The organism is Paenarthrobacter nitroguajacolicus, assembly GCF_051027655.1.
In the GTDB taxonomy this organism is placed as follows: domain Bacteria; phylum Actinomycetota; class Actinomycetes; order Actinomycetales; family Micrococcaceae; genus Arthrobacter; species Arthrobacter nitroguajacolicus.
Genome location: NZ_CP073234.1, coordinates 2,218,548 through 2,275,645, shown reverse-complemented (window position 1 = coordinate 2,275,645; position 57,098 = coordinate 2,218,548). Strand labels below are relative to the sequence as shown.

The 57,098-nt window shown below is 60.6% G+C and carries 52 protein-coding genes and 2 pseudogenes (2 of these 54 cut by a window edge); 28 read left to right on the top strand and 26 right to left on the bottom strand.

Annotation, left to right across the window (positions count from 1 at the left end; genetic code table 11):
• The 17 genes from KCX59_RS10875 to KCX59_RS10795 form a co-directional block, all read right to left on the bottom strand.
• A protein-coding gene (locus KCX59_RS10875; protein ID WP_178993894.1) for a Gfo/Idh/MocA family protein crosses the window boundary here: on the bottom strand, positions 1-484 show its start. Its footprint begins 530 nt before the window's first position; the window shows 484 of its 1,014 coding nt (coding positions 1-484); it begins with the start codon at positions 482-484; the stop codon falls past the left edge of the window.
• Positions 485-556: 72 nt separating this feature from the next.
• Positions 557-1,474, bottom strand: a complete 918-nt coding sequence (locus KCX59_RS10870; RefSeq protein WP_178993895.1) for a sugar phosphate isomerase/epimerase family protein — start codon at positions 1,472-1,474, stop codon at positions 557-559.
• A gap of 85 nt (positions 1,475-1,559) precedes the next feature.
• Complete coding sequence (locus KCX59_RS10865; RefSeq protein WP_178993896.1) at positions 1,560-3,071, bottom strand: CoA-acylating methylmalonate-semialdehyde dehydrogenase; 1,512 nt, start codon at positions 3,069-3,071, stop codon at positions 1,560-1,562.
• Between the two features lie 45 nt (positions 3,072-3,116).
• On the bottom strand, positions 3,117-5,063 hold the full coding sequence (gene iolD, locus KCX59_RS10860) for a 3D-(3,5/4)-trihydroxycyclohexane-1,2-dione acylhydrolase (decyclizing) (RefSeq protein ID WP_179018354.1): 1,947 nt from the start codon (positions 5,061-5,063) through the stop codon (positions 3,117-3,119).
• Between the two features lie 6 nt (positions 5,064-5,069).
• Entirely contained in the window at positions 5,070-6,032 is a 963-nt protein-coding gene (locus KCX59_RS10855; RefSeq protein ID WP_179018352.1) for a Cgl0159 family (beta/alpha)8-fold protein, read from the bottom strand.
• Positions 6,029-7,063, bottom strand: coding sequence for a 5-dehydro-2-deoxygluconokinase (iolC, locus tag KCX59_RS10850; RefSeq protein WP_179018350.1), 1,035 nt, complete (start codon positions 7,061-7,063; stop codon positions 6,029-6,031). Before iolC ends, KCX59_RS10855 begins: the two co-directional genes overlap by 4 nt.
• A gap of 161 nt (positions 7,064-7,224) precedes the next feature.
• Positions 7,225-7,629, bottom strand: a complete 405-nt coding sequence (locus KCX59_RS10845) for a tautomerase family protein (protein ID WP_178993904.1) — start codon at positions 7,627-7,629, stop codon at positions 7,225-7,227.
• Between the two features lie 166 nt (positions 7,630-7,795).
• The gene (locus KCX59_RS10840) at positions 7,796-8,644 is read right to left on the bottom strand and encodes an FG-GAP repeat domain-containing protein (RefSeq protein WP_179018348.1); all 849 of its coding nucleotides are present in this window, start codon (positions 8,642-8,644) and stop codon (positions 7,796-7,798) included.
• A gap of 126 nt (positions 8,645-8,770) precedes the next feature.
• Positions 8,771-10,354, bottom strand: coding sequence for an ATP-binding cassette domain-containing protein (locus tag KCX59_RS10835; protein WP_179018346.1), 1,584 nt, complete (start codon positions 10,352-10,354; stop codon positions 8,771-8,773).
• Positions 10,347-11,192, bottom strand: a complete 846-nt coding sequence (locus KCX59_RS10830) for an ABC transporter permease (protein ID WP_179018344.1) — start codon at positions 11,190-11,192, stop codon at positions 10,347-10,349. Before KCX59_RS10830 ends, KCX59_RS10835 begins: the two co-directional genes overlap by 8 nt.
• Entirely contained in the window at positions 11,176-12,117 is a 942-nt protein-coding gene (locus KCX59_RS10825) for an ABC transporter permease (protein ID WP_178993911.1), read from the bottom strand. The genes KCX59_RS10830 and KCX59_RS10825 overlap by 17 nt, the downstream gene beginning before the upstream one ends.
• A gap of 38 nt (positions 12,118-12,155) precedes the next feature.
• On the bottom strand, positions 12,156-13,745 hold the full coding sequence (locus KCX59_RS10820) for an ABC transporter substrate-binding protein (RefSeq protein WP_179018342.1): 1,590 nt from the start codon (positions 13,743-13,745) through the stop codon (positions 12,156-12,158).
• 114 nt (positions 13,746-13,859) lie between these two features.
• Positions 13,860-14,840, bottom strand: a complete 981-nt coding sequence (locus tag KCX59_RS10815; RefSeq protein WP_179018340.1) for a D-2-hydroxyacid dehydrogenase — start codon at positions 14,838-14,840, stop codon at positions 13,860-13,862.
• A gap of 2 nt (positions 14,841-14,842) precedes the next feature.
• On the bottom strand, positions 14,843-15,955 hold the full coding sequence (locus KCX59_RS10810; protein WP_179018338.1) for a tartrate dehydrogenase: 1,113 nt from the start codon (positions 15,953-15,955) through the stop codon (positions 14,843-14,845).
• Positions 15,952-17,502, bottom strand: a complete 1,551-nt coding sequence (locus KCX59_RS10805; RefSeq protein ID WP_179018336.1) for an aldehyde dehydrogenase family protein — start codon at positions 17,500-17,502, stop codon at positions 15,952-15,954. Before KCX59_RS10805 ends, KCX59_RS10810 begins: the two co-directional genes overlap by 4 nt.
• A gap of 17 nt (positions 17,503-17,519) precedes the next feature.
• A complete protein-coding gene (locus KCX59_RS10800; protein WP_179018334.1) occupies positions 17,520-18,797 on the bottom strand; it encodes an NAD(P)/FAD-dependent oxidoreductase in 1,278 nt (425 codons plus the stop codon).
• A gap of 27 nt (positions 18,798-18,824) precedes the next feature.
• Complete coding sequence (locus tag KCX59_RS10795; protein WP_179018332.1) at positions 18,825-19,499, bottom strand: haloacid dehalogenase type II; 675 nt, start codon at positions 19,497-19,499, stop codon at positions 18,825-18,827.
• Positions 19,500-19,832: 333 nt separating this feature from the next.
• Between KCX59_RS10795 and KCX59_RS10790 the strand changes: the two genes are divergently transcribed.
• From KCX59_RS10790 to KCX59_RS10760, 7 genes are all read left to right on the top strand, one after another.
• The gene (locus KCX59_RS10790) at positions 19,833-20,753 is read left to right on the top strand and encodes an ABC transporter substrate-binding protein (protein ID WP_179018330.1); all 921 of its coding nucleotides are present in this window, start codon (positions 19,833-19,835) and stop codon (positions 20,751-20,753) included.
• A gap of 11 nt (positions 20,754-20,764) precedes the next feature.
• Positions 20,765-21,694, top strand: a complete 930-nt coding sequence (locus KCX59_RS10785) for an amino acid ABC transporter permease (RefSeq protein WP_256871516.1) — start codon at positions 20,765-20,767, stop codon at positions 21,692-21,694.
• A complete protein-coding gene (locus KCX59_RS10780; RefSeq protein ID WP_179018473.1) occupies positions 21,691-22,458 on the top strand; it encodes an amino acid ABC transporter ATP-binding protein in 768 nt (255 codons plus the stop codon). The genes KCX59_RS10785 and KCX59_RS10780 overlap by 4 nt, the downstream gene beginning before the upstream one ends.
• 2 nt (positions 22,459-22,460) lie before the next feature.
• Positions 22,461-23,594: an N-methyl-L-tryptophan oxidase gene (gene solA, locus KCX59_RS10775; RefSeq protein WP_179018471.1), complete on the top strand. Its 1,134-nt coding sequence runs from the start codon at positions 22,461-22,463 to the stop codon at positions 23,592-23,594.
• A 79-nt stretch (positions 23,595-23,673) separates the two neighbouring features.
• Positions 23,674-24,927 (top strand): aspartate aminotransferase family protein, encoded by a 1,254-nt coding sequence (locus tag KCX59_RS10770; protein ID WP_179018469.1) that lies wholly within the window; start codon positions 23,674-23,676, stop codon positions 24,925-24,927.
• A gap of 25 nt (positions 24,928-24,952) precedes the next feature.
• Positions 24,953-26,407 (top strand): NAD-dependent succinate-semialdehyde dehydrogenase, encoded by a 1,455-nt coding sequence (locus KCX59_RS10765; protein WP_179018467.1) that lies wholly within the window; start codon positions 24,953-24,955, stop codon positions 26,405-26,407.
• Positions 26,408-26,447: 40 nt separating this feature from the next.
• Entirely contained in the window at positions 26,448-27,140 is a 693-nt protein-coding gene (locus KCX59_RS10760) for a GntR family transcriptional regulator (RefSeq protein ID WP_179018466.1), read from the top strand.
• Between the two features lie 75 nt (positions 27,141-27,215).
• Here the strand turns inward: KCX59_RS10760 and KCX59_RS10755 are convergent.
• A pseudogene (locus KCX59_RS10755) lies at positions 27,216-27,380 on the bottom strand (IS30 family transposase); the annotation flags it as partial.
• A 213-nt stretch (positions 27,381-27,593) separates the two neighbouring features.
• Between KCX59_RS10755 and KCX59_RS10750 the strand changes: the two are divergent.
• Positions 27,594-27,917, top strand: a complete 324-nt coding sequence (locus KCX59_RS10750) for a helix-turn-helix domain-containing protein (RefSeq protein WP_179018464.1) — start codon at positions 27,594-27,596, stop codon at positions 27,915-27,917.
• 47 nt (positions 27,918-27,964) lie between these two features.
• The gene (locus KCX59_RS10745; RefSeq protein WP_256871549.1) at positions 27,965-28,771 is read left to right on the top strand and encodes an IS3 family transposase; all 807 of its coding nucleotides are present in this window, start codon (positions 27,965-27,967) and stop codon (positions 28,769-28,771) included.
• Between the two features lie 35 nt (positions 28,772-28,806).
• On the opposite strand, the pseudogene KCX59_RS10740 reads toward KCX59_RS10745, so the two are convergent.
• Together KCX59_RS10740 and KCX59_RS10735 are read right to left on the bottom strand one after the other, a co-directional pair.
• Positions 28,807-29,839, bottom strand: a pseudogene (locus KCX59_RS10740) (IS30 family transposase); the annotation flags it as partial.
• Between the two features lie 318 nt (positions 29,840-30,157).
• The gene (locus tag KCX59_RS10735) at positions 30,158-30,496 is read right to left on the bottom strand and encodes a cupin domain-containing protein (RefSeq protein ID WP_256871548.1); all 339 of its coding nucleotides are present in this window, start codon (positions 30,494-30,496) and stop codon (positions 30,158-30,160) included.
• 186 nt (positions 30,497-30,682) lie between these two features.
• Between KCX59_RS10735 and KCX59_RS10730 the strand changes: the two genes are divergently transcribed.
• Both KCX59_RS10730 and KCX59_RS10725 read left to right on the top strand, forming a co-directional pair.
• Positions 30,683-30,937 (top strand): hypothetical protein, encoded by a 255-nt coding sequence (locus tag KCX59_RS10730; RefSeq protein ID WP_179018460.1) that lies wholly within the window; start codon positions 30,683-30,685, stop codon positions 30,935-30,937.
• Positions 30,938-31,026: 89 nt separating this feature from the next.
• Positions 31,027-33,183 (top strand): amylo-alpha-1,6-glucosidase, encoded by a 2,157-nt coding sequence (locus tag KCX59_RS10725; protein WP_179018458.1) that lies wholly within the window; start codon positions 31,027-31,029, stop codon positions 33,181-33,183.
• 37 nt (positions 33,184-33,220) lie between these two features.
• Here the strand turns inward: KCX59_RS10725 and KCX59_RS10720 are convergent, their stop codons facing one another.
• A complete protein-coding gene (locus KCX59_RS10720; RefSeq protein ID WP_179018456.1) occupies positions 33,221-33,454 on the bottom strand; it encodes a hypothetical protein in 234 nt (77 codons plus the stop codon).
• Between the two features lie 472 nt (positions 33,455-33,926).
• Between KCX59_RS10720 and KCX59_RS10715 the strand changes: the two genes are divergently transcribed.
• From KCX59_RS10715 to KCX59_RS10660, 12 genes are all read left to right on the top strand, one after another.
• Positions 33,927-34,613: a haloacid dehalogenase type II gene (locus KCX59_RS10715; RefSeq protein ID WP_179018454.1), complete on the top strand. Its 687-nt coding sequence runs from the start codon at positions 33,927-33,929 to the stop codon at positions 34,611-34,613.
• Positions 34,614-34,655: 42 nt separating this feature from the next.
• The gene (locus KCX59_RS10710) at positions 34,656-35,144 is read left to right on the top strand and encodes a RidA family protein (protein ID WP_179018452.1); all 489 of its coding nucleotides are present in this window, start codon (positions 34,656-34,658) and stop codon (positions 35,142-35,144) included.
• A 114-nt stretch (positions 35,145-35,258) separates the two neighbouring features.
• Positions 35,259-36,365, top strand: a complete 1,107-nt coding sequence (locus tag KCX59_RS10705) for an alanine racemase (protein WP_179018450.1) — start codon at positions 35,259-35,261, stop codon at positions 36,363-36,365.
• 50 nt (positions 36,366-36,415) lie between these two features.
• Positions 36,416-37,150 (top strand): SDR family NAD(P)-dependent oxidoreductase, encoded by a 735-nt coding sequence (locus tag KCX59_RS10700; RefSeq protein WP_179018448.1) that lies wholly within the window; start codon positions 36,416-36,418, stop codon positions 37,148-37,150.
• A gap of 30 nt (positions 37,151-37,180) precedes the next feature.
• A complete protein-coding gene (locus KCX59_RS10695; RefSeq protein ID WP_218649567.1) occupies positions 37,181-38,587 on the top strand; it encodes an NAD(P)/FAD-dependent oxidoreductase in 1,407 nt (468 codons plus the stop codon).
• A gap of 42 nt (positions 38,588-38,629) precedes the next feature.
• Positions 38,630-39,763 (top strand): FAD-dependent oxidoreductase, encoded by a 1,134-nt coding sequence (locus KCX59_RS10690; protein ID WP_179018446.1) that lies wholly within the window; start codon positions 38,630-38,632, stop codon positions 39,761-39,763.
• Between the two features lie 43 nt (positions 39,764-39,806).
• A complete protein-coding gene (locus tag KCX59_RS10685) occupies positions 39,807-41,261 on the top strand; it encodes an NAD-dependent succinate-semialdehyde dehydrogenase (protein ID WP_179018444.1) in 1,455 nt (484 codons plus the stop codon).
• Between the two features lie 25 nt (positions 41,262-41,286).
• The gene (locus KCX59_RS10680; protein ID WP_179018442.1) at positions 41,287-41,949 is read left to right on the top strand and encodes a GntR family transcriptional regulator; all 663 of its coding nucleotides are present in this window, start codon (positions 41,287-41,289) and stop codon (positions 41,947-41,949) included.
• Between the two features lie 310 nt (positions 41,950-42,259).
• Positions 42,260-43,186 (top strand): ABC transporter substrate-binding protein, encoded by a 927-nt coding sequence (locus KCX59_RS10675; RefSeq protein ID WP_179018440.1) that lies wholly within the window; start codon positions 42,260-42,262, stop codon positions 43,184-43,186.
• Between the two features lie 11 nt (positions 43,187-43,197).
• Entirely contained in the window at positions 43,198-44,127 is a 930-nt protein-coding gene (locus KCX59_RS10670) for an amino acid ABC transporter permease (protein WP_256871516.1), read from the top strand.
• Positions 44,124-44,891 (top strand): amino acid ABC transporter ATP-binding protein, encoded by a 768-nt coding sequence (locus KCX59_RS10665; RefSeq protein ID WP_179018189.1) that lies wholly within the window; start codon positions 44,124-44,126, stop codon positions 44,889-44,891. The genes KCX59_RS10670 and KCX59_RS10665 overlap by 4 nt, the downstream gene beginning before the upstream one ends.
• A 76-nt stretch (positions 44,892-44,967) precedes the next feature.
• Positions 44,968-45,642, top strand: coding sequence for a GntR family transcriptional regulator (locus KCX59_RS10660; RefSeq protein WP_179018190.1), 675 nt, complete (start codon positions 44,968-44,970; stop codon positions 45,640-45,642).
• Between the two features lie 78 nt (positions 45,643-45,720).
• Here KCX59_RS10660 and KCX59_RS10655 read toward each other — a convergent pair whose 3' ends face one another.
• Positions 45,721-46,395 (bottom strand): haloacid dehalogenase type II, encoded by a 675-nt coding sequence (locus tag KCX59_RS10655; protein WP_179018191.1) that lies wholly within the window; start codon positions 46,393-46,395, stop codon positions 45,721-45,723.
• 262 nt (positions 46,396-46,657) lie between these two features.
• Between KCX59_RS10655 and KCX59_RS10650 the strand changes: the two genes are divergently transcribed.
• The 3 genes from KCX59_RS10650 (at position 46,658) to KCX59_RS10640 (ending at position 50,667) form a co-directional block, all read left to right on the top strand.
• Positions 46,658-47,716, top strand: coding sequence for a phosphotransferase (locus tag KCX59_RS10650; RefSeq protein WP_179018192.1), 1,059 nt, complete (start codon positions 46,658-46,660; stop codon positions 47,714-47,716).
• A gap of 30 nt (positions 47,717-47,746) precedes the next feature.
• The gene (locus KCX59_RS10645) at positions 47,747-49,108 is read left to right on the top strand and encodes an aspartate aminotransferase family protein (protein ID WP_370629209.1); all 1,362 of its coding nucleotides are present in this window, start codon (positions 47,747-47,749) and stop codon (positions 49,106-49,108) included.
• A 161-nt stretch (positions 49,109-49,269) separates the two neighbouring features.
• On the top strand, positions 49,270-50,667 hold the full coding sequence (locus tag KCX59_RS10640) for an MFS transporter (protein WP_179018193.1): 1,398 nt from the start codon (positions 49,270-49,272) through the stop codon (positions 50,665-50,667).
• Here the strand turns inward: KCX59_RS10640 and KCX59_RS10635 are convergent.
• Positions 50,658-51,596, bottom strand: coding sequence for a LysR family transcriptional regulator (locus KCX59_RS10635; RefSeq protein ID WP_179018194.1), 939 nt, complete (start codon positions 51,594-51,596; stop codon positions 50,658-50,660). The genes KCX59_RS10640 and KCX59_RS10635 overlap by 10 nt on opposite strands.
• A gap of 237 nt (positions 51,597-51,833) precedes the next feature.
• Between KCX59_RS10635 and KCX59_RS10630 the strand changes: the two genes are divergently transcribed.
• Both KCX59_RS10630 and KCX59_RS10625 read left to right on the top strand, forming a co-directional pair.
• Complete coding sequence (locus KCX59_RS10630) at positions 51,834-52,952, top strand: PrpF domain-containing protein (protein ID WP_179018195.1); 1,119 nt, start codon at positions 51,834-51,836, stop codon at positions 52,950-52,952.
• A gap of 12 nt (positions 52,953-52,964) precedes the next feature.
• On the top strand, positions 52,965-54,410 hold the full coding sequence (locus tag KCX59_RS10625; RefSeq protein ID WP_179018196.1) for an SLC13 family permease: 1,446 nt from the start codon (positions 52,965-52,967) through the stop codon (positions 54,408-54,410).
• Positions 54,411-54,582: 172 nt separating this feature from the next.
• Here KCX59_RS10625 and aztD read toward each other — a convergent pair whose 3' ends face one another.
• The 3 genes in view from aztD to KCX59_RS10610 are tightly spaced (at most 31 nt apart) and all read right to left on the bottom strand, a layout consistent with a single transcriptional unit that may run on beyond the window.
• Positions 54,583-55,827, bottom strand: a complete 1,245-nt coding sequence (gene aztD, locus KCX59_RS10620; protein WP_179018197.1) for a zinc metallochaperone AztD — start codon at positions 55,825-55,827, stop codon at positions 54,583-54,585.
• A 31-nt stretch (positions 55,828-55,858) separates the two neighbouring features.
• Positions 55,859-56,770 carry a zinc ABC transporter substrate-binding protein AztC gene (gene aztC / locus KCX59_RS10615; RefSeq protein ID WP_179018198.1) on the bottom strand — a complete coding sequence of 304 codons (912 nt, stop codon included), beginning with the start codon at positions 56,768-56,770 and terminating at the stop codon, positions 55,859-55,861.
• Positions 56,767-57,098 carry the 3' portion of an ABC transporter gene (locus KCX59_RS10610; RefSeq protein WP_179018199.1) on the bottom strand. Its footprint extends 916 nt past the window's final position, so the window shows 332 of its 1,248 coding nt (coding positions 917-1,248); its start codon lies off the right edge, out of view — the gene reads right to left on this strand; its stop codon occupies positions 56,767-56,769. The genes aztC and KCX59_RS10610 overlap by 4 nt, the downstream gene beginning before the upstream one ends.

Sequence of the window (57,098 nt, the reverse complement as noted above, 5' to 3'; positions counted from 1 at the left end):
GCGTGCTCGGGTTGCGGTGCTGGTGGTGCAGCATCAACAGCTCCCCCAATTCGCTGTTGCGGATGATCGCACCCAAAGCCGAGTACTCGGCGTCGAAACGGCGCATGAAACCCACCTGGATGCGCTTGTGACCCAAAGCCTGCTCGGCTTGGACAACCTTCCAGGCGCTATCGGCGTCCGGGGTCAGCGGCTTCTCACACAAGATCGGGAAGTCCTTCTCCAACGCCTTATAAAGGATTTCCTCGTGGAGGAAACCAGGCGTGGCAATCAGGACGGCGTTGACGTCACCGTTGTTGAGCGCCTCGTCGGCACTGGCCAACGCCACGGCGCCGTCGATCCCCTCAATGGCGGCTTGCGCACGGGCAAGGTCGACGTCGACGACGGCGGCTACTTCAGCGCCGTGGATGCGGGTACTGAGGCGCTTGATGTGGTCCGCACCCATGCGGCCTGCGCCGATGACGGCAACGCGGAGAATCTTGGTCACTGTATCTGTCCTTCGTGAAATTTTGGTTTGCTACTGAACGGCGCTACTAGTGGATGGCGCTACTGAACGGCGTTATTGGACCCTGGTGCGTGATCCGCAGGAAAGCAGGTAGTTCCGGGTCCTCTTGGCGATGGGCATCGGCACATCGAACGCTACCGGGTACATATCCTGCTCCACGATGCCGAAGATGGGCCGGTTGAGGCCTTCCACGGCTTCGATGACAGCGCGCAGGTCCGGGAGACCGTTCGGCGGCTCGGTCATGACGCCGGCGAGGTTGGCGGCTGCCCAGGTCATGTTCTTCTCGTTCACCTCGGCGAGGACCTCGGGGTTGATCTGCTTGAGGTGCAGGTAACCGATACGGTCCGGGTAGTTCTTGATGAGCTCCAGGCTCGATGCGCCGCAGTACTCGGCGTGCCCCGTGTCCAGACACAGGTTCAAGTACTGCGGATCGGTGGCCGCCAACAGCGTTTCGATGTCCTTTTGGGCACCGACGTGCGAGTCAGCATGCGAGTGGAACTGCTGGTGCAACCCAAAGTCTTCCAGCAGGACCTTGCCCATGCGGTTATGGCCAGCGAACAGGTCTGCCCATTGCTCGTCCGAGAGTTCACCGTTCTCAACGGCTTCACCTGTGACGTCGTCGCGCCACATGGCGGGGATGACCACAATATGTTCTCCGCCCATGGCTGCCGTCAGTTCGGCAACCTTTCGGGCTGGTTCCCATGCTTCGTCGTATTGCTTGGCACCACGGTGGAAGGCCGTGAAGACCGTACCTGCGGTGACCTGGAGGTCGCGCTGCTTCAGTTCCTCAGCCAAGCGGGTGGGGTCGTTCGGCAGGTAGCCGTACGGACCCAGTTCGATCCACTTGTAGCCGGACTCCGCAACCTCATCAAGGAACCGTTCCCACGGAGTCTGCTGGGGATCATCAGGGAACCAGACGCCCCAGGAATCAGGGGCGGTGCCGATGATCAGCTTGTTCTCAACATCAGTCATGACGGCGTTGTCTTTCTCTTTGGCAGGGCCCACGCCGCCCGGGTTCCCTGGCCGAGCTTGCGAGGCGAGGGCGGCGGCGGGGACCTTAGTTGGAAGGGAAGTTGTAGGAGGCGCCGGAGGCGTGGGTGGGTTCGGGCCAGCGTGAGGTGATGACTTTACCGCGGGTGTAGAAGGAGACGCCTTCGGGTCCGTAGATGTGCTTGTCGCCAAAGAGCGAGTTCTTCCAACCGCCGAAGGAGTGGTAGGCCACCGGGACGGGCAGGGGCACGTTGATGCCCACCATGCCGACGGTCACGGAGCGTTGGAACTTCCGGGCTGCAGCGCCGGAAGAGGTGAAGATCGCGGTGCCGTTGCCGTAGGGGTTGGAGTTGATCAGCGCGATGCCTTCTTCGAGGTCAGCGACGCGGACCACTACAAGGACGGGTCCGAAGATTTCCTCGGTGTAGGCGGTCATTTCGGTCTTGACGTGGTCAATCACTGTTGGGCCGACCCAGAAGCCGTCTTCGTGGCCGGGGACCACCAGGTCGCGGCCGTCCACCACCATGGCTGCGCCGGCGATTTCGGCTTCGGTGACGATCTTGACGATCCGTTCCTTGGAGGCCGGGGTGATGACGGGACCCATTTCCGCGTCGGGCTCGGTGCCGTTCTTGACCTTCACGGCCAGGGCGCGTTCTTCGACCTTCTTCACGATCAGGTCAGCAGCGTCCCCCACAGCAACCGCGACGGAGATCGCCATGCAGCGTTCCCCGGCGGAGCCGAAAGCGGCGGCCGCGAGGTGGTCTGCTGCGTTGTCCAGGTCGGCGTCGGGCATCACAATGGCGTGGTTCTTTGCCCCGCCCAGGGCCTGGACGCGCTTGCCGTGCTTGGTGGCGGTTTCGTGGACGTACTGGGCGATCGGGGTAGAGCCCACGAAGGAGATGCCGTCCACGTCCGGGTGGGTCAGCAGCCCATCAACGGTTTCCTTGCCGCCGTGCAGGACTTGGAACACGCCATCGGGCAGGCCGGCCTGCTTCCACAGTTTCGCGAGCAGCATCGAGGCGGACGGGTCACGCTCGGAGGGCTTAAGGATGAACGCGTTGCCGGTGGCGATGGCCATGGGCGCCATCCACAGCGGCACCATGACCGGGAAGTTGAACGGGGTAATACCTGCCACGACGCCCAGGGGCTCGCGGAAGGAGAAAACATCGATGCCGGTGGACACTTGGTCCGAGTAGTCGCCCTTGAGCAGCTGCGGGATGCCACAAGCGAACTCGATGACCTCCAGGCCGCGGCCGATCTCACCCTTCGCGTCGGAGAGGACCTTGCCGTGCTCGGCGGTGATCAGCTCAGCGAGGTCGTCCACGTGCGCTGCAACGAGTTCACGGAACTTGAACAGCACTGCGGTTCGCTTGGCCAGGGAAATGTCACCCCACGAATCCGCCGCCTTGCGGGCCGCGGCGACGGTGGCGTTCAGGTCGGCCTCGTTGGCCAGCCGCAGTTCAGCGGACACCTGGCCCGTGGCGGGGTTATATACGGGCTGGGTGCGGTCGCCTTCGCCTGTGGTTTCAGCGCCGTTGATGAAATGGTGAATGGTGGTCAGTGTGGTCGTCGTCGACATGTGCGGACTTCCTTTTGGTCTGTGGCTTTTAGGGCGGGGCTGTGACTAGCCGAGCAGCTTGCGCTGGCGGTTCTTGTGGTCGGTGTACGTCTTGTAGGCGTGCCGGGTGGATTCGAGCTCGGAAACCTGCGAGACCGGAACGTCCCACCAGGACTCGGAGCTCGGGGCATCCAGCAAAGGATCAGACTCAACATGGATCACGATCGGGCCCGTTTCCGGGGCCGCCTTTGCTTCCTTGATCGCGGCGCCCAGGGCTTCAATCACGTGCTCCCCCGGTTCGATCCGGATAACCCTCGCGCCCAGGGACTCTGCGTTGGTGGCCAGATCGATGGGCAGGTTCTCACCGGCGTCGAAGCTGTGCTGTTCCTTGTCCAGGACCCGGTATTGCGTACCGAACCGCTGCGAACCAAGAGACTCTGACAGCGACCCGATCGAGGCATAGCCATGGTTCTGGATGAGGACCACAATGAGTTTGATGCGTTCGGCGACGGCGGTGACCAGTTCGGTGTGCATCATCAGGTAGGAGCCGTCCCCCACCATGACAACCACATCCCGCTCCGGGCCGCCTGCTGCGGCTTCGGCCAGCGCTGCGCGCTTCACGCCCAAACCGCCGGGGATCTCGTAACCCATGCAGGAGTACGCGTACTCCACGTGGTAACCGAAGGGGTCCCGGACCCGCCACATTTTGTGCAGGTCACCGGGCAGCGAACCCGCCGCGCAGATGACCACGTCCTGGTCATCCATGACCTTGTTGGTGGCGCCGATGATCTCGTTCTGCGCCGGCAACGGCGTGTAACGGGTTTCGAAGGCCTCGTCCACAATTCCGTTCCAGCGCTTCTTCTCGGCTGCGACCTTCTCTTCAAGATCAGCACCAACCCGGTAACCGCCCAATGCCTGGTTGAGCTTCACTAGTGCCTTGCGCGCGTCAGCAACGATCGGCAGCGTGGTGCCGTGCTTGTACGCATCGATCGGCGCGACGTTGATGTTCACGAACTTCACGTCCGGGTTCTGGAACGCTGTCCGGGACGCGGTAGTGAAGTCCTCGTAACGGGTGCCAATCCCGATGATGAGATCCGCTTCGGCTGCGATGGCGTTGGCCGCCGTCGTGCCCGTGGAACCAATGGCACCGAGGGAGAACTTGTGCTCCCACGGCAGGACGCCAACACCGGCTTGGGTGTTGCCCACCGGGATGCCGGTCAGCTCAGCGAATTTGGCGAGTTCCTCGTTGGCGTACGCGTAGAGGACGCCGCCACCTGCGATGATCAGCGGACGCTTCGCGGCGCGGATGGCCTCGGCGGCGCGGCGGATGTCGTCGTCCTCTGCCTCGGGCCGGCGGATCCGCCACTCCCGCTCGGCCAGGAACTCTTCCGGAACATCGAAAGCCTCCGCCTGCACATCCTGCGGCAGCGAAATTGTCACGGCGCCGGTCTCGGCCGGGTCCGTGAGAACACGCAATCCGTGGTGGAACGCAGAGAACATCTGCTCCGGGCGGGACACCCGGTCGAAGAATCTGGACAACGGACGAAACGCGTCGTTGACCGTGATGTCGTACGCGTACGGGAGCTCCAACTGCTGCAAAACCGGGTCAGCCGCACGGGTCGCGAAGGTGTCGCTCGGGAGTAGCAATACCGGTAAGCGATTGGTTGTAGCCAAGGCAGCACCTGTCAGCAGGTTCGAGGAACCCGGACCAATGGAGGTGCTGATCGCAAACGTCTGGCGACGACGCGTGTGCCGGGCATAACCCACAGCCTGATGTACCTGGGCCTGCTCATTGCGGCCCTGGTAATACGGCATGATCGTGGGGTCCGCAGCCTGATACTGCTTCAGCGCCTGACCCACACCGGCCACGTTCCCGTGCCCGAAAATACCGAACGTCCCCGGAATCAACCGCTCGCGATACTCCACACCATCGATTGAATCCACGGTGTACTGCTTGGAAAGGAACTCGACCACAGCCTGCGCCACGGTCATCCGACGGGTTGCTGTACCCATTACTAGCTACTCCGATACTTTCACTGGGATACGGTCTGACATGGTTCGCTCATCCGCCGCGGAGGGCAAGGGCGCAGAGTTGTTAAGCAGCGAGGCGGCCGTCGCAACAGCCCCCGCCACATCGTCGTCGTGCGGGTAAAGCAGCGTCCTTCCGACAGTGAGGCCTCGAACACCGGGCAAGGCAAGGGCTGCCTGCCAGCTGGCGAAAACCTCGTCCTGGCTGCCGTCGGGGTCACCGCCCAACAGCACGGTAGGCATGGTTGTGGACGCCATGACGCGTTCCATCTCTGCCACAACCGGCAATTTCATCCAGGTGTAGGCGCTGGTGGAACCGAGGCCTTCGGCAATGCCGACAGATTTGATCACGGCGTCAGCGCGGAGATCGTTGCGGACTTTTCCGTGTGCATCACGGACGGAAAGGAACGGCTCCACCATGGCGATGAGCTTGCGCTCGGCCAACGAATCAATGGCTTTCGCCGTCGCCTCGAGAGTGGCTACCGTGTCAGGGTCACCCAGGCAGATGCGCGTGAGCATCTTGCCGCCATCCGCACCGAGCGCCTCCAAAGCAGCAGCAGTGTGCCCGGTGAAGCGATCGTCGAACTCGTTGACCAACCCTGCCAAACCACCGCGGTTCATGGAGCCGAAGACGAGCTTGCCTTCCAAGGCACCCAGCAACAGAAGGTCATCCATGATGTCCGGCGAGGCGAGGATGCCATCAACTGCAGGGTTCGCCAACGCGATCTGCAGACGGTCCAAAAGGTCCCTGCGATCGGCCATGGCCATCGGCTGAGCACCAACGGCGAGGGCGCCCCGCGCCGGGTGGTCCGCGGCGACAATGAAGTTCTGCGCGCTGTGTTTCAGGCCAGGATGGCGACGGCGGGTGGCTGCTGCCCGAGCTACGGCCTCGGGGTCCTCCAACCGGATACGGCTCAAGTGCTCGTAGCGGCGGGGATCGTCATTAAGGCTCAACGAACTGCTCCTTCACTGAAGGTGTCGGCTGTGAGGACGGCGGCTGACAGAGAGGCACCGGGGATGGGGCGCCCGCGTTCTGCGAGCAGCGAGGTAACTTCCTCCGGCGTCGGCATTGCATCTGCACAAGAGAGACGCGAGGCGACGATTGCACCGGATGCATTGGCATAGTCCAGGACTTCGGATAACGGCCAACCGGACAGCAGCCCGTGGCAGAAGGCGCCGCCGAAGGAATCACCTGCGCCCAGGCCGTTGACGGTTTCCACCGGGACAGGCGCAGAGACGACACGTTGGGTGCGGGTCTTGGCCATGACGCCTTCGGGGCCAAGCTTCACGACGGCGATTTCGACGCCGGCGGCCAGCAGGCGGTCTGCCTGTTCGTCGGGCGTTCCCTCACCTACGGCGACAGCGCATTCCTTGTCGTTGCCGATCGCGACGGTTACGTGCGGGAGGATCTTGGCAACCTCGGCGCGGGCTTCGGCTTCGGAGGCCCAGAACATGGGGCGGTAGTCCAGGTCCAGGATGGTGAACTGACCGTCTTTGAGGCCGGTCCGCGGACGGGCTTGGTGTGCTTTGATGTGGGCCTCACGGCTGGGCTCCTGGCAGAGGCCGGTGACGGTGGACCAGAAAATCCCTGCATTCCGGATCGCCTCCAAGTCCAGCTCTTTCGCTTTGATCTGCAGGTCCGGAGCAGTGGGAAAGCGGCCGTAGAAGTACAGTGGGAACTCGTCGGTTGCCGGCTTGATCGCGCAGAAGGTCACAGCCGTGGGGTACTCCTTGACCGGGGAGACGAAGGAATCGTCAACATTGAACTTGCGCAATTCCCGGTGAAGATAGTTGCCAAAAGCGTCGTCGCCGGTGCGGGTGATGATTCCCGCGCGGCGCCCGTGTCGTGCGGCGGCGACGGCTACATTGGAGGGCGAACCTCCAAGGTATTTGCCGAAGGACGTCACGTCCTCCAGATCCACCCCAATGTCGTTCGGGTAAATATCAACGCTGATGCGCCCGATAGTAAGCAGTTCGTGGGTCACGATAATCGTTGACCTTTCTCTTGTGAACTCTGAACCTTTGAGCGCTGGGCCCCAATGCCTTGCCACCCCTCAGTGAGCGGGGCCACATGACTACTCTGCACCAGAATCAATGTCCTGTCAAAGGTTTGTACTGACATATTTACAACATGACACGGACCGCTCTACTTGCGCGGCACTGCGAGTTCCCCAGTGACATATTGGCTGCGCCCGAAGCCGAACGACCAGTCGCCCGGCGAGTTCTCCACATAGCCCACGAAGACATCTTCACCCGGGATCCCCACCTCCGCGAGACCGCCCGCAATAGCTTGGAAAAGTGAACTCTTGGCCTCTTGGCTTCGGCCACCTTGGGTAAAGATCTGGATCATGACAACACCATTGCTGCGCTCGAAGCCAAGGCCTGCGTCCTGGGCAATGATCTGACCCTGCGGGTGCTCGGTGAGGATATGAAAATAGTCCCTTTCCGGGATCCCATATTCAGCGAGGATTGCATCGTGGATCTGGCGGCTCAGCGCGGAGAGCTCTTCCGGCGAGCGACCCTGATTGACGTCGATTCGAACAAGCGGCATGTCTACACTCCCTAAGTTTGTCCTGTCATACTAACAAATGATCATTGGAAAACTCAAGAAATACGCCAGTGACATGAAGGCGCCTGGAACGACGCCTAACCCCCAAGCTGGCTGGCGAGGGGGTTAGTAATGTCTGGACTGCTGTGTGTCCGGACTGCTATGTAAGTCAGCCGAAGAGCGCCGGCGTCGGTATTGTCAGCAACCGGCGTGTCCACGCGAAGCCGCCCGCCCCATTTCCTGGATAGATCCACATGGAACCGGCGATGTCGCGGGCAATGACATCACCGTGACCGTCGTAATCGAAGTCGCCAGGGGCGGCAATGAGATCCATCTTGTGCCAGCCCCAGCCGACTTGGATCCGGCCCATCCATCCCCCGGAGCCGTTGCCCGGGTAGAGCCAAAGTGAACCGTATGAGTCCGCCGCGAGAATGTCCGGCTTTCCGTCCTCATTGAAATCGTGTCCGCTAAAGATGGACGCCATGATGTTCCAGCCCCATCCCACCTGCACACGGCCCGGCAGCCAACCGCCATTGCCGTCGCCCCGGTACATCCACAGCGCACCGGAGGCGTCACGGGCAAGTACGTCGGCATTCCCGTCACCATTCCAATCTCCGGGTGAAACCAGGGCCGTCATCACATCCCAGCCACGGCCCACATGTTTGGAAACGTTCCCGCCAATACCTGTACGCAAGTACAACCCGCCATCACTGCTGCGAAACATCCAATCGGCGCTCCCGTTTCCATCCCAATCACCGGGCGTCACCAGGGCATTCGCGTCAAGGACGACACTCGGACCGGGACCCAGGCCTTGGCCTTCCCAGCCGGTCTTTCCCTCGTAGACGATGACATTTCCGTTATCCGTTATGGTGGGCAGATCAGCGTAAACCTTCTCAAAGTCCCACCAGATCTGAATGAAGTTGTGCCAGGAGTCGTCAGCGCGGGCAGGAGAAGCGACCACCGGCTGAGCAAGGGTCAAGGCAACCACAGCAAGAACTACCAGGCGTATTCGGCGCACAACAGACCCCCGACTCTTTGCGCATCCCCCAGTGGAACGCTCCTGCCGCGACCCTACTAGGGAGCCGGATCAACAGGCAATGACTTTGACGGGCTTACCACGTAGGCTGCGCTGGCACCCAGGTTGCTAGAGCGCCGCCCTGATCTTCTTCAGGTGCAGCCCACGGCACGGAATGGCCGCAGAAACGAGGTCTTGGCTGTGCTGGTGCTGCGGATCTGAAAAGAACTTGTCCGTCTCGGTGAGCTCCACAAGGCGCCCTTGGTAGAGGACTGCGACCCGCTGGCACATGTGCCTCACCACATCCATGTCGTGCGTGATGATCATGAGGGTCAGTCCGCGGTCCCGGTGGAGGCGCTGCAACAGTTCAAGGATGGTCCGTTGGGTCAACGCGTCCAGGGCAGACGTTGCTTCATCACAGATGAGCACTTCAGGTTCCAACAACAACGCCCGGGCGATGGTGACCCGCTGCAATTGCCCTCCGGAGCATTGACCCGGGCGTCGGTCCAGGAGGGCGGGATCCAGCTCCACTTCTTCCATGGCCGCTGCGAGCCTGCGGGACCGTTCAGCTGATGTGAGCTCCTTTTGCGACCGGAGCGGCGCTTCCAAGCTGGCACGCAGGGTCATGCGTGGGTCGAACGAATCGTGGGGTTCCTGGAACACCAACTGAACGGCCGTTGCTTCTGCGTCAGCCGCGAGCAGCGTCCTGGTGATGCTGCCACTACTGATACCTTCCAGCCCAACAATGGCCCGGGCGAGAGTGCTCTTACCGCACCCGGATTGGCCAAGAACGCCCAGGATTTCGCCCTTTTTTACATCCAGCGAAATCGAGTCCAAGGCAGGCCGCCCGCTGCGTTTGCCGGATCCGAACTGCTTGACCACATTTGTCAGCGTAAGGGCGCTGCGCTGGTGGGTCGGGGCAGCCGGGATGCTGGTGGGCGCCAAATTGGACGCTTCGAGGAGCCTGCGCGTGTAAGCGGTCCTGGGGCTGCCCAGGACCGTTTCCGTGGTGCCTGATTCAACGATCACACCCGCATCCATCACCAACACCCTGTCTGCAAATGCGGCCACCGAAGCAAGGTTATGCGTGATGTAGAGGATGCCCAGACCGCGTTGGATTCGTTGCCGGTCCAGTAGTTCCAGGATTTGTTGTTCCAGCACTTTGTCCAAGGCCGACGTCGGTTCATCGGCCAGCAGGATCTCGGGCTGACCTGCCAAGGCCATGGCGGTCATGGCCCGCTGCGCCATGCCGCCTGATAGCTGGTGCGGGTATGAGCGCGCACCCCGTTGCGGATCCTCGAAGCCCACCTCTGCCAGCAATTGGAGAACCCTCGTCCTTGCAGCTTGGCCACGTAGGCCCGAATGCAGTTTAAGTGGTTCCCGGAGATGGGCGCCGATGGTCTTGTTAGGGTTGAACATCTTCTTTGGCTGCTGAAACAACATCCCTAGCCGGCCACCTCGAACGCGGTTCAGCTCTGCTTCGGAGGCTCCGGTTACGTCAAGCGCCCCAAGCCGGATGGACCCCGACTCGATGCTCAACTGTGGAGGCAACAACTGCAGCACCGACCGCGCAGTCATGGTCTTGCCCGAACCGGAGCCTCCCACCAATGCGACAAACTCGCCGGGTTTCACGGCCAGGCTGACACCTGCGAGGATAGGGCGCCCCGTACCACCACTGCGGACCGTCAGATCCTCAACAACGAGCTCAGGCATGCTGTCCTTCCACCACGAGGACGTCCACCGGATCCGAGGCCCGACGTGATGCCCGTTGACCGATCAATGTCACGCACAGGGCCACCAGGAAGACGGCGAGTCCAGGGGCAATGATTCCCCACGGAGCCCTCTCTGCGTACGGTTGCGCCGCTGCCAGCATGGAACCCCAATCGGATTGCGGCGGTTGCACGCCGAGTCCAAGGTAGGACAGTGCTCCGACGCTGATCAGGAGCTGACCGAAGCGAAGTGTTGCCTGCCCCAGCATGGGGGCGGCCAGGTGCGGGAGGATGTGGCGGAAAATAATGAACGACGGCGAACATCCCACCACTCGCGCTGCTTCGACAAAGCCGCGCGCCGAGACGTCATAAGCCAGGGTCCGGGCCAGTCGCGCAAACGGCGTCCACCCTGTCACGGTCAGTGCCACCAGCAGCGAGGTGAAGCCAGTGCCCATGGCAGCGACGATGAAGAGCGCCACCACCATCTCCGGAAGTGCCAGCAGGACGTCGTTGGTGCGGGTGAAAAACTCATCCAGCCAGCCCTTGCGGCGGGCGCTAAGAACACCCACTACCAAACCGATGACTCCGGTCAGCACTGTGGCCAGTGCGGCAACCACCAGGGAGAAGCGACCGCCGTCGAGCAAGCGGCTCAGCGTGTCCCGCCCGAGGTGGTCCGTTCCCAGCCAATGCGTAGCGCTGGGTGGCGCAAGTCGTGCGGCGAGGTTCTGGTCATCCGGAGGAAACGGCGCCAACCAAGGCGCAGCGGCCACGGCAGCGACAATCAGAACCAGGATTACGACGGCGGCAGCGTCGATGGCTGAACGGTTACGCAAGGGCTCCACTCACCTTCGGGCTAAGGATCCGGTGCAGGAAATCGGCAAGCGTGGTGATTGCGACAGCCAGTGCCACTACCACCACCACGCCGCCCTGGGCCAACGGTATGTCGCTGTTGATTACGGCGTCGTACAGAAGCCTGCCCATGCCGGGAATGGCGAAGATCACCTCCACAATGACAGAGCCCCCCAGCAGCCCCGCGAACCACACCGCGAACAGAGTGGACAACGGGACCAGGCCGTTGGGCACAACGTGCCGCAGGATTGTCTGGACGTGGCTCAGTCCCCGGGCTCGCGCGGCGGAAATGTGTTCGGCTTCGAGTGCATCGACCATTCCTGACCGCACAGCCGAAGTGAAGAAGCTAATGGGCCGCAATGCCAGTGTTGCCGCAGGGAGGACGATGGACGATGCCGTGTTCCACCCTGCGGAAGGCAGCAAGGAAAACTTGAGGGCGAACACGAGCACTAACAGCGGGGCCAACCAGTATTCAGGCATGGCGATGAAGGATTGTGTGACGGTGGTGATCAACTTGTCCGTCTTACTTCCTTGTTTCAGAGCCGCAACAATCCCCAAGGGCAGCGACACCAGCACTGCAGTGCCCAAGGCCACGAACACCAGGCTCAGGGTGATGCCCAAAGCGGGTAGTACCTGGTCAACTACTGGCGTCCTGCTGATATGGGACAAGCCCATATCCCCGGTGAAGAAGTCCCCCAGCCAGCGCAGGTACTGAACGGGAAGAGGATCGTTGAGTCCCAGGCTCTCGCCCAAGGCCCGAACGGTGGCCTCATCCACCACATCCCCGGCGACGCGGGAGCGGATGATTTTCCGTACAGGATCACCCGGGGTGACATAGGGAATAAGGAATACGGCGAAAGACGACAGCAGGACGGCGACCACGAGGGTCGCCGTCCGCTTCGCAAGGAACGTGATCATGCTTGTTTGTCTATTGTCTGTCGGTCCCGGTTTGGTTGCTAGGAGCCCGACTTGGCCGTTTGCGCGGTCAGTACGTAACGGGAAAGCGGATCTTGAACGTAGGACATGACGTTGCTGCGGACGGCGTCGGTGGCCTGTTCATTGACGAGCCAGAGGTTGACCGCCTGGTCATCCAGGAGCTGACCGGCTTTGGAATACAGCTTGTAACGTTCTTCGGTGTTGGACGTGCGGGCTGCTTCGGTGATGATCGCGTCAAACTCTTCGTTGCAGAAGTGGCTGAGGTTGTAGGTGCCCTTGCACGTGTAGTCGGCCGTCAGGAAGCCGATGGGATCAGCGATGTCGATGAGTCGGTTGCGCTGGCTCAGGATCATGTCATAGTTCCCCGCCAGAACGTCCGGCTCCGCGGACGCATATTCCTTGGCCTGGATGGCCACGGGTATGCCGATGTTCTTGAGGTTGTCCTGGATCACGGTTGCGACGTCGGCGAACTCGGCACGTTCTACAATCGCGATGATTTCCAACGGCTTATCGGCCGTGTATCCGGCGTCGGCGAGAAGCCTCTTCGCTTCTTCAGCGTTCTGCTTCGGCGAGCTCGCATTGCTCGATGCCCACGGCTCTGATGGCGCATAGGGTCCGGCTGCCGGAAGCGCTGCGCCCTCGTAGACGCTGGCAGCCAATGCCTCAAGGTCCAGTGCCGAGCGGAGTGCCTTGCGGAAATCGACGTTGTTGAAGGGCGCCCGGCCGTTGTTCATGTACAGCGTGGCCGTGCGTGGTGAGTCTGCCTTCAGTACGGAGACTTCGGGCGCATTCTCTAGCGAGGACAAGGCAGAGGCCGGGATTGAGAGGGAAATGTCCGCCTCACCGGTTTGAACCTGAGCCGCGCGTGTTGCGCCGTTGGTGATGAACCGCACTTCAGCTCCTGCGAGCTGGACATCTCCACCCCAGTAATTTTCGTTGCGGTCCAGTGTCAGGGATTGTTTCGCCTTCTCTGAAACCGGAGTGAACGGGCCCGTGCAGTGACCGAAGGGATTGACGGTGGCGCCTGCGTAAGCGGCAGGAGCAAGAACACCGGTGTTGACGCTTGCAAGGCGGAACGGTACCAAGGGGTTTTCCACGGGCGTGGTTACGCGAACAGTCCTGGCATCCCGTGCCTGGACAGCACTGACGACGCTTGGGCTGAACGCCCTGGCAGGCACCTTGGCCTTGAGGACATAGTTGAGGGAAGCGGCCACGGCCTCTGCGGTGAGATCGGTGCCGTCCTGGAATTTCACGCCTTCACGAATGGTGAAGTCCCATTCCAACGGCGAAGCCTGCTTCCACTCCGTAGCCAGGAATGGAACCACTTTTCCCTGGGCGGAATCATACTTGGTGAGCGTTTCCAAGCAGCCGGACAAGGACAGGATGTACGCAGCATCGGACTCAGGGGCCCAGTTGGCCACGGGTGCACGGAAGTTATCCACAACGATGCGCTGGTTTGTATCAGCCACCTTCCCGGTGGAAGCGGGCTGGCCACCGCTGAGGCCACAACCGGAAAGAGTGAGGAGGGCGGCCAGCCCGAGGGCTGCCGTGTAACGGCTGGGAGTGCGCAAAAGGAACCGCCTGCTAGGTACGCCCGAACGGGTGGGCATGGGGAAGGTGAAGACTATTAGGTTAGCCTTACCTCTTGCTTCCTGAAAACTGACACTCCAAAGTCCCGTAACAATGTGCTCAGGTTCACGGCCGTCCAATCCGGGTGACAGGGATCAGGAAACAGGAACGAACCCGAGCCTCTTGTCCACGACGTTCTGCAATGGTTCACCCCGGCTGAACCGCCAGAGGTTCTCCACGAACAGCTTCCCAAGATCGTCCAGGTAATCTTCGGTGTCGCCGCTCATGTGAGGGGTAAGGATGACGTTGTCCATGCTCCACAGCGGGTGTTCCGCCGGAAGTGGTTCCGGATGGACCACGTCCAGCGCCGCGCCGGCGATGGAACCTGAGCGAAGCGCGTCCACGAGTGAGTCGGTGCGGACCAGCTCCCCGCGCCCCACATTAATAAGGTGAGCCGTGGGCTTCATGGCCGCAAGGACAGCGGCGTCCACCAAGCCTCTGGTGTCGTCGGTCAGGGGCGCGGCCAGCACAATGTAGTCGAAGTCGCCGACCACCAAGGCCAGGTTCTTGGAAGAATGGATCTCTTCAAAGTACGCATCCCCTGGTCGGCTGCTGCGCCCGGCGCCGCTGACACGCAGGCCAACGGCGCGGAACAAGGACGCGATTTCCCGACCAATGGAGCCCGTTCCCACCACCAGGGTGCGCTGGCCCTGAATTTTCAGCGTGACGCGGTGCTGCCAGCGCCTGCCCTGCTGGAGCCTCAGCGACCCTTGCGCATCCTTCGCGATGTCCAGGACAAATCCCAGGGCGAACTCGGCAATGGCGCGACTCAGGACGCCACGAGAATTCGTGTATTCCACGTTGCTGTTGATCAGGTCATCGAACAAGAGTTGACTCACGCCCGCAGCTGAGACGTGCACCCACTTCAGCGACGAAGCTGACGCCCAGTTCTCGCGCAGCGCAGGTGAGAAGGAATGCCATTGGTAAAGAACGTCCGCACCATCCATTGCCTCGGGGAGACCGTCAGCCTTGGTCAGGCGGACTTCGGCCAGCTCCGCGATTTCGTCCAATCGGGGCGGCAGGGACTCCCGGTACAGGACTGCGACGATGGGCGGATTGCCTTCGGCATTCGTCATGATCACGACGCCGCTGCTGCCACTGGCTTGGAAGCGCCGGATTCCGCCTTGCCCAGAGCTTCCAAGACGTCAATGGCAGCCAGGACAGCCGCTGTGAACTCAGAGGTCGACGACGGTCCTCCAACGTCGCGGGTACCCAACCCCTCTCGCAACACGGACTCGAAAGCCAACTCCAGATGCTCGGCAGCCGCCGGGTGGCCCAAGTGTTGGAGCATCATTGCCCCTGACCAGATCTGACCTACCGGGTTCGCCAATCCCTTGCCTGCAATGTCCGGGGCAGATCCGTGGACGGGTTCGAAGAGGGACGGAAAGTCGCCTTCAGGATTCAGGTTGGCACTGGGGGCTACCCCGATGGACCCGGTGACCGAGCTGCCCAAGTCCGAAAGGATGTCCCCCAGCAGGTTGGAGGCAACGATGACGTCGAAGGTCCAGGGCTGCAGGACCAGGTGCGCAGCCAGTGCATCCACCAGTTCGCTGGTGAGTGTCACGTCGGGATACAGACGGGTGGTTTCTTCCACGACTTCGTCCCAGAAAGGCATGGTGTGGATGATGCCGTTGCTTTTCGTCGCGGAGGTCAGGTGACCTTTCCTGGATGAGGCGAGCGATGCCGCGTAATGCGCCGCACGCGATACTCCCAGGCGGGTGAAGATGGTTTCCTGGACTGCGGTCTCGTGCGGCAGCCCGCGGTAGGCCCGACCCCCGACCTCAGAATATTCCCCTTCGTTGTTTTCACGAACGATGAGGATATCGATCGGTTCCTTGTTCGCAAGAGGCGACTTGACGCCGTCGAGCGTTTTCACGGGTCGGAGGTTGATGTACTGCTGGAATTCGCGGCGAATGGGAATCAGCAGGCCCCACAGAGATTCAGCGTCCGGAACCTCCGGGGAGCCTACGGCGCCCAGGAAAATGGCATCGTGCTGCGCCAGCTGTTCCAGACCGTCCAGCGGCATCATTCGCCCGTGCTCCCCGTAGTAGTCCGAGCCCCAATCGAAGTGGGTGAACTCAAGGCTGATGGCATGGAGCTGCGCGATCCGTTCGAGGCATTCGATGGCGGCGGGAACAACTTCCTTTCCTATTCCGTCGCCCGCGATAACTGCGATTTTGTGGGTCGTCATGATGCATTCCGTTCTGAGGTGGCAGTGAGTTTCTGCCAGCGGGTGGCGGGCTCGGCCAATTTGATGATGGTGCTTTTGGGTTCGGTCATCTCACGTACCGCATGTTTGACGCCTTCACGCCCCACACCGGATTTCTTGAAACCGCCGAAGGGCATCGAATCGATCCGGACGTCACTGGTCTCATTAATGACAACGGCGCCCACGTGCAGCTTGTCGGCAATGGCCAGGGCCAGCTCGATCGACTCCGTGAACACGCCGGCTTGAAGCCCGTAGTCGGAGTCGTTGGCGGCGTGGATGGCGTCGGCGACCTGGATGAACGGCATGATGCTGACCACCGGGCCAAATACTTCTTCGCTGATGACGCGGACGTTTGCCGGGACATCGGTCAGCACGGTTGGCTGGTAGAACGCCCCAGTACGCTGGCCCCCCACCTGGACGTTGGCACCAAGTGTTTTGGCCTCCTCCACCCATTCCTCCACACGCCGGGCCTCCGCTTCGGTGATGAGGGGACCGACGTCGGTGCTGCGGTCCATCTTCGCTCCGACGCGGAGCGCTTTGGTTCCGCTGATTACATGTTCAAGGACTTCGTCGAACAGCGAAATGTGGACGTAGACGCGCTGGACCGACAGGCAATTCTGGCCGGCCACACCGAACGCCCCCGCGACGATCGCCTCAGCAGCTTTTGCGGGTTCGGCGTCGGCACAGACGATCGTGGCGTTGTTGCCGCCAAGCTCCGAAAGGATCTTCTTCGCTCCCGCAGCGGCAGCAATGCGGTCGGCCGTCTTCGGCCCGCCGGTAAAGGAGATGAGGTCCACCTGGGGGTCGGTCACGATAGCCTCGGAGACCCCCGGTCCCGACACGATCGCGGCAATGCGACCGGTCGGAACACCGGCTTCGAGCAACAGTTGGACGAAAGCCAGTCCGGTCAGCGGTGTGCGGCCCGAGGGTTTAAGCACGACGCCGTTGCCTCCGACCAGCGCCGGGCCCAGCTTGTGTGCCACGAGGTTTAGCGGATCATTGAAGGGCGTGATTGCAGCGATGATGCCAACAGGCTTGCGGCTGTACCAGCCGATTTTGTTGGCTCCGGCCATGCTGTCTTCAAAGCCGAGGGTTTCCCCGACGAGTTCGCTCGAGGCTGCCGCCGAAAGCCGCAACGTCTCGATGCACCGGCGTACTTCACGCTCGGCCTCGTTGATGGTCTTGCTGCTCTCGGCGGCAATGATCTCCGAAAACCGGACCGACTGCTCAGCCAGGAGCACTGCGGCTCGTTCTAAAGCCTCACGGCGTTCCCGGAGAGGCCAATCGTGGTCCTGAAGGTGGCGATGGATGTAGTCAACCGCACGCCTGACATCCTGTGGGGTGGAGGAACACACACTTCCCAAGAGAACGCCGTCTTCGGGATCCCTGACCTCGAGGATCCTGTCAGCTGTCTCCCAACGGCCTTCCAGGAACGCACCTCCCGGCAGGACCGCGATACTTGCCCGCCTGTAGGCCGTCTCCTGCCTTGTTTCCGGGCGCGTTTCAGCGACTTTGGTTGATGAACTCATGTGATCCTTTACCCTGCCTATTTGATGCGGTCGATGATCTTCGCGGCTCCGCCAATAAACGGCAGGAACCATGGCGGGCCGAAGTGGCCGGGCACAGGCGGGTTCTTCAGATCTTCCCAAACGTTGGCCTGCTTGTCCCCCGCCATGTAGTGGGCCATCCTCTTGCCCATGTGCGCGGCCATCTGAACACCATGTCCGCTGTAGCAAAGGGAGTAGAACAGGCCATCATGCTGGCCGGCATGGACCATCTGGTCCATGGAGAGGTCCACCAGGCCACCCCAGATGTAGTCCACCTTGACGTTGGACAGATAGGGAAAGAGTTCGGTCATGGCCTTGTGCAGGATCTCCGCACTCTTTACATCCGAATCCGGGCTGGACAGCGCAAAACGTGCGCGACCGCCGAACAACAACCTGTTGTCCGGCGTGATGCGGAAGTAGTACGTCAGCATCTTGCTGTCAGAGGCTTGGCGCCTGTTGGGCAGGATGCGGTTCACGACCTCTTCGGACAGAGGCTCGGTGCAGATGATGAAGCTGCCCACAGGAATCACGCGACGCTGCAGCCACGGGGTGACGTTGCCGGTGTAGCCGCTGGTGGCGACCAGGACCTGCTTGGCCCGGGTAATTCCACGGGTGGTGTGAACATCGTGGACTGTGCCCGAGACCTTGTTCAGCTCGGTGACCGATGCGTTTTCGCAGATGGCTGCGCCGTTGTCAGCTGCCACCTTCGCCAGCCCGTGCACGAACTTCCCTACATGGAGACCCGCGCCCAGCGGATCCATCATGGCACCCTGGTAGAAGTCGGTGCCGATTTCGCTGTGGATTTCGGACTTGGGAATGACCTTTACCTGGTGGTCAACCAGGTTGGCGAGCAGCTCCTGGGACTTCAGGAAGCCGTCGTAGTGGGACTTGTGGAACGCGAGGGAGAGCTTGCCGAAGCGCTTGAAGTCGCAGTCGATGCCGTTGTCGTGCACCAGCTTCTCGATGGTTTCAATAGCGTCGTTGTATTCGCGGAACATTTCAACCGCACGAGGAGCCCCGTAGCGCTTGACTGCCGTACTGAAACCAATGGCCAAACCAGTGGTAGCCATTCCCCCATTACGGCCCGATGCGCCCCAGCCGACGGTATGACGTTCGAATACAGCGACGCTCGCTCCTTGCTTGGCGAACTCCAGGGCGGCTGATAGCCCGGTAAAACCGGCGCCAATGATAGCTACATCAACGTTTTCCGGGACCGGAGTGCGGCGATAGTCGCCGGATGGCTCTGCTGTATCGAGCCAGTAAGGAACAAGTTTCACGGGTTGGCCTTTCGCCTCGTGGTCGTTTTAGAGACCGAGGTGCTTGTTGATCTCGTCCAGGGATTTAGCGGTGTTGAGGCCGTAGCCCTCGCCAATGGGGTCATAGCCGCGGTCCAGCATCCAGAGGTTACGGAAACCCAGGTCGTGCATGGGATGCATGTCGTAGCGAGTGTGGGAGGAGATGTGCAGGAAGTCCTCGGGCTTGGCATTCAGCGTGTCCAGCATGTACTCGAAAGCTTGGTACCGGGGCTTGTACGCCTGGGCTTGCTCGGCAGTGAGGACTGAATGGAAGTTTGCGCCGAGCTTGGGAATGCTGATGTCTAGGAAGCTGGTGTCCGCGTTGGATAGAGCCACGAGTTGGTAGTTGTCGCCCATGAGCTTCAGCGGGGCCGGCACGTCGTCGTGGGCAACCCAGCCGCGGACAGCATCGGCAAATGCTGCGCCTGCGCCTTGAGTAGGCCCAATTCCCCAGCGCTTGCACACACGATCAAAGGAATCCTGGAGGATCTGCTCATACGGCTTGTAATCCCCCAGTACTTCGTCAAAGCGGTATCCACGGAACTGCTTCTTGAAGGTGGGCCACTGTTCTTCAGAAATGCGGCCATCGAGCAGACGGCGCGTAGTGGGATCGATGTCGAAGTTGATGAGTGTGCCGTAGATGTCAAAGGAGATGTACTTCGGCCGGGAATTGGTCTCTGCCATGTCAAGTCCGTTCGGTTTGGGTATGGAGGCGGGCGGGCCGCTTTTGAGGGTGTCGAGTGAAGTGGCGGAACGTCGCAATCTCCTGCGGGCGGGCCGGAGCTTCTCGACTAATGACTCGACTCTAGAAGGCGTAATTGTCAATTGTCAACAGTTTTGCGCAACAAAGTAGAACGATTCTCAGTAGGGATCGGTGTTGAAAAAAGTTCCTGTCAATTGTTGACAATCTACTGTTGAGGGGGTTGCATTGCAGTAGATGACGGAGAGATCCGGATCACATTACAACCAAAACCTTCTCCCCTCCCCACCGCCCGACCCCCTTCGAAGGGAAGCACCATGAAGATTCGAACCAAGGCACAAACCGCAGCTGCCGGACTTGCCGTTCTGTTGGCACTGAGCGCTTGTGGAGGTACCGCCAACAGCGACTCCGCAGACAACAGCAAGACTGCCAACACCACCGACATCTCCGAGGGCGTCCAGCCCGATTCAGCTGCTGTTGCCCTGCTGCCGCAAGCCGTCAAGGACAAGGGCGAGCTCACCGTGGCGATGGACCTTCACTACCCGCCCACCACCTTCCTAGCGGAAGACAATACGACTCCGATCGGCCTCAACCCGGACATCGCCAGGCTCATCGCCAAGAAGCTTGACCTGAAGTTGAAGTTCGTGGACACGAAATTCGACACGATTGTTCCCGGCCTCGATGGCGGCCGATTCGATTTCACCGCCACCACCATGTCCAAGACTGAGGAACGCCTCAAAGTCTTGGACATGATCGACTACTTCAAAGCCGGCAACTCCGTAGCCGTGGCCGCAGGCAATCCGCTTAAGCTCACCGTTGAGACCCTGTGCGGTAAGAACATCGCAGTGACGCAAGGATCCACCGGGCAGCTCAAGCGCTTGCCCGCATTGAGCGAGCAGAGCTGCACGTCCAAGGGTCAGCCGGCCATCAACGGCGTGACATTGCCCAACGTCCAAGACGCACTGACACAGCTGCACTCCAAGCGCATCGACGGAATTTTGTACGACACAACTGCACTCGGGTGGGCTGAGAAGCAGCAGCCGGGCTCCTTCGAACTCGTGGGTCGCGTCGATGTCGGCTCCAGCGACCTGACGGCCATCGGCTTGAAGAAGGGCTCGCCCTTGACGCCGGCCTTCCAGACGGCACTTCAGTCGGTCCTTCAGACCCCGGAATACAAAGAGTCCCTCGACAACTGGGGCCTGGAGTCCGGAGCCATCACCGACGCCAAGCTGAACTAAGGGGCTTCCGAATGAAGCAAGCGATTATTGAAAGAAGTGAAGCGATGAGCGGGTTGGATTCGGCATTGAAGCCGCGCCTGAAGCGGCGCAGCACGTTCGAGTACGTCTCCTGGGTGGTTTGCATCCTGGTCGGCATCGGCGTCCTGACTTCGGTCGCGACGAACCCGAACTTCAAATGGGACGTCGTAGCGAAGTACTTCACGCACGAATCCATCCTCCGCGGGCTGATGCTCACCATCTTCCTCACAATCGCCAGCATGGCCCTGGGCACCCTCCTGGGCCTGGGCCTGGCGATCATGCGGGCCTCCACCATCAAACCCATCGCCGCCATCGCCGGGGTCTACATCACGATCTTCCGCGGCACCCCGGTCCTGGTCCAACTGATCTTCTGGTTCAACATCTCCGCCCTGTACCCGAACCTGTCCATCGGGATCCCCTTCACCGACATCGGCACCGCGATCGATACCAACGCCCTGATGGGTCCGATCACCGCAGCCCTGGTGGGCTTGACCCTGAACGAAGCCGCCTACATGGCCGAAATCATCCGCGGCGGGTTCTCCTCGGTGGGCAAGGGCCAAATCGAAGCCGCTGATTCGCTGGGCATGAGCGGGGCCATGAAAATGCGCAAAGTCATCATCCCCCAAGCCATGCCCTCCATCATCCCCGCCACCGGCAACCAGGTCATCGGTATGTTCAAAGGCACCTCCCTGGTCTCCGTCCTGGGCGTCGCCGAACTACTCCAAAGCGCCCAACTCATCTACGCCCGCACCTACGAGACCATCCCGCTGCTGATCGTGGCCAGCCTCTGGTACCTGGTGATGACCATGCTGCTGAGCTACCCCCAATCAAAGCTCGAACAGAAATACTCCCACACCTCGGTCCGGGTCCCCCGCAAAGCCCGCAAAGTCACCCTGACCGCACCGGAAGGAATCGCACGATGAGCACCGCCGGCACCATTCAAGCCCGCCGCATCCGGAAGTCCTTCGGACCCAAAACAGTCCTCAAAGACGTCGACCTCGAGGTCGCCAGCGGAGAAATCTGCTGCATCATCGGACCCTCCGGCTCCGGCAAATCCACCCTCCTACGCTGCATCAACGGCCTCGAAACCGTCGACTCCGGCGTCCTGAAAGTCAACGGCGAAGACTTCGGCTACTACGAAACCGACACCGCCTACCACGCCCTGCCACCCAAAAAACTCGCCCAACAGCGCACCCGCGTCGGCATGGTCTTCCAATCCTTCAACCTCTTCCCCAACATGACCGCCCGCGAGAACGTCATGTCCGGACCCGTCCTGGTCAAAGGCGCCGACAAAAAACAATCCGCCAAACAAGCCCAGGAACTGCTCACCAGCGTCGGCCTCGGAGCCTTCGCGGACCGCTACCCCGCCGAACTCTCCGGCGGCCAACAACAACGCGTCGCCATCGCCCGGTCCCTGGCCATGGACCCCGACATCATCCTCTTCGACGAACCCACCTCCGCCCTGGACCCCGAAAAAGTCGGCGAAGTCCTCAACGTCATGCAAGACCTCGCCAAAAAAGGCATGACCATGGTCGTCGTCACCCACGAAATGGGCTTCGCCCGCGAAGTAGCAGACTCCCTGATCTTCATGGACGAAGGCAACGTCGTAGAACGCGGAGACGCCCGCGAAATCCTCACCAACCCCAGAGAACCCCGCACCCAAGCCTTCCTCAAGCAGGTCCTCTAACCATGAACGGAAAACTCGCCGTCATCGGCTTGGGCAGTGTTGGCAGCATGGCCCTCTGGCAAGCGTCCCAACTCAGCGACTCCGTAGTGGGATTCGAATCGCACTCCCCCGCCCATGGACGCAGTGCAACCGGTGGGGACACCCGGCTCTTCCGCATGATTTTCCGCGGCAATCCTGCCTACTACCCCATCCTGGAACGCTCACGCGAACTTTGGGCAGAACTCGAAGCGGAGACCGGGCAAGACATCCTCACCCGCTGCGGCGGACTGTCCATAGGCACCGCCGACGGGCCATACCTCCGCAGTCTGCTCGAAACGACACGAATTACCGGCGCCGCCCACCAAATCCTCAGCCGCGAGGACATGGCCGAACGCTACCCCCAACACAACCTCCGTGCTGACGACATCGCCGTCTACGATCCCAACGCAGGCGCTCTCCGAACCGACCGCGCCGTCACCGCTGCCATCACAGCGGCCCAAGCCAATGGTGCAACGGTACGCAGCAACACCCCTATAGAAAGCATCACCGAAACCGACGACGGCGTCGTCATCACGTCCGGCGCAAACTCCTGGACCTTCGAGCGGGTCATCGTTGCCTCGGGCGCCTGGTCCAAACAACTCATGCCCGAATTTCTCAAAACCCACACCGAAACCAAGCGGATCTTCCTCTCGTGGTTCGTTGCCCGCGAGGCAGAACAATTCTCACCGGAGAAGTTTCCGATCTTCATTAGGATTTCGGGAGATCGCTCCATGTACGGGGCTCCGGCAGTGGACGGTGTCACCGTCAAAGCCACGCTCGATGGTCGCGGGGCTCCAACACCCGGCGCCGACTCAGTGCCCCGCGATCTAAGCAAAGCCGAGATCACGGAAACCATAGAGACAGTTTCGGAGTTCTTCCCAGGCCTGATTCCGAGCATCGTGCGCTCGGATGCGTTCCCGGACCTCTTCACCTCCGATTCGCAGCCATTGATGGGATTCCTCGGCGAATCCGGCAGGATCTACTCGGCCACCGGATTCTCGGGAGCCGGCTTCAAAATGGCCTCCGGCTATGGAGAAATTGCAGCCAGCGAAGCACTCGGCAAGCGCTGGTTCGACGGCTTGGACTTCCTCCGCCCACAGAGATTTCAGAAGTTCTAGCGAGTTCCGCGCTATTCAGGGAATACCGCCCTGATCGCCTATTGTTGACAATCTACAGTTCCTAAGAAAGTATGAAGCCATGGCAACACTTAGCCCCATCCTGAAGCAGGCAACCCCCGTGGTTGTCGACCACGCGGCCGGTAGCTGGATCCACGCGACCGACGGCAAGAAATACCTGGATTTCACCACCGGGATTGGTGTCACCAGCACCGGTCACTGCCACCCCGATGTTGTGGCCGCCGCGCGCGAACAGGTGGGCAAGATTGTCCACGCCCAATACACCACCGTGATGCACAAGCCGCTGTTGGAGCTCACCGAGCTGCTGGGTACTGTGTTGCCGCAAGGTTTGGATAGCGTTTTTTACGCAACATCGGGCTCTGAGGCCGTAGAAGCTTCCATCCGCTTGGCCCGCATGGCCACCGGCAGGCCCAACATCATCTCCTTCCAAGGTGGGTTCCACGGCAGGACAGTCGCCGCGGCCTCCCTCACCACAGCTGGAACAAAGTTCCGTTCAGGGTTTTCCCCCATCATGGGTGGGGTACATGTAGCCCCGTTCCCGCACTGGTACCGGTATGGCTGGGACGAAGCCACCGCCGTCGAATTCGCGCTGAAGGAACTGGACCACCTACTCCTGACAATCAGCGCCCCCAGTGACACGGCCGGCTTCATCATTGAACCTGTACTCGGAGACGGAGGCTATATCCCTACTCCCGTTGGCTTCCTCCAGGGACTGCGTGAACGCGCGGACAAGCACGGCATTGTGCTGATCCTCGATGAAGTTCAAGCCGGCGTGGGCCGCACCGGAAAATTCTGGGGCCATGACTGGGCCGGGATTCTGCCCGATGTCGTCATCACCGCCAAGGGCCTCGCCAGTGGCTTCCCCATCTCGGCAATCGCCGCCTCCGCAGAGCTGATGGGCAAAGCCTGGCCAGGCTCCCAAGGCGGAACCTACGGAGGGAACGCCGTTGCGGCAGCAGCCGGAGTGGCCACCCTCGGTGTCATCAAGCGCGAAAACCTCGTGGAGAACGCCCGCCTCCGAGGCGACGAACTAAGAGCAGGGCTGGAGGCGCTGCAAACCGATTTCGCCGGAATCGGCAACGTCCGTGGCCGAGGCCTGATGCAGGGCGTCGAATTCACGTCTGCGGACAAAACGCCTGACGCGGCAACTGCACTGGCTGTCCAGCAGGCTGCCATCAAGGAAGAGCTGCTGCTCCTCACCTGCGGCCCGAACGGCAACGTCATCCGCCTCATCCCCGCACTGAACGTCAGCAGCGAAGAGATCCAAGTTGGCCTGTCCAGGTTCTCGCAAGCACTCAAGTCGGCCACCTCCTAGTCCCCTGATTACTGAAAGAGCCACCATGACCCCCTCACCTGATCCCACCTCACTGCAGACCGACCTGTTCATCGACGGTCGGTGGCAACAGGCCGCAAACGGTGCCACCTTTGCAGTGGAAAACCCCGCCACGAACGAAGTCATCGCGCACGTTGCCGACGGCAGTCCCGAAGATGCCGCCTTGGCCATCGAGGCCGCCGGACGTGCCCAGGCAGCCTGGGGGAAGTCCACTCCCCGTGAGCGCGCAGACATCCTACGCCGCGCCTTTGACCTGGTCATCGCAAACACCGACCGGTTGGCATCCATCATGACGGCGGAGATGGGCAAGCCCCTGGCAGAAGCAAGGGGCGAAGTGGTGTATGGCGCCGAGATGCTCCGTTGGTTCTCCGAAGAGGCTGTGAGGATCGGTGGCGACAGTGCCACCTCCGTGGACGGCAACACCCGCATCCTCATCACCAAGGAACCAGTGGGGCCCTCCGTGCTGGTGACTCCATGGAATTTCCCGCTCGCCATGGGCGCGCGGAAGATAGCGCCGGCCGTTGCTGCCGGTTGCACCATGGTGTTCAAGCCGGCGGAGCTGACGCCCCTGACATCGTTGGCGCTCGTTGCGATCTTCAAGGAAGCAGGACTTCCCGACGGCGTGCTGAACGTTGTGACGACGTCGAGCGCTTCCAGCGTGGTCCGGACCTGGACGGACAGCGGGATCGCCCGCAAGATCAGCTTCACCGGTTCCACCGAGGTGGGAAAGATCCTTCTGCGACAGGCTGCCGACAACGTCATGCGGTCCTCCATGGAGCTTGGCGGAAACGCCCCCTTCATCGTTCTGGCCGATGCGGACATCGAGAAGGCCGTCGATGGAGCCATGAAGGCCAAGATGCGGAACATGGGCGAGGCCTGCACGGCCGCCAACCGGTTCTTCGTCCACCGCTCCGTAGTGGAAGAGTTTGGCGAGAAGTTCTCCAAAAAGATGTCAGAATTGCAGGTAGGCAACGGCGCCGTGGCGGGGACCGACGTCGGACCCCTCATAGAGCAGAAGGGCCTGGAAAAAGTCGAAAGCCTTGTTGTAGACGCCGTTTCCAAGGGCGCGCGGGTCCTGACAGGCGGAAGCCGCCCGGACGGACCGGGCTACTTCTACTCCCCCACCGTCCTGATGGACGTGTCCGCGGACGCCGAATTGATGTCCACGGAAATCTTCGGTCCTGTAGCTGCCATCACACCGTTCGACAGCGAAGACGAAGTCCTCCGCCTGGCCAACGATACTGAATGGGGCCTGGTGGGGTACGTGTTCACTGAGAGCATGGACAAAGCCCTACGGTTCTCAGCAGATCTGGAAGTGGGAATGGTTGGCCTGAACACCGGCCTGGTGTCCAATCCTGCCGCACCATTCGGGGGTGTCAAACAGTCCGGATTGGGACGCGAAGGCGGCAAAATTGGCATTGAAGAGTTTCTGGAATACAAGTACACAGCAGTAGCGGTCTAATAAAAGTCGATTTGCCGATTCATGGAATGAGGGGATGTCAATGGCGGCACCGGAGGGAATGTTCGTTTTGGAGGGCCGGCCCACGGCGCAGCTGATAGCTGACCAATTGCGGGAGCTTATTGTCCAGGGAGCTTTCAGGCCTGGACAACAAGTCAACGAATCGGCACTGGCCAGTCAGCTCAGCACGTCCAGGGGCCCGCTCCGCGAAGCTCTGCAACGGCTGTGTCAGGAAGGCATCCTGGTGAGCAAGCGCAACCGCGGCGTCTTCGTGCTGGAACTATCCACGGATGACGTCAGGGAGATCTATGCGGTCCGTGAAGCTGTGGAACTGGCCGCCGCCAACACGCTTCTGGATTCCGAGCCGGATCAGGTCGCTGACACCTGCCGGGAACTTAAGGGCATCATCCGAAGTATGGCCAAACAGGTCGCGGCTTCGGATTGGCAGGCTATCGCCCGGCTGGATATGCAATTCCACACTGCCTTTGTTTCAGGAACAGGAAACACGCGCCTGATCCGGATTTACGAGACCCTGGCTGCGGAATCCAGGATGTGTATCCTCAGCTTGGAAGTGGCCTACCCGCGTATCGATGCGCTGGTGCAGGAACACCAAATGATCCTGGACCTGCTGGAGGCCCGGGACCGGAGCGGCCTTCAGCAAGCCATCAAACGTCATATGCAAAAAGCAGTGGAAGACCTGACGTCCGAGCCTGAAGTAACAGGGATAATTGCCTAGGCGTTGTCGAATATCCGAATCACGCGAAGGGCCCGGAAGCCGGCGGTTTCTAGGGGTCGTTGCAACACCTGTTGGTTAGGTGGTTAGTAGTAAGTCACGTAAACGCTCGGCTGGGGTTTTCCAGCCGAGCGTTTTGCGTGGGCGGCCGTTGAATTCCTGGGCGACGTGTTCGAGGTCTTCGGGTCCAAAGACGGACAGGTCGGTGCCTTTGGGGAAGTACTGGCGCAGCAGTGGAGTGGTCCCCGGAAGTTGGACATCCAATTTAGGATCCTTCTTCAGGGGAGTAGTCAGATGTACTTGAGAAGCACGTTGAGTCACTCCGATGCCGTGTCGGCTATCGAGTTGTTCGAGCAAGGCCTGACTGCGAAGTCGGTCGCGCTGACTCTTGATTTAGCACCCAACCCTGTCCAAATGTTGTTTCAACGATGGCAGGTTCGAGGATCGGGTGCGTTGATGACAAGAGACCGTAGGCAGTACGACATCGAAACCAAGCTCTTGATCGTGCGGCGTCACCTTCAGGGCGTGTCCGGACGGGTCCTGGCCAAGGAGTATGACCTTCCCTCTCCCGGCACCGTCACGAATTGGACGAGAATTTACCGGCGCGACGGTGAAGACGGCTTACGGCCGAAGAAACGGGGCCGTAAGCCAGTCAATCGCGGGAAGGAACTTCCTGAGAGCGAGGTCGAGCAACTCCGTAGGGAGAACGAGCGGTTACGGGCGGAGGTGGCGTATCTGGGAAAATTGCGGGCCTTGAGGGCACAAGAAGAACGACGCTGAAAGTTCAAGCGATCGATGACCTCAAGGCCCACCACCGGCTGGAGCTGTTGCTGCACCTGGCAGAGATTCCCCGGTCCACGTTCTACGACCACCGCAACCGGCTCACCAGGCCGGATCGGCACGCGAAACTCAAAGAAGCCATTCGTCAGATCTTCACACAAGCGCGAAGCGCTTACGGGCATCGACGCGTCCTGGCGATGCTGCTCCGGCAGGGATGGACAGTGTCGAAGAAGACCGTGCTGAAGCTCATGCGTGGGCTGGGCCTGCAAAGCCCGGTGCGTCGACGGCGCAGATACAATTCCTTCCGCGGCGAGGTCGGTAAAGCAGCTGATAACGTGTTGAACCGCCAGTTCGAGAGTGCGGTCAAACATACCAAGTGGGCCACCGACGTCACCGAGTTCACGGTGGGTACCTCCAAGGTTTACGTCTCACCGGTCCTGGATCTCCATGACAACCGGATCGTCTCTGTCATGGCAGGTCCGTCTCCGAGCGTCAAAATGGTCACCGATGGCCTTCGCGCTGCGATCAGCGGCCTCGCTCCTAACGAGCGACCGCTGGTCCATTCAGATCAGGGATTTCAGTACCGGCATCCGCTCTGGCAGGACACGCTCCGCGAAGCCGGACTGACTCAATCAATGTCCCGTAAGGGCACCTGCTTGGATAACGCCTCGATGGAAGGGTTCTTCAGCCACCTCAAAGAGGAATGGTTCAGGATCCAGCAACCCCGGACCATCGAGCAGTTCCACACCGGGCTAACCGAGTATCTGCGTTGGTGGAACAGCATCCGAATCCAACGCAGACTCGGCTACCTCAGCCCTGACGAATACCACGCTCACAAGCTCGCCACCGCGTAACGTTTAGTTAGGAGTCCAACTTCCGGGGACCACTCCAGCAGTCCGTTGGTGTTCTCGTTCGAGCCGCGCTGCCATGGGCTGGCGGGGTCGCAGAAATAGACCTGCATGTCGGTGGCGAGGGTGAAGGATTTGTGGCCAGCCATTTCCGAGCCCTGGTCCCAGGTCAGGGATCCGCGCAGGTGCGCCGGCAGGGTGGCCATGGTTTTGATGAGTCCGTCGCGGACGGTTTCGGCGGTGTGGTCGCCCGGGAGGTGGACGAGCATCACGTAGCGGGTGGTGCGTTCGACCAGGGTCGCGATCGCGGACTGGTTATTGGTTCCGGTGATGAGGTCGCCCTCCCAATGGCCCGGGACGGCGCGGTCTTCGATTTCGGGTGGACGCTCGGAAATCATGACCATAGGGTCCACGAACCGTGGCGTGCGTTGTTCGTCGGTCGTGTGTGGTTTGCGGCGTGTCCGTCCGCTGCGCAGCGCTGACTGCACTTCGCGTTTGAGTCCGCCTCTGGCCTGGAGGTAGAGGGCTTGATAGATCGTTTCTGGGCTCACGCGCATCTCCGGGGTTGTGGGGGAACTCTTCGATCAGCGTGTTGCTGATCTGTTCCGGAGACCAGCGTATGAGCAGCTTGTCCTTGACGTAGTCACGCAACTCCGACTCGCTCACGAGCTTGGCTGTCTTAGGGCGTGCCCGCCGGCAAGCGGCTTGACGGTGTGCCCCATGTGGCAGGTAACCCAGCCTGCTGTCGGTATTGCGGGCCAGCTCACGGCTGATGGTGGAGGGAGAACGCCCCAGTATCTGGGCGATCGTTCTCATTGACGAACCGCCGGCGGCCATATCGCGGATCATTTCTCTCTCCGTCAACGATAGAAACCGCGCATCGATGGACTTCGGGACCAAATTGGTCACAGCAGGAAGGATGCTCACTCCCTGGTTGTACTCGACTACTCGCCCGTCGGGGTAGATGCGTCGATTTGATGACTTCCGGATTCCTTGGTCCCAGTCCCTGGCTGTGCGAATGTTCACACCCACGGACCTTGCTGCTTCATTCCGGGATAGCCCCGATTTACGCAGCCGGAAGAACTCCTCCTTCCCCGGGTGCGGTCCGGTACCGGGGGTTCCCTGGCTCCTTAAGCCGGCCCTTCGCACCCAGCCAGCGCATGTATTGGAATTGAGCCCGAGCTCCTTGGCTGCCGCCGTCGTGCTCCTAAGACGATCAAAAACTTCGAAGAACGCCTTCTTCTTGTCATAGCCGGACCGATTCGGGCCTGACGAAGCACCGCTTAAACGAGACACGGTCGTTGCAACTCCCAAAAATTCTGGGTGTTGCAACGACCGCTAGAACCCAAGCATTTGAACCGGGCCCTTCCTGATTCTCCAGGACCTTGGCTATCAGGCCTTGGGAAGGTCTGCCACTACCCACATCTTCCGCAACGTTTCGTGGATGGTCCACGTTCCCGTCCAGCCGGCCGGAGTGACGAACAACGAACCGGGCCCAACCTCGAAGCTGGTTCCGTCTTCTTCCGTGATGGTCGCCGTGCCACTGAGTATCTGGCAGATCTCGTCGTAACCAGGCCTGGTGCTCGTTGAGACACCAGGCGTTGCCTCCCAGATGCCGGTCTTGAGCCCTTCTCGCGCCCAAAGGCGCAGGGACACTTCCGTCTGCCCGGGAGTGCTCGATGTTGGCTTCGGAACGTGTTCGCCAGGGTTTTCGGTATTTGCGTTGCTCATGACAGTGGCCTTAACCATTGATTGCTCCTTCTGGGACTACATGCCCTCGTGAATGTGCCCGCCGTCATTGGAAGAGCACGTGATTAACTGTACCAATTGTCAACAATCGACGATAGACTTTGATGAAAATAGCCGTTAGATGGACATCCCGCCGGAGCACAGGCCAGTCACCAAGGAGAACGCCGTATGAAAATAATCGGGAAGAACGGAATTGCCAGCACGCGCGCCGCCTCCTCCAGCGCGCTAAGTCGGCGCGCGTCCGTGTGGAATTCCCTGAATCGCGGAGACAAGGTAAAGGTGACCTTGCATGGGTTCGAATACCACAGCGGTTCAGTGGACGAGCGCACCGACGATGGGCAAACCATATGGGTGATAGACCGCCTCGGTGAACGCAGGCTCATACATATCGACGACGAAACCGAACTTCGTATCGTCCCATGAAGCCGGCCGCAATCAGGGGTCTGGCCAGCGCCGCCGAGCAAGAGTAGCGTGACTCGGAAGACCTAGCAGGACAGCCAAGGGAGCCTTGGATGGCTGGATGGAATGCCGATACCGCCGCCGGGCCCTTGGGCGCGGGAACAGTTACTTTGGTGGAGGGTACGTCCTTCTGCATCTCGCTGCCAAGCGGTGACGTCACCCCGGATCATCCACACGGTCTGTTCGTCCAGGACACTCGCATTCTCTCTGCGTGGAGCCTGACTGTGAACGGGCAATCAGTGGAACCCCTGACAGCGCAAACGAAGGAACCGTACAGGGCCGTTTTCGCTGGCCGCATCACCATGGCTGACGGTTATGCGGACACCCCGCTCATCGTGGAACGCACCCGGGAATTGGGCGTGGGAATGATGGAGCACATCACCGTTAGCAACTACTCGACGAACCCGGTGGAATGCCTCGTCGCCATCACTGTAGCCTCCGACTTCGCCGATGTCTTTGAGGTTAAAGAAGCACGGGTACAAACGCACTGGACAGAAAGCCGCGAGGCCGCTGCCAACACGCTCACCGTTCGCGCCAGATGGCAGGAAGTCCGGAAGTCCGTCGTCGTAAGTGCGGACATTGCCGAAGCGGGCCCGGAAGGTTTCACATACCGGACCACCATCCCGGCACGAGGTTCCTGGAGCACCGAACTGAGGGTGATGCCCGGCCTTGAATGGACGGCGCCGGTGGCCCCTGCGGCGCGTCCCGCCGTCGGAGAATTATCCCGGAGTGATCAACGGCGACAGGAATGGGTGGCCAAAATTCCTGTCCTGCAGATGGGCAACCACTCCATTGAGAGGACGTTGCGACGAAGTTACGACGATCTCGGCGCCCTTCGCATTGAGGACCCCGCCCATCCGGAGAGGGTGGTCGTGGCCGCCGGAGCCCCGTGGTTCATGACGCTGTTCGGACGGGACTCCTTGTGGGCATCGGAAATGGCCATGCCTGTCGACCCCTCGCTGGCCTTGGGAACATTGCAAACGTTGGCGGAGCGGCAGGGCACTGTGGTTGATCCTGTGAGCGAGGAAGAACCGGGCAAGATTTTGCATGAGGTCCGGTTGGATGTCTCCAGCAGCCTGGCCCTGGGTGGCAAGTCCATCTATTACGGCAGCATCGATGCCACCCCCCTGTTCGTGGTGGTGTTGGGTTCGGTCAGCCGCTGGGGGTTCGCGAAGGACACCATTGCCGCCTTGCTTCCCCATGCAGACCGGGCCCTCGACTGGATACGTGACTATGGCGACCGTGATGGCGATGGGTTCGTCGAATATGAGCGCCTCAACGATCGCGGGCTGATCAACCAGGGTTGGAAAGACTCATGGGACGGAATCAACTTCGCAGACGGAAGGCTCGCCGAGCCGCCCATCGCGCTGTGCGAGGTCCAAGCATACGTTTATGACGCGTACATGGCCCGGGCATGGATGGCTTACGACGCCGGCGACACACCTTTTGCGCGCGAACTCGCCGACCGTGCGGCCTTGTTGAAAGCACGCTTCAACGAGCAATTCTGGATGCCCGATCGCGGCTACTATGCGATCGCCCTGGACGGAAAGAAGCGGCAGGTGGATGCGTGCGCGTCCAACATGGGGCACTGCCTCTGGGTCGGCTTGGTGGATGAGGAGAAAGCCCCGCTCGTAGCCGAGCGGCTGATGTCACCCGAAATGTTCAGCGGCTGGGGCGTGCGGACGCTGGGATCCGATATGGGGGCGTACAACCCAGCCAGTTACCACAACGGATCCGTCTGGCCGCATGACAACGCAGTCATCGCGGCAGGGCTGATGCGCTACGGATTCGTCAAGGAGGCTCAGCGAATCGCGACAGCCCTTCTCGATGCAGCTGACTACTCCGAGGGTCGCCTGCCCGAGCTGTTCTGCGGGTTCGGGCGAGAGCAGTACAGCCAGCCAGTGCCCTACCCCACGGCCTGCTCACCCCAAGCCTGGGCAGCCACCTCACCCATCCAACTGATCACTAGCCTGATGAGGTATGACGCCCACGTATCCCATGGTGGATTCTGGATGGATCCGCAGCTACCAAGGTCTTACGGCGATTTGCACATCACCAACGCACCTATGGCAGGGGGCCGGGTAACCATCGACATTGCCGACTCGGTCCCCAGAGTGCAGGGACTGCCGGACGGGATGGTGTTCCACCAAGGACACAGGCCATGGCTGACCGAACTGGTGGAACAGGCAGGCCTACGGAAGAGGGACTAGGCGACATGCAGTGGCCGAAGGCCCCACGAACAAACCACTAGGACGCCGCGAGCAAAGAAATACCATGGGCGCGGCCGCGGTTTGCCGCCTCCCGCAAAACCCACACGGCCGGAACGCCGCCAACAGCCGGCATCACCTGTCCCTCGGTGATAAACGTGGCGGCCTCTTCATTCCACTTCAGTGACCACCACCCGGTTTTTGGGCAGTGGTGACCGGTATTTGCCGTCTCCAGGTGGTCCAGGGCTGAGGTATCAGGGCGGCGCTTTTTCATGGGATTTCCTTCACTTACTTGGGGTATTGAGGATGGAGGGAAGACATGAGAAGAGCTTAGCAATTGTCAACAATCTACGAAAGGGCTAAATTGGAAATATATAGGACCGGGAGACGAGAATGCGACACTGCGGCCAGCCAGCGGGGGGAAGTTCGCCACGCCCAGCTTGAGCCTACTGTTGGCCGCGGCCCTTATAACCAGCTCATGCGCCGCTCTCCTCCCTCGGTCGCCGGAGAAGGGCGCGGGAGCCCCTGACGCGCCCACAACATGGGTACAAATCTGCGCCGGAGTCGCCGCCTTCGCCGCCACCCTCGTCGCTGTCAACATTCAGTTGACGGCGCGGTGACCTTCATCAGGCCCGCGTTCTGATTCCCAGAGAGCGTTGACAACCAAACCGAGCAGGCGTATTGTCGACAATCGACGAGGGCGCCACTTTTCGTCGACAATCGACAGAATCCACCCGGAGGAAGAAATGGTATTCGCAACCAAACCGAAGTTCGTGACGTTCGACATGAATGGCACGCTGATCAAGTTCGCCATCAACGATGCGATTCGTGAAGTCTTAGGCGACCGGCTGCCGGCCGGTATCGCCGATGACTACCTGCAGGCCTGCAAGGCGTACCGAATCGACGAGTGCATGGGTGACTACAAGCCGTTCCACCAAATCGTTGCCGACTCCATGGAGCGCGCCTCGCGTAGGGTCGGTCTGGAGTTCAATGCGGCCGATGCGCGGGCAGTCTACGAGAAAGTCCCCTCCTTTGGCCCGTACCCGGGTGTCACGGAGGCACTGAACCGCCTGGCGGAGGAAGTCCCGTTGGTCATCATCACCAACAGCGACACCGCCCAGGCTGTGCGCCTTGCGGCCAACCTCAAGGCTCCGTTCGAGGTCATCATTACCGCCGAACAGATGGGCATGTACAAGCCGCGGCTCGGTGCTTTCGAGTACATGTTCGACAAGCTCGGGGTCACCCCGGAGGAGATCGTCCATGTCTCCGCAAGCCCTATGTATGACCACCGTTCGGCAGCGATTATGGGCATCGAGAACAAGGTCTACGTTGACCGCGGTTTCGAGCACGACGAGCACTGGCTCAACTACGAGCGGATTACGGACATCGCCGATCTGCCTGTCCTGTTCGGCCTGCCGCGTTCGGATTCCTAGAAAGCGGAGCGAATTGGTGATTCACGGTGAGGCGGCAGCATCATGAGCGTTCCATTGGCTCAAACAGTCCAAGGCGGGACTGCTTCGGAAAGGCTGGCCAACCTTGGGCTGGAGCTGCCCGTCCTGTCCGCCAACGCCTACTACGTGGACCACAACAGAGTCGGCGACAGCATCCACATTTCGGGCCAACTGCCTTTCAAGGATGGTGTGCTGCTGGGTCAGGGCGTTGTCGGCCGGGACGTAAATTTGGAAACCGGCAAAGAGTTGGCCCGTCATGCCGCGCTGAATTGCCTCGCGGCCGCAGTCCAGGGCGTGGGTGATCTTGACAGGGTCCGGGTGGTGCAGATGCTGGTGTTTGTAGCCAGCACGCCGGACTTCGGGCTGCAGTCAAAGGTTGCCGAAGGAGCCAGCGAATTGCTCATCGAAGTTCTCGGCGAGAACGGACGGCACTCCCGCACCGCCATCGGAGTCGCTGGTCTACCGCTCAATACCCCTGTCGAGATCCAGATGGTCTGCACGGCCGCTTCGTAGGGCCGCCATTGTTGTTCGGGACCCTCCGACGCGGGTCCCGAACAGCAACATCACTTCGAGGACATCAGCACTCTGAGCCTTTAATTTTCATAAACAGAATCATGAGGAGTAAGCGTGAACCGGCTTCAACGGGCACTGGACACTCTCGTCGCCAGGATTGATACCCCCGCGCCGATCGTATTGGCCGACGTGATGCAGGACAACATCGATCGCATGCAGTCCTTCGCGACCGGGCGGAACCTCGACGTCAGGCCGCACGTCAAGACGCACAAATGCGTCGAGATCGGCCGGCGCCAGCTGAAGGCCGGCGCGGTGGGAATCACTGCAGGCAATGTGGGTGAGGCCGAGGTGTTTGCTGCGTCGGGCTTCGATGACATCTTCATTGCCTACCCGATCTGGCCTTCGGGGACCAAGGGCTTGCGCCTCCGGAAGCTTGCCGTTACCACCCGGCTACGGGTCGGCGTCGATAATTTTGCGGCAATCGATGCCCTTGCTGATGCGATGGGCTCGGAAGCCGGGCGCCTGGAGGTTGTGATCGAGGTCGACTGCGGTGCCCGCCGTTCCGGTGCGCCGGCGGAGGCAGCCGGCGACCTCGCGGTTGCCGCCCGTAAGAGAGGTCTGGTGCCGGTGGGCGTCTTCACATACCCGGGCCACGGCAGTTCCAGCCGGGAAGCCCGCAAGCGTGCCGCGATGGACCAGGAAGCCGCGCTCATCGCTGCCGTGCGCAGCTTCCAGGCCGTAGGCCTGACTGCCGATGTGGTCAGTGCGGGCTCAACCCCCACCATCGAGTACGCAACCAGCAGCATCATCAGCGAGATCCGGCCAGGTGAGTACGTTTTCAACGATCTCAACAACACCAGGCTTGGTGCCTGTACGGAGGATCAAATCGCACTGTTTGTCGCTGGCACGGTTGTCAGCGATTGGGTTCCCGATCAGGTCATCCTCGACGTCGGCACCAAAGCACTGAGCCGTGAAGGTAATGCTGAAATCGGCTATGGCGCCGTGGCCGGCACTCAGGCGGTCTTGTCCAAACTCAACGAGTACCACGGCTTCCTTCCGCTGCCTGCCGGCGATTTCAGCCCGGGCGTAGGCGCCGTGCTGCCGATCGTGCCCAACCATGTCTGCCCGGTAGTCATCAATTTTGAAGAGATGATCGTCACCGACAGCACTGGCACCACACTTGAGCGCTGGAAGGTGGACGCTCGTGGCTTCCTCAACTGATCCAGCACGAGTACTTCACCACGCATCTACATCACAACGGAGTGACCCATATGAGACTTGATAAGACCACCGCTGTAGTCACCGGAGCCAGTAGCGGAATCGGCGAGGCAGTAAGTGCACATTTTCGCCGTGAAGGCGCCCGTCTGCTCCTTACCGGCCGCAGGGAACAACTCGCAAGCGCTGAAGTCGAGGACCTGTACGTTCCCGGCGACCTCAACGACGAAGCGTTCGTCGAAAGCCTGGCCCGCCAGGCGGGAGAGTCCTTCGGCACCGTGGACGTGGTTGTCCTTAACCACGGACTGCAGGTCAGCGGTCCCCTGACAGAGATGAGATACGAGGACGCGAAGAACGTCCTTCACAGCAACCTGCTCAGCTCGTTCCTGATGATGAAGCACTTCGCCCCCTTGATGCCCGCGGCTGGAGGCTCGTTCGTGTTGGTCAGCTCACGGCTCGGCATGGTGGGCAAGCCCGATGAAGTCCTGTACTCGGCAGCCAAAGGGGGCCTGATCATGCTGGCCAAGGGCGCAGCCATCGAGTGGGCACCACGCAACATCCGCGTCAACGTTGTCGCCCCCGGCCTGACCGTCACCCCAGTCATCGAGGCATCGTTCCAGCGAAGGGACGACCCCGAAGCGTACCGTCGGGAACGCGAAAGCCAAATCCCGCTCCAACGCCTCGCCACTCCTGAAGAGATTGCCGACGCCATCCTTTTCATGGCGTCCCCCGAATCGTCCTACATCACCGGAGCGGTTCTACCCGTCGACGGCGGATACACCGCCTTCTGATCACCGATTCCACACAAAGAAGGATCAACAATGACAACCGTCGCGGCAGCACCCCGAAACGGAGACCTCGGCTTCTGGATGGCCGGACTCGAAAACAAGCGGCACTCGTACCCTCACTTCGCAGGAGAGCAGTCCGTAGATCTGGCCATTGTTGGTGGCGGATACACGGGATTATGGGCAGCGTACTTCGCCAAGAAGCTCGAGCCCGCCCTCAAAGTGGCCGTTTTTGAAGCAGAGCAGATTGGTTTCGGCGCGTCCGGCCGGAACGGTGGCTGGCTTTCAGCAATGCCCGCAGGAAACCGTGCCAGGTTTGCCCGCGCGTCCAAGGGAGGCATCGAGGCGAGCCGCGCGTTGCAGCAGGAGTTTGTCGCCGGCGTCGACGCCGTCTTGGAGATCCTGCGGACTGAAGGCATAGAGGCCGATCAGCACAAGAGTGGCGCGCTGGTCGCTGCCCACACGGAGGCCGGGCTTGGCCGGCTGGTCGCCCGACGTGACGCTGACTGGAAGTATGGATTGAGCGAGGACGACGTCTACCTGATCGGCCGGGAAGAGTTCCGGAAACACATCAACATCTCCACCATCCACGGCGGCCTGGTGTACAAGCATTGCGCCCGACTTAACCCGGCAAAACTTGTCTACGGGCTTGCGGACACCCTTACTTCCATGGGGGTGAGCATCTATGAGGGCAGCCGGGTCGGCAGCATCACGGGCAACACCCTAACCCTTGACAGCGGTCGGGTTGATGCGGCGAAGACTTTTATCTGCACTGAGGGCTACTCCGGACCACTGCTCGGCGGCAGGAGCCTGATACCCATCAATTCCTCCATGATCGTGACCAAGCCCCTGTCGGACGAGGCATGGCGTCAGATCGGCTGGGATGGACCGCAATGCCTCAGCGACTCGGCGCACACCTTCATCTATTCTCAACGAACAGCCGACGGCCGCATCGCCATCGGCGGCCGGGGCAAGCCCTACCGCTACGGCTCCGGGACGGGCGGCACAGGTTCAACCGCGCATTCCACGGTTGATCTGCTCTCCACCAAACTTCAAACCTTCTTCCCGGGGATTGACTTCGAGGTGGATCACGCCTGGTCCGGAGTGCTGGGCGTCACCCGCGACTGGAACGGCGGCGTCCAATGGGATCATGCATCCGGGGTCGGGTCGTCCACCGGTTACGCAGGACACGGCGTCACTGCGGCATACCTGGGCGGCAGGACTTTGGTGGAGCTGGCCTTCGAACGGGAGACCGAACGCACTTCCCTCCCCTGGGTTGGGTACCGCTCACCCTCGTGGGAACCCGAGCCTGTTCGCTGGCTGGGAGTCCACAGCATGTACAGCCTCTTCGGCTTCGCAGACAGATGGGAAGAGCGCCGGGATTCCACCGAGACCTCCCTCCTGGCCAAATTCGGCAGCAGGCTCGCCGGCCTTCACGAATGACCCACCACTCCCAACTAAACCTCGAGGAGAAGCACCAAACTCATGGACGGAAAACTAGCAGTCATTGGACTGGGCAGCATTGGCAGCATGGCCTTGTGGCAGGCGTCCCGGCTGACCGACTCGGTCACCGGATTCGAGGCCCAGTCACCTGCTCACGGGAGAAGCGCCGTGGGCGGTGACACCCGCCTCTTCCGTATGATCTACCTCGGCACCCCCAGCCTCTACCCCATCCTGGAACGCTCCCGAGCTCTTTGGGCCGAATTGGAAGCCGAAACCGGACAGGACATTTTCACCCGTTGCGGAGGACTATCCATAGGCACGGCAGGCGGGTCCTACATCAGCCGCCTCCAGGAAACTGCCATACTCAACGGGGCTACCCACGAAATTCTCAGCCATGAACATCTCACCGAACGTTATCCGCAGCACAAGCTCCGCCCAGACGACGTAGCGGTCTACGACCCCAACGCTGGAGTCCTCCGCACGGACCGCGCGGTAACTGCCGCCATCGGCGCGGCCGAGGCCAACGGGGCCACCCTGCATAACAACACCCCTATCGACAGCATCACCGAGACTGACGACGGCGTTGTCCTCACCTCAGGCGACACGTCCTGGATCTTCGAGAACGTCATCGTCGCCTCCGGGGGTTGGTCCCAGCGACTCATGCCTGACTACCTCAAGGCGCACACAGAAACACGCAGGGTCTTCCTATCGTGGTTCGTTGCCCGCGACGCAGCCACGTTCACGCCCGAAAGGTTCCCCATCTTTAGCCGCATGTATGAGGACCGCTCCATGTACGGGGCTCCCGCAGTCGACGGCGTAACAGTCAAGGCCACGTTGGATGGCCGGGGAACAGTAACCAACGACCCCGACCATTTCTCCAGGGAACTCTCTGAAGCCGAAATTGCTGAAACCCTGGAAACGGTGTCGGACTTCATCCCGGCCCTGATTCCGACCATCGTCCGTTCGGACGCGTTTCCAGACCTCTATACCAAGGACCGCAACCCGCTGATCGGATGGCTTAAGGAATCGAGCCGGATCTACTACGCCACCGGGTTCTCCGGAGGCGGATTCAAGAACGCCACCGGCTTCGGTCACATCGCCGCCCATGAAGCGCTCGGCAAACAACCAGTCGACGGTCTGGATTTCGTGCGCCCGGAACGGTTCAGGACCACCTAATTCAAGCCGTAACAATTTCAAACTCCCAACCAGAAAGCTTGCAATGACCACCACATTTGACCCTTCCACTCTTCGCACTGAGTTGTTTATCGACGGCGCCTGGCAAGGGGCGGCCAGTTCAGCCACGTTCCCGGTGGAGAATCCCGCCACGAACGACATCATTGCGCACGTTGCCGATGGCGGGCCCGAGGACGCGGCCCTTGCCATCGCGGCAGCAGGGCGGTCCCAGGCTGCCTGGGGAAAGTCCACGCCCCGAGAGCGGGCCGACATCCTTAGGCGGGCCTACGAGCTCGTGATCGCCAACACAGAACACCTGGCAGCCATCATGACTGCAGAGATGGGCAAGCCCCTTGGAGAAGCCCGCGGCGAAGTAGCATACGGCGCAGACATGCTCCGTTGGTTCTCCGAAGAAGCTGTCCGCATCAGCGGCGATAGCACCACCGCTACCGACGGCACCACAAGGATCATGATCACCAAGGAACCCGTCGGTCCATGCGTGCTGGTTACCCCATGGAACTTCCCCCTTGCCATGGGCGCCCGCAAAATCGCACCTGCTGTTGCAGCTGGCTGCACCATGGTTTTCAAACCCGCGGCTTTGACTCCGCTCACGTCGCTCGCCCTTGTGGAAATCTTCCGCGAGGCCGGCCTACCTGACGGCGTGCTGAACGTGGTCACCACTTCCAAAGCCTCAAGTGTGGTGGATCACTGGATGAGCACCGGCATTGCCCGCAAGGTCAGCTTCACCGGCTCCACCGAAGTGGGCAAGACTCTGCTTCGCCAAGCGGCAATCAACGTCATGCGTTCCTCCATGGAACTCGGCGGTAACGCCCCGTTCATTGTCCTGGCCGATGCAGACATCGAGAAAGCCGTCGAAGGCGCGCTGAAAGCCAAGATGCGCAATATGGGCGAAGCCTGCACCGCTGCAAACAGATTCTTTGTACACCGTTCCGTCGTCGAAGAATTTGCCGAAAAGTTCTCTAAGAGGATGTCGGAGCTTCAGGTCGGCAACGGCGCACTGGCTGGTACCGACGTCGGACCCCTCGTCGACCGGAAAGGCCTGGAAAAGGTGGAAAGCCTTGTGGCCAACGCCGTCAGCAGGGGCGCACGGATCCTGACCGGTGGGACGCGCTTGGAAGGTCCCGGCTATTTCTATTCCCCTACAGTGCTGGTGGACGTGGCACTGGACTCCGAGTTGATGAGTACGGAAATCTTCGGCCCGGTGGCTGCGATCACGCCCTTCGACAGCGAGAAGGAGGCTCTTCGCCTGGCTAACGACACGGATTGGGGCTTGGTGGGATACGTGTTCACCGAAAGCCTTGATAAGGGCATGCAGTTCGCCTCCCGGCTTGAGGTAGGCATGGTCGGCCTCAACACCGGACTGGTATCCAACGCGTCGGCGCCTTTTGGTGGGGTCAAGCAATCCGGCCTTGGCCGGGAAGGTGGAAAGGTGGGCATCGACGAATACCTCGAGTACAAGTACACGGCGCTGGCGGTATAATCGACAATCGACGAGGAGGCGCAGGGTGGATCGCAAATTTGAGTGGCAGGCACAACGAACGACCACGCCCGACGGTGTCTACCGTGTGCTTCGTACCGCGATCTTGGACGGAACCGTCACCCCCGGGGAACAACTCCGCGAAACGCACATCGCCGCAGATCTCGGCATCAGTCGCTCGCCACTTCGTGAGGCGTTGACCAAGCTTGAAGAAGAAGGCCTGGTGGTTAAGGTCCCCTTCAGGGGATCCTTCGTTGTGGAAGTAAGCGCCCGGGATGTGGCCGAGATCGCATCGATCCGCATGCTTGTGGAACCTTACGCTGCCGAGCTTGCTGCCTCGACCCTGCGGGATGCCGAACGGCTTCGACTCAAGCAGACCATCGAGGAACTCTACCGGGCCACGGACACAAACGATATCCCGGCGAGTATTGATGCGCACCTTAGATTCCACCGACTGTTCTACGAATTTTCCGGAAACTCGGCACTGCAAAGTCTCTGGAACGGTTGGGAGAACAAGCTGCGCCTCTACTTCGCCATGGATCACCCTACTTACAGTGACCTTCATCAAATTGCCGTTGAACACGAGAAGTTGGCAGAGCTTGCTTTGGAAGGCGACATCGAGGGGTACCGCGAGGAAATGCTGAGGCAATCCCACAATGCGTTGGGCGCTCAAGGCACCGACCCGGCCTAACGTTCCGGCGAATCCTGTAAGCCTGTCGGCAATGTGAGTGCATGACTCCCGGCTCTGACTTCCGACCCTTGCTCATGACACATCCTCTCCTTAGAAGCGAGCCTCTCCGTCCGCAGCTCAACTGTTGAACTGTTGACAATATTGAGTGAAGGGCGTTTCATGGCTAAAGAGCCGAGACCTAAGTCACATCTCGCCAGACCATGAAAACGAGAATTCCCCTTCGCCTACCTCACCGATGCGGCAGGCGGAAGTACTTGAGAAACATACTTCAGGCGGCATTGCCCGCTGATTCTCCTTGAAGGGAAGCAACATGAACACCATCACTAAGCTCCAGACCGCAGCGGCGGGGATTGCTGTCCTGCTGGCCCTGAGCGCATGCGGCGGCGCCGCCTCCGGCAGCCAGGCCACGGACATTCCTAAAACCCAGAACACCCGCGACATCTCAGACGGCGTCCCGACAGACCCCGAGGCCGTAGCGCTACTGCCCGAGTCCTACAAGGCCAAGGGTGAAATTACCGTAGCCATGGACCTCAGCTCCCCGCCCATGACATTCCTCGCCGAAGACAACACCACTCCCATCGGCGTGAACCCCGACCTCGCCCGCCTCGTTGCCAAGAAACTCGGACTCAAACTGAAGTTCGAAAACACCGCTTTCGACACCATCATCCCCGGCATCGACGGCGGCCGCTACGACTTCACCGCCACAACCATGTCCGCCACCGAAGAACGCCTCAAAGTCCTGGACATGATCAATTACCTCAAGGGCGGTTCCGCAATCGCCGTACCCAAGGGAAACCCGCAGAACTTGAGCAACGACACCCTCTGTGGCAAGAACATCGCCGTCACCAAAGGCTCCACACAGCAACTCAAACACCTGCCGAACGTCTCCAAATGGACCTGCGAAGAAAAGGGCAAACCCGCCATCAACGCAGTGACACTGCCCAACGTCCAGGAAGCCCTGACCCAATTGGACTCCAAACGCATCGACGGTGTCTTTTATGACGCCAGCGGCCTGGCTTGGGCACAAGTCCAACAACCAGAACACTTCAGCGTGCTCGAACCCCGAATGGACACCCGCACCAACACCAACGTGGCCATGGGTCTGAAGAAGGGCTCACCTCTAACGCCAGCCCTGCAAAAAGCCATCCAATCCGTCCTGGAAACCCCTCAGTATCAGCAATCCTTGGACTACTGGGGCCTCCACGAATCAGCCATCACCGAAGCCGTCATCCGCTAAGGGGCTTCCGAATGAAGCAAGCGATTATTGAAAGAAGTGAAGCGATGAGCGGGTTGGATTCGGCATTGAAGCCGCGCCTGAAGCGGCGCAGCACGTTCGAGTACGTCTCCTGGGTGGTTTGCATCCTGGTCGGCATCGGCGTCCTGACTTCGGTCGCGACGAACCCGAACTTCAAATGGGACGTCGTAGCGAAGTACTTCACGCACGAATCCATCCTCCGCGGGCTGATGCTCACCATCTTCCTCACAATCGCCAGCATGGCCCTGGGCACCCTCCTGGGCCTGGGCCTGGCGATCATGCGGGCCTCCACCATCAAACCCATCGCCGCAATCGCCGGGGTCTACATCACGATCTTCCGCGGCACCCCGGTCCTGGTCCAACTGATCTTCTGGTTCAACATCTCCGCCCTCTACCCAAACCTGTCCATCGGGATCCCCTTCACCGACATCGGCACCGCAATCGATACGAACGCCCTGATGGGCCCGATCACCGCAGCCCTGGTGGGCTTGACCCTGAACGAAGCCGCCTACATGGCCGAAATCATCCGCGGCGGGTTCTCCTCGGTGGGCAAAGGCCAGATCGAAGCCGCTGATTCGCTGGGCATGAGCGGGGCCATGAAAATGCGCAAAGTCATCATCCCCCAAGCCATGCCCTCCATCATCCCCGCCACCGGCAACCAAGTCATCGGCATGTTCAAAGGCACCTCCCTGGTCTCCGTCCTCGGAGTCGCCGAACTACTCCAAAGCGCCCAACTCATCTACGCCCGCACCTACGAGACCATCCCGCTGCTGATCGTGGCCAGCCTCTGGTACCTGGTGATGACCATGCTGTTGAGCTACCCCCAATCAAAGCTCGAACAGAAATACTCCCACACCTCGGTCCGGGTCCCCCGCAAAGCCCGCAAAGTCACCCTGACCGCACCGGAAGGAATCGCACGATGAGCACCGCCGGCACCATTCAAGCCCGCCGCATCCGGAAGTCCTTCGGACCCAAAACAGTCCTCAAAGACGTCGACCTCGAGGTCGCCAGCGGAGAAATCTGCTGCATCATCGGACCCTCCGGCTCCGGCAAATCCACCCTCCTACGCTGCATCAACGGCCTCGAAACCGTCGACTCCGGCGTCCTGAAAGTCAACGGCGAAGACTTCGGCTACTACGAAACCGACACCGCCTACCACGCCCTGCCACCCAAAAAACTCGCCCAACAGCGCACCCGCGTCGGCATGGTCTTCCAATCCTTCAACCTCTTCCCCAACATGACCGCCCGCGAGAACGTCATGTCCGGACCCGTCCTGGTCAAAGGCGCCGACAAAAAACAATCCGCCAAACAAGCCCAGGAACTGCTCACCAGCGTCGGCCTCGGAGCCTTCGCGGACCGCTACCCCGCCGAACTCTCCGGCGGCCAACAACAACGCGTCGCCATCGCCCGGTCCCTGGCCATGGACCCCGACATCATCCTCTTCGACGAACCCACCTCCGCCCTGGACCCCGAAAAAGTCGGCGAAGTCCTCAACGTCATGCAAGACCTCGCCAAAAAAGGCATGACCATGGTCGTCGTCACCCACGAAATGGGCTTCGCCCGCGAAGTAGCAGACTCCCTGATCTTCATGGACGAAGGCAACGTCGTAGAACGCGGAGACGCCCGCGAAATCCTCACCAACCCCAAAGAACCCCGCACCCAAGCCTTCCTCAAGCAGGTCCTCTAACCATGAACGGAAAACTCGCCGTCGAACGAAAAATGGTCTACAGCACTACAGTTGATAACGCCTGTACGATGAAGCCATGGTTGAGCAGATAAAGATTGTCCATTCATCTACGGTGCAGCAGGTCGCAGACGGCCTCACCGCGATGATCCTTAGCGGAGGTCTGAAACCTGGTGAACGCTTAAGGGAGAGTCTGCTCGCCGAGAATTTGGGGCTTTCCAGGAATACGGTTCGCGAGGCCGTCCGCATAGTCCAAGCGGGCGGCCTCATTCGTCATCGTGCCAATCAGGGCGCAATTGTGTGGGATCCCACGGACGCCGAGATCATGGACGTTTATAACGCGAGATATCACTTGGAAACCACGGCAGCACGGAGCATCTCCGAGACCACGTCCATGGATGAAGTGCATACAGCAATGGAAGAATTCCGCTCGGTCCTGAAAAGCGGAGACCCTTTCAAGATCGTCGAGAAGGACCTTGCGGTGCACAGTGCGATTGTAGGCCTGCTCGGAAGCCAAAAATTGCGAATCTTCTATCAGCAACTGGTGACCGAATTGAGGTACTTCATGTTTGTGCTCTCCATTGAGAACCATGAGTACGAGGATCCGGACTCACTGGAAGCTGAGCACCAGAGCATCGTTGACGCACTCGACTCCCGCGATCCTGCGCTGGCAGAAAAGGTCATCTCGGACACGATCATCCAGTATCGGGAATCCATTCGTCAGGTTGTCGCCCAGAGACATTCAGCCAACTAGGGCAAACAAAAAGCCCGGCCGAGGTTCGCTCCCCGGCCGGGCTTGATGGTTTCGCAACGGGCCTCGGCATCCAGCCCCTTAGAGACCGAGGTACTCGTTAATCTCGTCCAACGACTTCACCGAGTTGTAGTCGTAGCCCCCAGTAATGGGGTCATAACCGCGGTCCAGCACCCACAGGTTACGGAAGCCCATGTCATGCATGGGATGCATGTCGTAGCGCGTGTGGGAGGCGATGTGCAGGAAGTCCTCCGGCCTGGCGTTCAGGGTGTCCAGCATGAATTCAAAGGCCTGGTATCGAGGTTTGTAAGCCTGGGCCTGCTCCGCGGTCAAGACTGCATGGTAATCGGCGCCGAGTTTGGGAACGCTGATGTCCAGGAAGCTGTCGTCGGCGTTGGATAGAGCCACTAACTTGTAGTTATCGCCCATCAGTTTCAAAGGAGCCGGCACGTCGTCGTGGGCGTTAAAGCCTCGGACAGCCTCTGCGAACTCCGCACCCGCACCTGGAGTCGGCCCGATGCCGAAGAATTTGCAGACCCTGTCGAAGGAATTCTGCAGGATCTGTTCATAGGGTTTGTAATCGCCAAGAACTTCGTCGAATCGGTACCCGCGGAACACCTTCTTGAACGCGGGCCACTGCGCTTCGGGCAAGCGGCCCGCGAGAAGCCGGCGGGTAGTAAAGTCCGTATCCCAGTTGATCAGCGTGCCGTAGATGTCAAAGGAGATGTACTTCGGCCGGGAATTGCTGTCTGCCATGAGTCGTCCGTTCTTTGTGTGTCCATATGTCTGAAGGCCGCTCATGCGGCGGCCTCCCCGTGGAAATGCCAACACTTCAGGACCTCGTCGTCCGTGGCCCTGACAGCGCTTATGGGTCGAGACTAAGACGGCACCTGGATGATTGTCAACAGTTCTACAGTTGACCAATCGAACCTTCACTGCCATGCTTGTATAACTGTTGAACAGTGACATATGGCGCTCAACGTACAACAGTCCCCACTAAACGGCAGGAGCCTAAGACATGGACGTCAGTACCGATTCTGACTTTATCGATGCCGTGGCATCGGAAAGCGGGCTCCTCACTTCCCCGTCACAGCTAGCAGACGCAACCGTCTTGGAGCTGCTTGAACAGTTCTACGATCTGAAGGGAACCCTGATACGCATTCCAACGGAGAAGGATGAGACCTTCAGGCTCCACGGCCTGGATGAAACGTACTTGGTGAAGGTTTCATCAGCCGATGAGGACCCCCTGATCGTCGAGCTCCAGACGGCAATCATGGAGCATCTGGAGCAGACGGCGCCGGAACTTCCGGTACAGCGTCTCGTGAGGAGCCGCAGCGGAGATCCTCAAGTCCTTCTCACAGCAACCGATGGGCCCTTTAGCCGCGTACTGCGCGTCATGCACTTCATGCCTGGAGCCCTCCTGGCCAATCAGTCAGCGTCGGCCGGCCAGCTTCATTCGGTGGGCGCAAGCCTTGCCCATCTAGGCCTTGCCCTGCAGGGCTTTGACCATCCCCGCGCCGACCGGAGGCTCCTTTGGGACCTCAAACATTTCCACCGGCTGCGTCCATTCCTTGCCTACGTCGACGATAAGCAGAAACGCATACTTGCCGAGCAGATATTCAATCAGTTCGATGCAAAGGTCGTTCCGCTGCTGGACACCCTTTCCACCCAGGTTGTCCACGGAGATTTCAGCCCGTTCAACGTTCTGGTCGACCCGGACAAGCCGGACTATGTGGCCGGAATTATCGACTTTGGGGACGTCGTACGAACGCCTGTGATCTTCGATGTCAGCGTGACCCTGGCAAATCTCCTCGGGTTGGATCCTGAAAATCCCTGGGAGCAGGCTCTCCACGTCATGGATGGCTTCCTTAGCATCCGCCCGCTGCCCGCCCGGGAACTGGAAGCCCTTATCATCTCGGCCAAGGCCCGCCTCCTGCTGCGGGCCCTGATAACGCAGTGGCGGGCCAGCCAACTGCCCCAACGGCGGGAGTATCTTCTCTCCCATTCAAAGCCGGACTGGGAACGCCTGGCCTTGACAGCTGCAGTCCCCGCACCAAAACTCCACTCCACCCCCTGAACCCGGCCCACCATCATTCAAGGAGACATCGTGAGCAACGCTCCCCAGACCATTCGCAAGCCATCCCGAGCCATGGTCAACGGCTTCGATCCCAACCGCCTCAATGAACTCCCTGAGCAGATGCAGAAGAGCATTCGACGCCGGGACCAAAGCCTGGGTCCGGGCTACCGGCTTTTCTACGACGAACCCTTGGAAATCGTCCGCGGCAAGGGCGTGAAATTGTTTGACCGCCACGGCAATGACTACCTCGACGTCTACAACAACGTTCCCTCTGTTGGTCACGCCCATCCGCGCGTCATCGAAGCCGTGCACCAGCAGATGCAAACGCTAAACACCAACACACGCTACGTCCAGGAGTCCATTCTCGAGTACTCCGAGCAACTCCTTGCCACATTCCCGGCGGAACTTGGCCATGTCATGTTCACGTGCACCGGGTCCGAAGCCAACGATTTGGCCATGCGCGTCGCCAAGTATGCAACGGGAAACCAAGGAGTCATCGTCACCGCCGGCGCGTACCACGGTCTCACCGCCGAGGTGTCATCATTCTCGCCGTCGCTGGGTGTCGGCGTACCTTTGGGCGCGAACGTCCGCGTCATCGACGCGCCGGACGCCCTACGCTACTCCGCGGACAAAAGCTCCTTGGACGAACATATGAGGGATCAGGTACGTGCCGCCATCGCCGACCTGCACCGTCACGGCATTGGTGTTGCCGCTTTTATTGCCGACAGCATCTTCTCATCAGACGGCGTTTTCGCCGGCCCGGCTGGATTCCTCCGGCCAATCATCGATGAGATCCACGCTGTGGGTGGCCTGTATATTGCCGATGAAGTACAGCCGGGTTTTGGCCGTACCGGTCAGGAATGGTGGGGCTTCCAGCGCCACGGAATAGTTCCGGACATCGTGACCATCGGCAAGCCCATGGGCAACGGCATCCCCGTCGCGGCAGCGATTTTCAAGCCCGAACTCCTTGTGGAGTTCGGGAAGAATATCCGGTACTTCAACACCTTCGGCGGGAACTCAGTAGCGATCGCCGCTGCTCAGGCAGTCCTGGATGTGATCCGCGAGGAGTCACTCATTGAGAACGCCTTGAAGGTGGGCGGACAAATTATCTCCGGACTGAAGAGTCTTTCGCAGGGCCGGGAACAGGTCGCAGAAGTTCGCGGTAGCGGGTTCTTTATTGGGGTCGATCTTGTCACCGACCGAGCCACGCTCTCACCTGACGGAGCGGCAGCAGCGGAGATCGTAAATTCCCTGCGCCAGGATCGTATTCTTATCTCGGCTTGCGGGGCACAAGGCAACGTCCTGAAAATACGCCCACCAATGCCTTTTTCCAGCAGCGATGCTGGCCGCCTGATCGAGGGCATGGCTAAGGCCTTCACGATCTTGCACTGATGCCGTGCCCTACCGGGCATGAGCAACGGCACCCAGGGGCGCCTTCCTTCAGAGGAAGGCGCCCCTGGCATTTACATCAGACTCAGGTCGAAATACTTAAGTTATTGAGATTCATTCTTGATAAGCTTTAGAGACTCATCTCCCCCCGGTAAGGATCCACCATGGACAGCCCCGACACCCGGCAGCGAAAGATGAATCCGACGGCGGCATGCACCTTGCGTTCGAAACGCACCAAGCGGCGTACTGCCTGGGATGAACCCGCCCCGCAATTGCTGCTCGCCAGTCAACTGATTTTCAACATCGGCTTCTACGCAGTTGTGCCCTTCCTTGCGGTGACCATGCGAAACGACTTTGGAATGGGCGCGATGGCGATTGGCATCGTCCTGGGGGCACGCACCTTCGCCCAACAGGGAATGTTCCTGTTCGGTGGGGCGCTTGCAGACCGATGGGGAGCACGCCAGTCCATGATCACGGGATGCCTTGTCCGCATTACCGGATTCTTACTCCTGGCTTGGGCTGCTGACTTCACACTGTTCCTGATCGGAGCCGTGGTCACCGGGATAGGCGGGGCATTGTTCTCCCCAGCATTGCAAAGCCTCGTGGGCGTGGCCGCCGAGCGCAGTTCTTCCAAGAACGCCGATCGCGCCGGAAGCAATGCCCCCGGGCAGAACAACAGGTCCAGCCTCTTTGCGCTGCTTGTGATCTGCGGTGAAGTTGGCGTGGTGGTGGGCCCCTTGCTGGGAAGCTTCCTCCTGAATACAGGCTTTGACACTTCGCTCCTGGCGGCAGCCGCCGTTTTTACCGTGATGGCAGTGGTCTTTTGGCTCTTCCTGCCAAAGAACGCCCACACGACCAAAACTCCCGTCGAACTAACTGGCCGCGTGCCGCCGTCGGACCTCTGGTCCTGCCTGAAGGACAAAAAGTTCATCGGGTTCGCGGCCTTTTTCAGCGTCAACCTGGTGGCGACCAACCAGCTGTACTTCGGACTACCGGTAGAACTCGAGCGGAGCGGGGCCGGCGCAAGCTCACTGGCGCTCGTCTTTGCCTACGCATCCGTCCTGACCATCACCTTGCAGTGGCCAATAGCAGGCCTCATGCGAAAAGCCGGACCCAGGATCGCCCTTCCCCTGGGTTTCGCCTTGCAGTCCCTCGGCTTCGCTTCATTGGGAGTTCTGGCGATTTTTCCCCCGCCGAACTGGCTGCCGATCCTTCCAGCCCTAGTGCTGGTGACGGGTACAGCACTGGGCAACATGTGTGTGTTGCCCGTCGCCATGGGCCTGGTCCTGGAGTTTGCGGGCGGACGCCCTACCGGCGCGTACTATGGCTTGCTGGCAAGCGCTGGAGGCCTGGCGGTTGTCCTGGGCAACACGGCCCTTGCTCCCCTTTACGAACTCGCCTACACGCCGTCAGCCACCGCCCTCGCTCCCTGGATCTTCCTGTCCGCGCTCGGGGCCATCACGGCTGCGTTCATCCGGCTTTTCATCCCCGCATCTTCCGTGCACCATTCACTTCGACAGGACCTGCATGCTGCCCAGGGTGGGGCAACGCCTCAGAGATAGTCGCTGCCCCGTTCGCGTGCAATTTCCAGAAGCGTTGAGTGGAAAGCCACCTCGGCGGGCGCATACACCTTGTCCTGGCGTTGGGCCAGAAGTACTCGACGCTGGGGCGCGTCGGGGCCAAGGCTCAGGATCCTAACGTCCGGATGCTGTAGGGCCACGGCTGTTTTGGGGACCATCGCTACGCCCATGCCGACACTCACCATAGCTTGGGCCTCCTGGTAGTCGTTGGCAAGAAAGCCAATGTTCGGCTCAAAGCCGGCGTCGTGGGCGGATCGTTGAAGTACCTCCACCACGGGGTGGGCTTCCGCGCGGACTATCCACGACTCCTTCCGGAGGTCTGCCATCGTTACCTCATCACGGTCAGCGAGGGGATGCCCTTTGGCCACCAGGATGACCGTGCTTTCCCGAAAAACTTCCGTGATCCGGATGGACTCGTCATTGAACCGGTTCCAGGGGTAGTCCCACAGCAAGCACAGTCCTGTCACTCCGGACTCGAGGTCTGATACGAGCTCGTCGAACCGGGCGCTGCGCACAGACAGGCCGATGGCCGGGTAACGCTTCTTGAAGGCGCGGATCACCAATGGCAAAAATGATCCGGCCAGCGTGGGGAACGTACCGACCGTCAACGAGCCACGCCTCAAACCGGCAATCTGGCCCAGGTCGGACCGGGCCGCACGCATCTGCCCCACGATTTTCCGAGCGTGCCCTGCCAGCACCTGACCCGCCTCAGTGGGAACCACTCCGCGGGATCTGCGGTTGAGGAGGGGCTGGCCCACCTCCTGCTCCAGTTTCCGCAACTGCTGCGAGACGGCTGATGGCGAATACATCATAATGTCAGCCGCCGCCGTGATCGATCCCTGCTCGACCACCTCTACCAAGAGGGCCAGCCGTCGGATATCGAACAAATCCACATTTTCGTCGTTAAGCAAGGCTTCACCCTTCTTCTTCTTTGGTTCATTCTATGCAGTCTCCAGCCATGGAGAGGAATTTTCGCATGAAATACCGCCTGGGATAGTGCAAAGGAGACACACCTCGGGCATACACCACAGTGGTTGAAGCATTCCTATACTCCCCCTTATCTATCCAACATTGTCTTCACATGTGATCCGGATCATTCTCGTTATAGGCCACAAGTTCACTAAGTGCCACGGGAAGCAGGAAACACAATGAAGATCGAAGCCGAATGGATGCGTGGAGGCACCAGCAAGTGCTGGGTCTTTGAAACTGATCACCTGGAGAGGGCAGGCGCCAACCTGGACGATCTCCTGCCACGACTCTTCGGAAGCCCGGATTCACGGCAGATCGATGGTGTGGGCGGGGCTACTTCAACCACCAGCAAGGCGATGATCCTTAGCCGCCCGGCGGACCATGATGTGGATGTCGAATTCACTTTTGCCCAGGTGGGCATCGAGGAAGCCTCCGTTGACTGGGGCAGCAACTGCGGGAACTGCTCGGCGGTTGTGGGTCTCTATGCCATCGAGAAAGGGTGGGTGGTGCCCGACGGCGATTCCACCAGGATCGTTACCCGGAATACCAACACGGGCCAGATCATCATTCAGCGGGTTTCAACTCCCGCCGGTGCCCTGCCGATCGTCCCTGACGCACAGATGCCCGGCGTCATGTTTCCCGGTTACAGAGTGGGCCTCGGCTTCCAGAATCCGGCCGGCAAGACCACCGGACGTTTGCTTCCCACCGGCTCGGCAACTGACACAATCGTTGCCGGCGGAACCCGTTGGACGGTTTCCATGGTGGACGCGGGCGCACCCGTGGTCATGGTGCGGGCGGAGGAGCTTGGACTGGACACTGCCCGCTATGACACGTGGAAAGCCGGCGTCGAATTGCAACTGGACACCCTGGACAACATCCGTCGCCAGGCAGCTGTCCGGATGGGAATGGCGGCCACTCCCGCCCAAGCCGCGCGGGCTGTTCCCAAACTCGCAATCATTGGGCCTCCCGAAGGGCCTGACGCGGAATGTGACGTCAACGTCATGATGCTCTCCATGGGCAAGCCGCATCCCGCCCTGGCCATCACCGGCAGCATTGCGCTAACGCTCGCAGCCCGGACACCCGGCACCGTCCTGAACACCATCACCGGCAACACAGACGAATCAGTTCTGAAGCTCAGGACGCCTGCAGGCGTCATCGAAACCTGGAGCGAGGAACAAGGTGGATCCCTTCTGGTGGGCGTCGACCGAACTGCGCGCACCATTGCCTCCAGCATCATTCACCTCCCGGAGACTCTCGGCAACGTCGTCGAAGCCTCACTAGCAACAGCCACTCGATGAGGAGAAAACACCATGGCTAAGACAATTTTCAAACCAGCACCCGAGGCTGAGAGCGACATCCGGGAAGAACGTTACCAGCGCCCCAATAACCGCCGCCGTATCCTGCTGATAACGGTTGCCGCTTCCGTCATCCTGGGTCTGGTTGCCATCCTGTTTGGGGGTGCCATCTTCAACCCGGCGGCTACCCCGGAATCGGAGCCGACCATGACAGCCACCCAGATCATCCCGCTGGTAATCCTCGTGGTGATGTTCGTCGTCGCCACAAAATGGCCATTGAACATCGGTGTCATGGGACTCGTCGCTTCCTTCGGAGTCGGCTACTTCATGCTTGGCATGACAGATAAGGAAATCCTGGCCGATTTCCCCGCCAACATCGTGATCACCATCATCGGTGTCACGTACTTCTTCAGCATGGCCCAGAGGAACGGGACCATCGACATCATCGTCCAGAACTGTGTCCGGCTTGTTCGCGGCAAAACGCTGCTTCTGCCGTGGGTATTCTTCCTCCTCGCCGCGTCCCTGACTGCACTGGGCACCTTCTCCCCCGCCGCCGTAGCACTGCTGGCACCCGCCGCAATCGGGCTGGCCTACGAATCACGCATCCACCCGGTGCTCATGGGCGCTTTCATTATCAACGGAGCCCACGCCGGCGGTTTCTCCCCGCTCTCGGTGGCCGGCGTCCTGGTGCATGACATCGCCGTGAAGAACGGCTTCCCGATCTCCCAAGGCGCGCTCTTCGGAGCCAGCTTCGCGCTGAATCTCATCCTCTCAGTCCTCACCGTGGTCCTGTTCGCCCTCCTGGGCAAACTGCGCGACGGCGCTGCCGGCCAGCACGCCGACCTCGAGGCACGCGCAACCCGGCCACATGGCCAGCAGATCCTGACCTTGGGACTTATTGTGGCCATGCTCGTCTGCGCTCTGGGCTTCCACATGCCTATCGGCTTCGTCGCCCTCTCGGCCGGGCTCCTCCTGGCCTTGGTCAACATCAAGGAACACAGGACTTTCATCGGCGGCGTCTCCTGGTCCACCGTCCTGCTCGTCGCCGGCATGATCACCTACGTGTCCCTGCTCCAGCACGTCGGCGTCATCGACACCCTCGCCGAGCAGGCCCTTGCACTGGGAGCACCGCTCCTCATCGCCTTGGTGCTCTGCTACGTCATCGGTGTCGGCTCGGCCTTCGCCTCGTCCACCGCACTCCTCACGGCCTTCATCCCCTTGGCCGGTCCCCTGCTGGCAACAAGCTCGCTCAGCGCGTCGGGAACAGTGGCGGCCCTCGCCATTGCCGCAACCGTCGTGGACGTATCGCCGTTCTCCACTGACGGCGCCCTGGTGGTGGCCAACGCCCGCGAAGACGATCGTCAGCGCGTCTACAAGCAGCTGATGATGTACGCAGGCGGAGTTGTCCTGGTGGCACCCGCACTTGCCTGGGCACTCCTGGTTCCCACTGGCATCATGTAGCTCTGACGAGCGAACGAACGCCGACGAAACAGTTCGGCACGCGTAGGAACCGCCCCTGCACACCATCGCAACAGGTAGCCCGACCGACGGGCGCAGGAGCGCGAACCAACGCACCAAGGGCAGGACCATCCATTGGTGGTCCTGCCCTTGTTTGTACTTCAGGTGTTAAAGGTCAGTGCGATCCGAGGGTGATGGCGATTTCGTTGGGCACGACGTCCAGCTTGGACGATGCCGTGACCTTCCCGGTGGCCAGATCCACGGAGTGAACAGTGTTTGCTGCCGGTTCAGTGACATAAGCGATGTTGCCGTTGACCACGATGGCGGGGTGTGCGTCCTGCCAGTCGGCGGGGCCTTCCCAGGCTTTGATCACGGGGAATTCGTTGACGATCTTCCCGTCCTTGGGATCAAGCACATGGATTGAGCCGTCGGTGGAGAGGATGTAGGCCATGTCGCCTGGTCCCCGGGCGACATCGCGGAAGGTGTACTGGACAGTTTCGGGGAGCTTGACCACGTTGAAGGTGTGCTTTTCGGTGTCGATCAGGGCCACCGAGTTAAGAAGGTAGCCTTCGGCGTCAGGATCAGTCTTGTAGTCGCCCACCACAATCGGGCTGGTCTCGGAAACGAACGCGTTGCCCATCCGGCCGTACTTGTCCGGTGCCGTGAACTTCTCGAACTTGCCGTGGTGGTAGAGGAGGGCGCCATCCTCGCAGCCAAAGATCACTGCCTCGCCGGCTGCAGTTCCCTCGCCATGGATGCCCGGGCATTCTTTGCTTTCGGCCACTTTGTCCCAGTGGTCGCCGTGGGATTCGAGTGCCATAGCGCCGCTGCGTGAAGTCTTGTCTCCGATGGTGGTGAGAAGCTTCCCGTCCTCCAGAACAATCGACACACCATGGTGTGCGGAGTCAGCCTTGTACGTCTGTGCCGCAGGCACAGCCCCCTCAGCCTTGGCGAGCTCGTCGGTCCTGAGGATGGTGGTGGTGCCCGTCCCGTCGTCGAACAGGACGGTGTTGCCGGCGTGCCGGACCACGTGGCCGGCAGCCGTTGCGTCAACCCGCAAATCGGTGAGCTTGGGTTCCACCGTATCCAGCAGCTGGAAGCCTGCCTTGGTGGTGACAAAAACGTGGCGACCGTCCCCGGCAGCGTTCAGCCTGGTGAACTCCTCTGAGTCGAATTTCTTGACGAGCTCCAATGTCTTGCTATCCAGGACGCTGATGCCTCCCGGGTAGGAGATGGCAACCCGTCCTTGCGCTTCGACCGAATCCGTGGAGGATGCGCTGGGCGTATCGGCTGTACCGGCTGGAGTGGTGCTACCCGTTGTGGTGTTGGCGCAGGCGGAGGCCAGGAGCGTCATCCCGGCTATCAGTGCGATGCCACCCAGGCGGGTGCTTCTTTGGCGGAGCATGTATGGGTTCCTCATTCTGTTGTGGTGTTAAGGTGCTGGTGAGTGATCAAGGTTTGAGTCCGGTGACTATGCGATTGGTATTGGCACGCATCATGTCCAGGTAGGTTGCTGCCCCGCCGTCGGGTCCTGTCAGGGATTCGGTGAAGAGCTCCGCGACCTGGACCTGGACGCCGGCTTCATTGGCGAGGACTTGCACCAGCCGGTCCGGCTGGGACGAGTCCGCAAAAATGGTGGGGACGCCGACACCACGGATGGCCTCGCTGAGTTGGCGCAGGTCAGCTGCACTCGGCGCCGCCAAAGTAGTTCCCCCGGGGATGACCGCACCAACAACCTGGAAGTCGAAGCGTTTGGCAAGGTAGCCGAAAACATGGTGGTTTGTGACCAACGCCCTGCGCTCCTTGGGGATGGCAGCAAATGCGCCAGTCATTTCTGTGTCCAGCTGAGTGAGCTTGTCCCGGTAGGCCCCTGCGCTGGAAGCAAGCTTGGTGGGGTCGATTCCGTCGATATCGCGTGCGGCGCCTTCGACAGCGTCCACGACGTCGATCATTGCTGTCGGGTCGGTCCAGAAATGAGGGTCAGGTGCCCCTTCGGCGTCACCGGAACTGTAAGGCACGACGTCGATCACCTCACCTGCCGCCATTACCGGCGCACCGGCTTTCGCGGCCCTGTCCAGGTGTTGCTGCAGCCCTTCCTCCAGGCCAAGGCCGTTGGAAACCACCAGGTCTGCGCTGCCCATGAGGGCAGCCTGTTGCGCCGATATTTCGAACGAGTGCGGATCAGCGTTGGGCTGCATGAGGGTAGTTACTTCAGCCTGGTCGCCGAGGACCTCTTTCGTGATGTCACCCAGGATGTTGGTTGTCACTACTACCTGCGGCTTCTCCGGAGTCCCGGGGTGGGAGCAACCTGACAGAACCAGCCCGGCCACCGCGGTGAGGGCAAGTAGAGCCGCCCGCCTCATCGGCCGGTCTCCACGAAATGAACCGGCTTCGTAGGCAACTCGAGGGTCCGGGCAATCCGGGCGTCATCGGCATAGTCAATTTCATGGACCACGCCCTCGGCGGGCGCATTGACGTAGGCGCGTTGGGCGTCAACTGTGAGCTGAATATTGCCGGCGAAGGCCGGATCAGCCAGTGATCCGACCAACAGCGGTTTCGTGCTGGCAGTCTGCTCTTTGGATGATCCGTCATATACCTGAACCGTGCCGTCGGCGCCGATGACCACCACGTGGTGGTCGGCGTCGTCGACTGTTGCGGCGGCGACAACGGGGGTACTCGTCGGCAGCCATT

What these genes read in the sequence shown, in the direction of transcription:
- KCX59_RS10870 (WP_178993895.1), bottom strand. Translation starts at nt 1,474, where the DNA reads ATGACTGATGTTGAGAACAAGCTGATCATCGGCACCGCCCCTGATTCC.
- KCX59_RS10865 (WP_178993896.1), bottom strand. Translation starts at nt 3,071, where the DNA reads ATGTCGACGACGACCACACTGACCACCATTCACCATTTCATCAACGGC.
- iolD (WP_179018354.1), bottom strand. Translation starts at nt 5,063, where the DNA reads ATGGGTACAGCAACCCGTCGGATGACCGTGGCGCAGGCTGTGGTCGAG.
- KCX59_RS10845 (WP_178993904.1), bottom strand. Translation starts at nt 7,629, where the DNA reads ATGCCGCTTGTTCGAATCGACGTCAATCAGGGTCGCTCGCCGGAAGAG.
- KCX59_RS10835 (WP_179018346.1), bottom strand. Translation starts at nt 10,354, where the DNA reads ATGCCTGAGCTCGTTGTTGAGGATCTGACGGTCCGCAGTGGTGGTACG.
- KCX59_RS10825 (WP_178993911.1), bottom strand. Translation starts at nt 12,117, where the DNA reads ATGATCACGTTCCTTGCGAAGCGGACGGCGACCCTCGTGGTCGCCGTC.
- KCX59_RS10820 (WP_179018342.1), bottom strand. Translation starts at nt 13,745, where the DNA reads ATGCCCACCCGTTCGGGCGTACCTAGCAGGCGGTTCCTTTTGCGCACT.
- KCX59_RS10815 (WP_179018340.1), bottom strand. Translation starts at nt 14,840, where the DNA reads ATGACGAATGCCGAAGGCAATCCGCCCATCGTCGCAGTCCTGTACCGG.
- KCX59_RS10810 (WP_179018338.1), bottom strand. Translation starts at nt 15,955, where the DNA reads ATGACGACCCACAAAATCGCAGTTATCGCGGGCGACGGAATAGGAAAG.
- KCX59_RS10805 (WP_179018336.1), bottom strand. Translation starts at nt 17,502, where the DNA reads ATGAGTTCATCAACCAAAGTCGCTGAAACGCGCCCGGAAACAAGGCAG.
- KCX59_RS10795 (WP_179018332.1), bottom strand. Translation starts at nt 19,499, where the DNA reads ATGGCAGAGACCAATTCCCGGCCGAAGTACATCTCCTTTGACATCTAC.
- KCX59_RS10790 (WP_179018330.1), top strand. Translation starts at nt 19,833, where the DNA reads ATGAAGATTCGAACCAAGGCACAAACCGCAGCTGCCGGACTTGCCGTT.
- KCX59_RS10785 (WP_256871516.1), top strand. Translation starts at nt 20,765, where the DNA reads ATGAAGCAAGCGATTATTGAAAGAAGTGAAGCGATGAGCGGGTTGGAT.
- KCX59_RS10780 (WP_179018473.1), top strand. Translation starts at nt 21,691, where the DNA reads ATGAGCACCGCCGGCACCATTCAAGCCCGCCGCATCCGGAAGTCCTTC.
- solA (WP_179018471.1), top strand. Translation starts at nt 22,461, where the DNA reads ATGAACGGAAAACTCGCCGTCATCGGCTTGGGCAGTGTTGGCAGCATG.
- KCX59_RS10770 (WP_179018469.1), top strand. Translation starts at nt 23,674, where the DNA reads ATGGCAACACTTAGCCCCATCCTGAAGCAGGCAACCCCCGTGGTTGTC.
- KCX59_RS10765 (WP_179018467.1), top strand. Translation starts at nt 24,953, where the DNA reads ATGACCCCCTCACCTGATCCCACCTCACTGCAGACCGACCTGTTCATC.
- KCX59_RS10760 (WP_179018466.1), top strand. Translation starts at nt 26,448, where the DNA reads ATGGCGGCACCGGAGGGAATGTTCGTTTTGGAGGGCCGGCCCACGGCG.
- KCX59_RS10750 (WP_179018464.1), top strand. Translation starts at nt 27,594, where the DNA reads ATGACAAGAGACCGTAGGCAGTACGACATCGAAACCAAGCTCTTGATC.
- KCX59_RS10735 (WP_256871548.1), bottom strand. Translation starts at nt 30,496, where the DNA reads ATGAGCAACGCAAATACCGAAAACCCTGGCGAACACGTTCCGAAGCCA.
- KCX59_RS10730 (WP_179018460.1), top strand. Translation starts at nt 30,683, where the DNA reads ATGAAAATAATCGGGAAGAACGGAATTGCCAGCACGCGCGCCGCCTCC.
- KCX59_RS10725 (WP_179018458.1), top strand. Translation starts at nt 31,027, where the DNA reads ATGGCTGGATGGAATGCCGATACCGCCGCCGGGCCCTTGGGCGCGGGA.
- KCX59_RS10720 (WP_179018456.1), bottom strand. Translation starts at nt 33,454, where the DNA reads ATGAAAAAGCGCCGCCCTGATACCTCAGCCCTGGACCACCTGGAGACG.
- KCX59_RS10715 (WP_179018454.1), top strand. Translation starts at nt 33,927, where the DNA reads ATGGTATTCGCAACCAAACCGAAGTTCGTGACGTTCGACATGAATGGC.
- KCX59_RS10710 (WP_179018452.1), top strand. Translation starts at nt 34,656, where the DNA reads ATGAGCGTTCCATTGGCTCAAACAGTCCAAGGCGGGACTGCTTCGGAA.
- KCX59_RS10700 (WP_179018448.1), top strand. Translation starts at nt 36,416, where the DNA reads ATGAGACTTGATAAGACCACCGCTGTAGTCACCGGAGCCAGTAGCGGA.
- KCX59_RS10695 (WP_218649567.1), top strand. Translation starts at nt 37,181, where the DNA reads ATGACAACCGTCGCGGCAGCACCCCGAAACGGAGACCTCGGCTTCTGG.
- KCX59_RS10690 (WP_179018446.1), top strand. Translation starts at nt 38,630, where the DNA reads ATGGACGGAAAACTAGCAGTCATTGGACTGGGCAGCATTGGCAGCATG.
- KCX59_RS10685 (WP_179018444.1), top strand. Translation starts at nt 39,807, where the DNA reads ATGACCACCACATTTGACCCTTCCACTCTTCGCACTGAGTTGTTTATC.
- KCX59_RS10675 (WP_179018440.1), top strand. Translation starts at nt 42,260, where the DNA reads ATGAACACCATCACTAAGCTCCAGACCGCAGCGGCGGGGATTGCTGTC.
- KCX59_RS10670 (WP_256871516.1), top strand. Translation starts at nt 43,198, where the DNA reads ATGAAGCAAGCGATTATTGAAAGAAGTGAAGCGATGAGCGGGTTGGAT.
- KCX59_RS10665 (WP_179018189.1), top strand. Translation starts at nt 44,124, where the DNA reads ATGAGCACCGCCGGCACCATTCAAGCCCGCCGCATCCGGAAGTCCTTC.
- KCX59_RS10660 (WP_179018190.1), top strand. Translation starts at nt 44,968, where the DNA reads ATGGTTGAGCAGATAAAGATTGTCCATTCATCTACGGTGCAGCAGGTC.
- KCX59_RS10655 (WP_179018191.1), bottom strand. Translation starts at nt 46,395, where the DNA reads ATGGCAGACAGCAATTCCCGGCCGAAGTACATCTCCTTTGACATCTAC.
- KCX59_RS10650 (WP_179018192.1), top strand. Translation starts at nt 46,658, where the DNA reads ATGGACGTCAGTACCGATTCTGACTTTATCGATGCCGTGGCATCGGAA.
- KCX59_RS10640 (WP_179018193.1), top strand. Translation starts at nt 49,270, where the DNA reads ATGGACAGCCCCGACACCCGGCAGCGAAAGATGAATCCGACGGCGGCA.
- KCX59_RS10630 (WP_179018195.1), top strand. Translation starts at nt 51,834, where the DNA reads ATGAAGATCGAAGCCGAATGGATGCGTGGAGGCACCAGCAAGTGCTGG.
- KCX59_RS10625 (WP_179018196.1), top strand. Translation starts at nt 52,965, where the DNA reads ATGGCTAAGACAATTTTCAAACCAGCACCCGAGGCTGAGAGCGACATC.
- aztD (WP_179018197.1), bottom strand. Translation starts at nt 55,827, where the DNA reads ATGAGGAACCCATACATGCTCCGCCAAAGAAGCACCCGCCTGGGTGGC.
- aztC (WP_179018198.1), bottom strand. Translation starts at nt 56,770, where the DNA reads ATGAGGCGGGCGGCTCTACTTGCCCTCACCGCGGTGGCCGGGCTGGTT.